This is a genomic window from Clostridium algoriphilum (genome assembly GCF_020443705.1).
Lineage (GTDB): Bacteria > Bacillota > Clostridia > Clostridiales > Clostridiaceae > Clostridium_AD > Clostridium_AD algoriphilum.
This window is the reverse complement of record NZ_JAIZZK010000023.1, coordinates 1-57,671: the sequence shown is the minus strand read 5'-3', so window position 1 is coordinate 57,671 and position 57,671 is coordinate 1. Positions and strand designations below refer to the sequence as shown.

The window sequence follows — 57,671 nt, the reverse complement described above, 5'->3', positions numbered from 1 at the left end:
ACAAACATTGAAGAAAAAGAACTTAATAGTTTATTATCGATTCAAAATATATTACCTTGCAAAGTAATTAAAAATAATATGGGTGATTTTACGATAAAAGAAATATTAAGTAACATAGAAGGAAAAGAAAGTAATATTGAATTACCCCATGAAAAACTACTTTTATTTAATGGGTATAGTGATAAGAGGCTTTATGATCTAATTGATAGTTTAAAACAAATTAAGAGCGCCGATACAATCCTGGCTGCAGTAACTCCAACATCTATAAAATGGACGATTAGTTATCTAATGCAGCATTTAATTGGGGAAAGAGAAGCGTATAGAAAAATGAAATAATCACTAAATATAAATCTTCTGCAATTTAGCAGAAGATTTATATTTTAGAGATAATTATTTAATTGGAAAGGCGGAGAATTATGAGTAGATTAGGAGATAAAATTAAACAAGTAAGACAATCCAAAGAAGTAAGTCAAAAGCAATTAGGTAGAAAAATTGGGGTTTCTGAAGGGTTTATTAATGATATTGAAATGGGTAAGAAGGTTATTAATGAAAAATTCATAGAAAAAATATCTAAAATTCTAGGTGAAGAAATAGAAGATTCTTCTGTGTCCTTTCAAGATAACGGGGCTGCAGATGAGAGAACACCAAAACTCGAAAGACCAAGCGAGGGAAAGGTAAAAGAAGTTTGGAATGATGCGTTTAGTTCAGTTCTAAAAGATGTTTCTATTTATAAATATGATTTAGTTAAAGCAATAGGTGTAAAACAATTGCCAATAATATCAAACAAGGTAGAAGGATATGCTCAGGATAAAGTATTGTTTCTAGAAATAGAGAATGATGATATGCTTGGATTTAGAATTTGTAGTGGAGATATTGCATTTGCTCATTTGACACATGAGATAGAGAATAATGCTATTTCACTTGTAGATTATAATGGAGAAAGAGTACTAAGACAAATAAAAACATTGGATAGCAACAAAGTATTGCTAATTAGCAATAGAATTTCATTAAGAACGGATTCTGTTCAACATAATGAAATTAAAGTAATCGCAAAATTAGATAGAGTAGAGTTCAAATTATGATATCGTACCTTACACAGAAAAGCACATCCTTGCTATAGTAAGGGATGTGCTTTTATTTAATTTAAGACATGTTTTTTAAAAACGAACATAACATATTAGGTAAAAATATACATTGAGGACATAAGGATATTATATTTTAATGTGTAAATTAATAATAAATGTTATTAACAAAACGCTATTGATAGTTTATAATAGATAATGGGTATTAAATAAGTAACATTAGTTTGTTATACAAATGAAATAAAGAAGCTAATAGACAGTATATACGAATTTAAAAAGATAACAATCTCCTTTAAAGAGGAGTTAAAAAAATATAAGATATAGCTTTTATTAAGTTGGTTGGGAGAAGATAAATGGAACAATTACAAAAAAAAGTCGTGATGTATGAATGGAAGGATGTTATTAAAAGAGGGCTACTTGGACTAAGTATACCTTTAATAAGTCTAACCTATCCAATACTTAATCAAGATAGAGGAATTACTAATTCTGTATTTTCCGTTGTGGATAAGCTCATACCTTTTAATAGATTTTTTATATTACCTTATGTATCTTGGTACATATTTATAGCAGTTTTTTCTTCAATTTTATGTGTTGTAGATAGAGAAAGGTTTTTAAAGCTGCTTATAACCTTAAATATTGGCATGATTACATGCTATATAATATTTTACTTTTATCCAACGTATGTTCCAAGACCATTGATAACACAAACTGATTTCTTTAGCAATTTGATTTCAAATTTGTATGCGGCTGATAATCCTTATAACTGTTTTCCAAGTATCCATGTTTTAAATTCTGTCTTAATAGCTATGTATACTTATGAAAGTGAAAATGTTAGTAAATGGATTAAAGCAATTTGTATTATTATGTCTGCTTCAATAATTTTATCTACTATGTTTATAAAGCAACATTATTTCGCAGACGTTATTGCAGGTATATTATTTGCTTATATACTATATTTTTCGTTTTATAAGTTAAAGTTTAACGATATTCCAAGGGCAAAAAAGCATACTTCTATAAATGATAATTAATTAGTATAAAAGGCCCCATGATTTAATAAATCATGGGGCCTTTTATAGGTAAGCGGTTATAATCTTTATCCTTATATTCCGCTTAGATCAAAGTTAGGTACAAACGTTTTAGAGGAAGTGCCACTTTCTTGAATAAAACAATTAGTGATACCTAGATTTAAACAGTAGTTAATTAAGGCATTGTAATGATTAGGGTTTAATGACTTGTTTATTTCAGGATATGTTGCGGAGTTATTCATGGGGGTATATTGATTCATTAAGCTAATATACACATTATCTTTAAAGGTAGTAAATATAAAATCTATAACTTTTTTAGAGTCAAACAATAATCCAGGTAGCATTAGGTGTCTAATTATTACCCCACTTTGGATTATCCCATCATTATCAAATTTTGTTTCTCCTACTTGCAAAACCATCTCAGTTATAACTTTGCAAGCGTTATTAAAATAATTTGGAGCATTTGAATATTTAATAGCATATTTATCATTGTAGTATTTTAAGTCTGGTAAATAAACATCTATAAATCCACGGAGTGATCTAATGGTGTCTATACTTTCATATCCATTTGAGTTATAGAGAACAGGAATATTAAGCCCAGCGTGTTTAGCAAGCCTTAATGCCTCTATAATTTGTGGAACATAATGAGTGGGCGTTACTAAGTTTATATTGAGGGCACCTCGCATCTGGTGCTCTATAAATATTTCGCTAAGTCGATTTATAGAAACAATTTTTCCAAAACCTTCATGACTTATTTTATAATTTTGACAGAATACACAACTTAAATTACAATATGAGAAAAATACTGAACCAGAACCTGATGTGCCTGAAATGCAGGGTTCTTCCCAGTAATATAGGCTCACTTTAGCTATTTTTACATCCATAGATGCATTACAGAATCCTAATTCTCCATCTAATCTATTAATGGAACATTTCCTAGGACATAAATTGCATTTTTTTAGAGATTCTAAAAAACATGGATTTTTTAAATTAAATGTATCATTAGTGACCATCTTTATCTCCTTGTCTTGTAAATTTTATGATTGGTATACATAAAATTGTACAGGCCAGTATATATTATGTCAATTATGATTTTTAGTAGTTTTTCTATAAAATATTATGCATTGAATTAGGAATATAAAACTTATTGCACCAAAACCAGGATAAAGAATTTTAATTAGAGTTTTAAATCCAATTTGAGAAATCGGAATGGCTATAATAAGTATTACTAACACGGCTTTTTTATAAGAAATATTAAACTTTTTCTCAAGGGTCTTTCCTACACTATAGATATTAGAAACCTCAGTTGAAAACATTTCGCACCAAATCACACAAAGCAGAAGAATTTGCATAAGCATTCCAAAACGGTGTGTTATATAGAGAAGTGGAATTTCATATTTGAAAATTTGAGGTATGTTGAGTAAAAGCATTATGTTTATTAAGTAGCATAATAAAGTTAGACATAAGGCGCCTATAATAACCCCAGGAATAAGAATTCGTTTAAATTTAATTTCCTTACTTAATGGAACTAGAACGCCACTACAACATAGCATATTAAAACCTGCATAGAGTAAAGCAGAAATAAACCATTGCGCAGGAATTATATTATCTTTATAAGATGGGATTTGCCTTATATAAGATGCGCTTACCATATCTTTGAAAAATACTAAATATAAAATGAATATAGTTATAATGATTGTGATAAGAGACGGTACGATAAAGGAATTTATAGTTATCAATCCTTTGGTATCCTTAAGTACCGTGTATAAAGAGATGATAGACATAAGTAAAATGCCTACCCATTTTGAAATACCAAAATATTGATGAAGAAGTGCACCACTGCCAGCTAAGATTACTGCGGCGCCACTAACTAAGAAAAAACTTGTAAAAATATCTGTAATTACACCGAAAAAGCCTGGGCTTACAAGAGTTATAAGCTCAGAATAGGAGCTTAATTTATGTTTTAAACTAATTGAAACTATAATTGAACTTATTACAATATAGATTAAACAACATATAAGAATTCCCCAGAAGCTCACAAATCCGTAAGAACTAAAAAATTGTGTTATCTCCTGACCAGAAGCAAGTCCTGCACCAACTATGGTACCAATAAATACAGCTGTAACCTGAAATATTAAACCAATACCTTTTTTCAAAATATCTCCTCCATAAAATTATTAAATTAACAGTCATACTTGTATAAGATGCTTGTCTTTGTAAATATATGTGTGTTAGTTAGTAATAAATAATGATTTTAATAATAAATAGTAATTTTATAAATTAAAAATTTATTTTGTGGGAAACTATAATTATCATATTTAATTAAATATAAGTTTTATTAAAGTAAAAGTTTTATAAATTTTTATAAAAGGAGTGAAAGTATTGAAAAAGATTTTAAATTGTTTGTTAATATTGTTTTGTGTGTTGTCTTTAACGAGTTGCTCAAGTAAGGATGAAGAAGATCATGCTAAAGTTAATGCGTTTGAAATTAAAACTGCAAGTAATGTAGTTGACAATTATATGGGTTATATAATGAAGGCAGATTATGAAAATGGTAAAAAACTATATACTAAAGAGTTGCTTAAAAAGGTTGCAGATATGCCTACCAGTGATATAAAGATAAAAGGTTATAAAATAACAGAAAGTAATGAAGTTGGAAGAAGTGGTATATTTAAGGTAAGAATTACAAGAACCTCAATGGCTACGTCGCTTTCTTGCCTAGATGAGTATTCTATAAAAATTGTAAAGGATGGAGCTGAATATAAGGTAAGTGAGGTTATTAGTGCACCTCAAAAGGAGGCCTTTGTAAATAGTATAGGCATTAGATTTAGAGACAAAACAAATGTAAAAACTAATTTAATTATTGATGAATCGGGACTCCCTAAATATGCATATGCAAAAGAAGATGTAGCTCGCCTATATAAAATACCAGTCCCCCTAAAGAAATTCGGCCCTATAAATTTTAGCTACGAGGGAGATAAACTTGCTGTTAGTACTTATGAAAAAAACTCATTTATAGGTGTTGTCTATATTGATGAATCGCTAGCCGTTCAAGGAAATACTGGGGATTCAACTGGTCAGTCAACAGATAGTGGAGGGTCAGAAGAGATAGCTAAGGAAAAACCAATTGGAAAGGAATTAATTCCAATAGACATGCTACTGAATTGCAAAGTTGAGTTTATGACATTTTCTCAAGATGAAAAATTTCTGGTCGTTCAATATGATAAAGAAAAATCGGGTAAATATATTAGGGTTTATCAAGTAGATAATGGACAGATGATTCCTGTTGATTTTGAAAAAGATTACCCTATAGACAAAGTACAAATAATATTTTCTTCTTTCGGTGAGGATAGTATGACTTATGAAGTGATTCCTAGATCGAATGCTAAGGGAACAGATACAGATATTATCGGTAAATGGAAATTAGATTTAAAGAAATTTACAGTAGATAAATTATAATTAACACACTCTATATAAACTATAAGGTATAATTAACATATATACAATTACAAAATAAATAACTAGTCTAATGACTAGTTATTTTATTAGAGAGATGATTAAAGAAAGGAAGAGATTAGCGTTGAAAACATGGATTGACAAAAGATATCACAGTTTGAATTATTTCTTAAGAAATAAGTTTGGAGATAAGGTCTTTAAAATTGCTTTAGACGCAGGATTTTCTTGTCCTAATAGAGATGGAACTGTTAGCAGTGGAGGATGTATGTTTTGTAGCGAGAGGGGTTCCGGAGATTTTGCTGGAAATAGAAGCTTCTCAATTGCTAAGCAATTTGAAGATATAAAGCTTATGATGAGTAAAAAATGGAAATCAGGAAAATACATTGCTTATTTTCAAGCTTACACAAATACATATGCAACTATAGATACATTAAGAGAAAAATATGAGGAAGCAGTCTCACAAGATGGTGTAGTAGCTCTGGCTATAGCGACCAGGCCTGATTGCTTAGACAAAGATATATTAGACCTTATAGAGGAATATTCTAATAGAGTGTACACATGGGTCGAATTAGGGCTGCAAACCTCTAATGATGAAATTGCAAAAACTATTAATAGAGGATATAAATTATCAAAATTTGAAGAAGCTCTTAAAGAACTTAACAAAAGAAACATTGATGTTGTTGTACATACTATTTTTGGTCTTCCTGGAGAAAGCAAGGAGGACATGCTTAGAACAATAGATTATGTTGCGCATAAAGATATAAAAGGAATAAAGATGCATTTGCTACATCTTATAGAAAATACGCCTATGGTTGAGCTCTACAAACAGGAAAAACTTAAATTCTTGCAGAAAAATGAGTACATAGATATTATTTGTACTTCAATAGCTATGCTTCCACCTGATATGGTTATTCATAGACTAACAGGGGACGCACCAAGGGAATTACTAATAGGTCCTATGTGGAGTTTAAAAAAATGGGAAGTTTTAAATGCTATAGATAATACATTGAAGCAATTAGATCTATACCAAGGAAAAAATTTTAATGAAAGTGAAGTACTGTGATTGAGTTCTTTTCAAGGTAAGTAAATAGCCCAATTTGGGAACCTATTTAGGAGGAAATGACATATGAAAATAGATATAATAATTTCAGCAGATGATATAAAAAAAGAAAAAATAGAAAACAAAACAGTTGTAGTTATAGATATGCTTAGGGCAACTAGTGTGATAGTTACTGCCATGAATAATGGATGCAAAGGTGTAATTCCAGTTTTAACAGTTAATGATGCATCTTCTATTGTGAGAAATAGTAAAGAAGATTTCATGCTAGGAGGAGAGAGAAATGCATTGAAAATAGAAGGATTTCACTACTCAAATTCTCCGCTTGAATATACTAGGGAAACAATAAATGGTAAAACACTTGTTATGACCACTACTAATGGGACGAAAGCTATAAAAGGTTGCACATGCGCAAGCAGTATACTAATAGGTGCAATGATAAATGCTAAGGCGATTGCGAACAGATTAGTAGGATTAAATAAAGATGTAGTAATAGTTAATGCAGGAACCAATGGTGAGTTTTCTATAGATGATTTTTTATGTAGTGGATATATAATAGATTGTATATTAAATTTACAGAAAATAGAGATGTCAGATATAGCAACAACCTCTCATTACATATATAAAAATAATGAAGATATTCATAGTTTTATAAAGTATGCAAATCATTATAGGACTATTACTAAGTTAGGACTTACAGCGGATTTAGAATACTGCTGTAGAAAAGATATTATAGATATAGTTCCAGAGTACTTGGATGGGATTATAATTTAAAAAGATTCCGGTGTTATATAAAATAGCACCGGAATCTTTTTAAATTATGCAATGACAAATATAATCTTTGTTCATTTAAACTACTTGGAATATATAGAATTTCAAGTAATATGATTCATCAGAATTCCATAGTATTGGATGGTCGGCTGCTTGAGTTCTAAATTCTACTTGTCTAAGTGTTCTTTTCGCATCTAATGCAGCATCAGCTATTGTATCTCTAAACATGTCTTCTTTCATAAAGTGAGAGCAAGAGCAAGTGACAAAATATCCGCCTGGTTTTACTAATTTAATACCACGTAGGTTAATTTCTTTATATCCTCTTGTAGCACCATCTATAGTGGAACGAGACTTTGTAAAGGCTGGTGGGTCTAGTATTACTACATCATATTGTCTTTTTTCCCTTGACCATGATCTTAATATATCAAAAGCATTGTGGCATTCAAATTTAACGGTATCTGAGAGCCCATTAAGTTCTGCGTTTTTTCTGGAGCATTCTACTGCATACTCAGAAATATCTACTCCAAGTACACTTTTCGCACCAGCTATGCCTGCATTAAGTGCAAAGGAACCAGTGTGAGTAAAACAATCTAAAACATCAGCACCCTTGCATAATCGGTGGATCGCTGCTCTATTTTCCTTTTGATCTAAGAAAAAACCGGTTTTCTGACCGTTTTCAATGTCAACATAGTATTTAACTCCATTTTCAACAATTTGTATAGTAGTATCAAATGGCTCTGTTAAAAATCCTTTTGTTTGCTCCATTCCTTCAAGCTCACGAACTCTAGCGTCACTCCGCTCATATACACCTTTTGCATTGTATTCTTCCATTAAAAGCTTAACAATTATATCTTTGTATCTATCTATGCCGAGTGCTAAGGATTGAATAGCATAATAGTCTTCATATTTGTCTATTATCATACCGGGTACAAAATCTGCTTCTCCAAACAAAAATCTACAGCTAGAGGTATCTATAACAGTTTTTCTATACTCCCAAGCAGCATGAAGTCTTTTCCTGAAAAATTCTTCATCTATTTGTTCGTTAATGTCTCTTGTCATTATTCTTATGGCAATTTTAGAAACGTCATTTATAAAACCTTTGCCTATGAATTCATTTCTAAAATTATATACTTCAATTATGTCACCATTCTCGTATTCACCGTCAAACTTTTCTATTTCATTAGTATATATCCAAAGATGCCCGTTTTCTGAGTTTCGGCCGCGACCTTTATATAAGTAAAATTTACAAGTCATTTTAAATTCCTCCTGTGTTCTTTAGGGAGACATTACAATTTAAAAACATGTTATGTCTCATATGTTTTTATAGTTAGAGCGATATTAATTATAATTGTTAAGAGATTAATCTATAGTAGTATACCACACAGAATTAATTTGTAATATAAAATATATAAATATGTTTTGACATACGGAGGATTATAAATTACACTTATCTATGTGCCATTTTTATATATATACTTGATTTAAGGATATTTATATGAAATTTGGATATATTTTAATGAATAATTCACAATTATCGTAGCTAATCATTAAAACAAATAAGTATATGACTGGGAATAATTACAAAATGTAAATTATAAATAAATAAAATCATACTAAAGTAAGGAGAGAAACAAATGAGTAGATTAGTAGTTAAAAATATGAGCCATGGATTTGGTGATAGAGTAATATTTGATGATGTATCGTTTAGATTACTCAAAGGGGAACACATAGCACTTATAGGGGCTAACGGAGAGGGTAAATCAACATTTATGAACATTATTACCGGAAAGCTTATGCCAGATGAAGGTGAAGTTGTATGGTCAAGTAGCGTCAGAGTAGGATATATGGATCAACACACTGTTTTGGAAAAAGGTAAAACTATTAGGGAAGTTTTAAGGGGTGCTTTTAAATATCTTTTTGACTTAGAGGCGGAAATGCTTAAAGTAACAGAGAAAATGGGGGAGGCAACCCCAGAGGAACTAGAAAAATTATTGGATAGAATGGGAACAATCCAAGATCAACTCGATAATAATGGGTTTTATGCTATTGATTCTAAGATAGATGAAGTGGCTGCAGGAATCGGGCTTAAAGATGTTGGTCTTGAAAATGATGTTTCAGATTTAAGTGGAGGACAAAGAACAAAGATTCTTCTTGCAAAACTTTTATTAGAAGCCCCAGATGTTTTGCTACTGGATGAACCTACTAACTTTTTGGATGAGACCCATGTAGAATGGCTTAAGAGATATCTTCAAAATTATGAAAATGCATTTATTCTAATATCCCATGATATTGAATTTCTAAAAGGTGCAATTAATATAATATATCATGTAGAAAACAAAAAATTAACTAGATATATAGGTTCATATGAAGAATTTTTGAGGGTCCATGAGGCTAAAAGAAAGCAAATGGAATCTGATTTTGAAAGGCAACAAAAGGAAATTACAAGACTAGAGGTTTTTGTTGCTAAAAATAAAGCAAGAGCTTCTACAAGTGGAATGGCAAAATCAAGACAAAAGAAATTAGATAAAATTGATAGAATGGAAGTTACAAAAGATAAACCGAAACCACAGTTTGATTTTAAATCCGCAAGAGCTTCAGGTAAAATAATATTTAAAACTAAGGAATTAGTTACTGGTTATGATAGTCCATTATCTAAGCCATTAGATTTATATATGGAAAGAGGACAAAAGATTGCTTTAACTGGTGCTAATGGTGTTGGGAAAACAACATTATTAAAGAGTCTTATGGGTGACATAAAAGCCCTTTCAGGTCATACAAACTTAGGAGATTATCAGTATATAGGATACTATGAACAAGAAATAAAGGGAGTTAACCGCAATAATTGTATTGAAGAATTTTGGCAAGAGTTCCCGAGCTTCACTCAGGGACAGGTAAGATCTGCACTGGCTAAATGTGGACTTACTACAAAACATATTGAAAGTAAAGTTACTGTGCTTAGTGGTGGTGAGCAAGCAAAGGTAAGACTTGCGAAACTTCTAAATAGAGAAACTAATATATTAATATTAGACGAGCCTACCAATCACTTAGATGTAGATGCTAAAGATGAATTAAAGAGGGCTCTAAAAGAATATACAGGAAGTATACTTATAGTTTGTCATGAGCCTGAATTCTATCAAGATGTAGTAACGGATGTATGGGATTGTGAAGAGTGGACAACTAAAATCGTATAATTCACCTTAAAAAGAGCTAGAATAATTTCTAGCTCTTTTTATATATATCACTTTTTTAAAATGTCTAATCCTAGGTCTAGTATATTAGCAAATAATGATAATGTATTAGTATTTGGAATAACATTATTTTTAACATCTAATAATTTTCCAAGTCCATAATCAGTGCATATGCTAACAGTAGGGAAATTAATTTCACCTAAGTCACAAATAATATCAGTTTCGTTTAATTTTATTTTAGTTGTTTTATTAATAGGTTCTAGTATGACATAAAGCCTTGTATAACAGTTATATCTTAGAACTTTTAAAGTATTACTTATTAGTATCTCTTTAGGTTTAGCGTTAATATCATACTTTGAGGTAGTTGAAGCAATGTTATTTATAACAAAGTAATAAATATTTCTTTTGTAGTTTACCTTATCTTTAAATTCTTGTAATCTTTCTAAATTCAACTTTATATCTACTGAGATTTCATCATTTTCTAAATTGTTAAAACTTTCTTTTATGTAAGTTAATTCTTCTTTTCCATAAAGTTCTCTAGCTAAGATATTCATACAGTTATCATAGATATCTTGAAATGGACTAAATGGTAAGGAATATTTTATATTATCTAAAACAAGGTAAACCTTGAATTTAGAAGATTTATTATTATTTTTAGATGAATAATTGACTTCAACTAATAAGAGTTCGTTCAATAGTTCTGTATCAAGTGTTATTTTCTGAATTCCTTTACTAAATTGTAAAATGTAATTCTCATTAGTAGATAAGTTTTGTGTATGTTGATTTATTATATAAGTACTTTTAAAACCAGCTCCAGTAATTTCACCAACTCTCAATGAACTTTTTATTGGTAGTTTTTTTAAATTTATATATGGTCTATTTATACATAGGTTGTTTTCAGATATTATTCTCATATTAAACTCCTTTAGTTCTAACAAGATTGTTAGTTTGATTTATAAATTATAACATAATTAGCATTTGAAAAAATAAAAAACTTAATTAATGATAGAAATAGGGTGATTGAAAATCTGTATTTTTAGAATTGTTATAAATGTATAATGTGAAAAATGTGATGATGATTGGACGACTAAAATTATTTAATAGCATAGCATTATAATTTGTATACTGGACAAAATAATAAAATTAATAGTATTAAATTTTATGATAGGAGGTATAGATATTATGGGTGAAAAAAAAGATAATTCTTGTGCAAGTCAACAAGAGAAGGAAAAGAAAGAAAATAATTCTGGAATTAAACATACTAAAAAGACACATAAAAAAGATTAATTTTAAAAGGCATATATTTTACGAATATATGCCTTTTGTTTTTTTAAGTATCAGTCTTTTCATAAACAGTATCTTCTTGATTATTAACAGTATCATCTATTGTAGTTATGCTAGCTTTTTTTATCCATCCTTTGTTATTAATGTTAGTTTGAGATTTTAGAGATATCTCATACCATGAAATATTAAAAACCTCAGCGGAATCTTGGATTTCAACGGTTGTATTTTTAACTATTGCAGATAAAATAGGCGAATTATCCATTGGACCTAGATATAGGCTACAACTTTCTTTTGTAGTTCCTGTTTTAAAAAGTGGTGGCTTGAATTTTATTATAATAGGACCCTGAGCATTACGTGAAGTCTCAATTTTTAATTTAAATTCCCTATTTTGCCTTGAAATTATCTTCAGTTGAGTTTTTTGGGTTGACAATTTTTGATTCATGATATAATAGTATACACCAAAACATATTAAAAGAATTGAAAATAGAAAAATAAGCAATAGTATCTCTCCTTGTAAATTACTTCTTTAGAACAATGATGTAATAATAAAATTTAAACCACGAGGTTATAACTATATAATATTACATATTATTATATAGTATTCTACAGCTATTAAAATATTCACAAAAAAGAACTCATGTTTAAACATGAGTTCATGTACACCTATTACTTTCATCCCTTAAAAGAACCTATAAGTAAGTAAAGAACAAGTACTTCCAATAAAAATACCCATAATAACATCTGTAGGATAATGAACACCTATATATATTCTAGAGATTCCTACACATATAGCTAAGGGTATAGTTATAAGTCCAAACATAGGAAAGTATAAAGCTATTATAACTGCTAATGAAAACGCACCAGTAGTATGACCTGAGGGAAAGGAGTATTTATCAATACCTATTTTTTTTATATTTAAGTTTGGAATTTTTATAAAAGGCCTTAATCTAGTAACAGTTACTTTGAGAATTTTACCGATGCCAGTGCTAATTGTTATAGAAATCATGGCTTTTATAGCCAAGGTATGAAGCGTCGTATTATTAAATAAAAAGGCAACAGTACAGAATATAAACATAAAGGTAAAAGAGCCTAAGTAAGTCATAGATGGCATTATAATATCTAAAAACTTGCACTTCCAAGAATTATTTATAATCTTTAGTATATTAATATCTCTATGACTTATATATTCCAATAATGATTTCATAAAAACCTCCCTTAGGCACAAAAATTAATTATATTAATTACTGAATATTGTATCATAATTTAACTAATATAACTTATATTTATATTGTAGAATATTATCTAAAACTCTCTGCCAAAGATTTTGGTTTTGTTTTTATCTTTAAAATCGCTTGCGGAATTAATACCAATCCTACTGAGAATTTCATCCATACAGTCACTATCAATAGATGTTTTTATTTCTGAGTTTTCAGCAAATTTGTCTACCATACGTTTTCCGGAAGCTGCGTCTATTAATGATTTAGGTCCGCCAACGCAACCACCAACACAACCCATACCTTCAATAAAGTTTGCATTAACATCACCGCTTTGTGCTTTAGTAAGCAATAATTTGCATTCTTTCACACCATTTCCTTGGACAGCATTTAATAAATGATATTTTTCAGGAAATAAATTTTCTATTACTTCACCAATAGCTATAGACACTCCACCTGTTCGTGCATAAAGCCTACCACCTCTAGATGCATAGTTAGTAGAAGTATCTTCTTCAAGTGTTTCTGGATCAATATCTAATGTATCAAAAATATCCTTAAGCTCTGCGAAGGTAAGAACATAATCAATATCACCTAAAAGATCTTTTTCTTTAGCCTCACCTTTTTTTGCTATGCATGGACCTACAAATACTACTTTGCAGTCAGGATTCAATGCCTTTAAAACTCTTCCAGAGGCAATCATAGGGGAGATAGAGGGGGACACATATTTAACTAGATTGTTATATACTCTTTTTACCATTCCTACCCACATAGGACAACAGCAGGAGGTAAGCATTAAATCATCTTTTGTTTTAACATGTTCATCGAATTCCACTGCTTCTTTTATTGTAAGCATATCTGCAAAAAATGCTACTTCAATCATATCTGTAAATCCAATCTTTTTAAAAGCAGTTCTAAGTTTATCCACACTAACATTTTCTCCGAATTGACCAGTAATTGCAGGTGCAACAGTTGCTATTACTTTCGAGTTTCCTTTTAATAAATTTGCAAGGGGTATAAACTCTACCTTATCCATTAATGAACCATTTGGACACGCTTCTACACAAAATCCACAGTCTGTACATTTGTCATTATCAATATAAGTAGTATTATTTTTATTATCTATTAGAATGGCATCAAAAGGGCATGAAACTTGACATAAAGTTTTACCATTGTTATCTGAACAATCCATATTACAATGTTTGATCTTGTTTACAATCTTATAGTTTGTTTCATAGGAAAGGATAGCCTTATTTAAGTCATTTATGTAATTACTAGAAAAGTTTACGTCCACTCCACAAAGAGAGGAGATTATAGCGCTCAACTCATTTTTATTAACATTATCTTTAGATAGTAATTCTTGTACCTTATTTTCAAAATTATCTTCATAATAAGATTTGAGTAGGGTTTTAAAGATTTCATTATACATTTCATTCAAAATAATCACTCCTAAATTATTATTAGCTATGTAATGATTTTAGCATAATATTTACAAAAAACAATAAAATGGCAAACCATTATTAATTTTGTCTAAAATGATTAGTTTTATACATTATAAGGTACAAAAAATATAAAAAAAAGAGTTGTCCTAAGACAACTCTTTTTTTGGTCGGGGTGACAGGGATTGAACCTGCGACCTCATGGTCCCAAACCACGCGCGCTCCCAGCTGCGCTACACCCCGAAGACAAGATTTATTATACTAAATAAATTCACAAATGTCAACTTAATTACAAATGTTTTTTCTAAAATAAGATGCGTAGAATTTATATAATAAAAACTCCACTTATTGAAGACAATATCTATTATATTAAATAAATGCGTAATTGTCAATAGGACAAGAAGTATTTATTTAATATAATAGATATTGTTATTATTAATCATTTGAATTATAGAGTTTATAGAGTACATTATAAAAACATAACAGTCTTTCACATCATATTAAAATAATATTATATGAAAGACTGTTATGTTTTTATTTGGTAGCATCTCTTTCTTTGTCACCAGTACCTCTAGTAGGTACTGTAGACATAACGAACCCTACAAGTATAGATACTAGGGCAGGAGCTAATATGTTAATATATACTATATATTGTGTTTTGTATAGGATTAGAGCGGTAAGAGAAGTGATTAGTGCACTAGCTACAAAAATAATTATTACAAACTTTGCAAATGAACTCATAAATTTTTCATATATTCTATGTCGAGTCGGTCCACTTATAATACTTTTAAATAAAAAATAAGAAGCAAAGATTATTATTATATCCACTATAGCCGAGACTAGAAAATTTTTCATTTTATATACCTCCAAAATATTTTTTCATACTTAGTGTTACCCAAAATTGATGTTTTACGCAATATAATTTTATTAATTAAAATTATATTATAAAAATATAATAAATTACATTCCTATTTCAGTTTTTAATCAAAAATCAAATTTCATATGAGGTAGAATTCATAAATAACAGCATAATATTAAAATCTCCTTGTAAAATAGAAGACTTTTTTAGTATTATAAATACAATGATATTAAATTCATTATTTGAGGTGAGATATGGTATATGAAAAATGTAATTTTAAAATAAGGAGCGATTTTGTAATAAAGGAAGTAAAAAAGAATGAATATAACTTTGATTTGCTAATTCCGACAGAAGATAGATGTATAAATTTATATCTTAATAATCTGAACAGGCAAATAAATTCTAGAATGCAGTTTACATCTGTTAAAAGCATATTGATTAGAATATGTAATATAGAAGATAACAATATATGCACCATACACTTTTTAAGTGATAGTGGAAGCCATTCTACTATGGCAAATTTTGAAATGGATTATAGTAAAACATTTATTGAAATAAGGAATAAAGAATTTTTTGTGGACATGAAAATATATGAGGAGGAAAACAGTTGAAAGAAATTAAATTTAGTAAGACAACAAAAAAAATTGCAATGAAGCAAGGGGCATTTAGTATATTAATGAGTTTTGCGTTATTAATTGGAGTATTAGGATCATTTATTCGAGGAAGAACTGGGATAGCTATAATTTTCTTAATGGTAACAGTTATATCTATTATATTTTCTATATCTTTTATTATAAAACTTAGGAGACTTGAAAGTCTAAATTATTTAGTATTTGAAAAGGATAGGTTTGAGCTTAATAGTAATTTTTCATCAAAGGGTAAGATTATTATATTTAACGATATAAATAAGGTCCAATTGACGAAGCGATATATAACGTTAACATTAAGTAACGAAACTTACAATATATTGCTCGAGAACATTGAACAAGAGAATAGGGAGGAAGTGGGTCAGTTTTTTATTAGATATAACAGGAAATAAAAAAATCATGAACTAATATAGTCCATGATCATGTTTGAATTGAATATTTAACAATAAAAAACTATTTTAAGTACATCTCTCCAACTTTAACTACATCTCCTGCACCCATTGTAAGAAGCATATCTCCTTCTTTTAAATTATCTTTAAGATAGTCAACAATTTTATCAAAGCTATGAAGATTTATACAATTTACATTTTTCTCTCTTATTCTATCTCCGAGCATATTTGAACTTATTTCTCCAGTATCTTTTTCTCTGGCAGCATAAATATCTGCTAAGATTAAATTATCCATATTATAAAAGGAATTTGAGAAATCTTCAAATAAGCTTAAGGTTCTTGAATAAGTGTGCGGTTGAAAAACACAGAAAATTTTATTGTGAGGATAATTTTTAGCCGCATTTAAAGTTGCTTTAATTTCTGTAGGGTGATGAGCATAATCATCAATAACAGTTACTCCGTTTTTGGTGCCTTTTAGCTCAAATCGTCTATGAGTACCTGTAAAGCTAGAAAGGCCGGAAGTAATTGAGCTTTCAGCAAAATTAAGGATTAGCGAAGTGCCTATACTCGCAAGAGCGTTTAGAACATTATGCTGACCTGGAACATTAAGATTTACTCCAAATAACATGTGATCATCCCTATACACGTCAAATGTGGCACAACCTAATTTATTGTAGGCAATATTCTTTGCCCTAAGCGTTCCTTCATTTAGACCATAAGTTAGTATAGTACATTTATAATCATGATTATGAAGAATAGTTTTAACATTTTCATCTTCTACATTTGCTACTAAATAGCCTTCTTTAGGTATAAGATTAATAAATTTTATAAAGGTATCTTTAATATGATTTATGTCTCTATAGTAATCAAGATGGTCTGCATCAATATTTGTTATTGTTCCAATATACGGGAAAAACTTTAAAAATGATGCTTTATATTCACAAGCTTCTGTAATAAAATAGTCGCTATGGCCAGCTAAAACGTTGCCGCCAATAGCATCTAATTCTCCACCTACTAGTATGGTAGGATCTACATCTTCATTTAGAATAATATGGGCAATCATTGAGGTTGCAGTAGTTTTACCGTGAGTGCCGGCTACAGCAACATTATATTTATGACCTTTCATAACGTTACCTAAAAACTCAGCTCGATCCATTAAAGGTATAGTAAGCTCCTTAGCTTTAATGATTTCAGGATTATCAGGAGAAATAGCAGCGGTGTATACAACTAAATCAACATCCTTTATGTTATCTCCATTATGGCCTATATAGATACAGGCACCTTTTTCTTTAAGTTTATTCGTTATATGTGATGATTTCATGTCGGATCCAGAAATCGTGTATCCACTTTTTATAAGAATTTGAGCAAGACCACTCATGCTTATACCGCCGATTCCTATGAAATGAACTTTTTTGTTTTTATCTTTTATAAAATCAAATGACATTATATCAACTCCTTAAAAGTAATTATGATTATTTATTATATGCGAATTGCATTAATATTGATTATAACAAATAAATATAGATATGTACTTATTAATTATATACATATTTATGAAGAAAACTATACACATTATAAAGCAATAGCTTTTTAATGTTCTACTTATCCTATTATAAGGGTAAAAAACTCTAATAAGAACTTCAACTAAAATTAATTATATCTTTTTAAATTAGTTATATAAACATTGTAATAAAGATAAAAAAGATTTACAATTAAAATACGAATGATATTATGAATTTTACTAGTTAAAATTCGTAAAATAAAAATATGGGTGATTAGTGATGAATAAATATAGTAGAAATCAAAGAGTTACAGGTATTACTAAAATATTAACGGAAAATCCCAATAAAACAATTAATTTGAAAATGTTTACAGAGATATTTAATGCAGCTAAATCTACAATTAGTGAAGATATTGTTATTGTTCGCGAAACTTTGAGTGAGTTATCTATGGGAAAAGTGGAAACAGTCGCAGGTGCAGCTGGTGGAGTGAAATATATTTGTGGAGTTTCAGAGCAGGAAACGAGGGTGTTTGCAGAAGAGTTGTGCAAAATTTTAATACAGGAGGATAGGGTAATACCAGGAAATTTCATATATATGACTGATATTATGTACAATCCAGAGATAGTGCACAAAGCAGGAGTAATCCTTGCATCTGCTTTTAATGAGTTAGATATAGACTACGTTGTAACAGTTGAGACCAAAGGAATACCACTAGCTTATGAAGTAGCGAAGATGCTTGGGGTTCAACTAGTTATTGTAAGGCGAGACCCTAAAGTTACTGAAGGAAGTACTGTCAGCATAAATTATGTATCGGGTTCTAGTAACAGAATTCAAACTATGTCTCTTTCAAGAAGATCTATAAAAAAAGGAAGCAAATGTATATTTATAGATGATTTTATGAAAGCTGGGGGAACTGCAACAGGCATAATTAATTTACTTAAAGAATTTGAAAGTGAACTTTTAGGTATAGGAGTTCTCATTGACAATGTTGAAACTAGGCATAAATTAATAGAAGAATATATATCAATTATTTTATTTAAGGGAATAAATGAGGAAGGCAAATCAGAACTAACTCCATCAAAAACCTTCGAAAAAGTGTAATATTCAAAATATTTAATATTTATTTACAATTTAAGAAGGAAAATGCCAAGTTATAGAGAAATAGTAATAACATAACGCAACTTGGAGGTGGAGTGTATGGAAATAACAGACGTTAGAATTAGAAAAATTGCTACAGAAGGTAAAATGAAAGCGATTGTATCAATAACTTTTGACAATGAATTTGTTGTTCATGATATTAAAGTTATAGAAGGACAAAGTGGACTTTTTATTGCTATGCCAAGTAGAAAAACTCCAGATGGAGAATTCAAGGACATAGCACACCCAATAAATACTCAAACAAGAGAGAAGATTCAAACAGCTATTTTAGATGAGTATCAAAAAGTAAAAAATGAAGAACCAGTAGTAAGAGTGGTAGAAAAGGTCGCAGTAAAACCGGTAGAAGAGGCAGTAGAAAAAGCAGAAGTATAAATAAGGTGGGGGGGAACCCCCTTTTATTTTTTTGAAAAAAATAACGAAAAATGCCGAAGGCTGGTTGCAATTAAATGTTATATAAAATATAATATAATATATTATGAAAAGTATTTTAGAACAAATTAATATAAAATATAATACGTATATGTGTCGAATTATTGTATAAAGAGGTGTTTAATTTGTATAAATGCGCTATAATATTAGCGGCAGGTGAAGGAAAAAGAATGAATTCTAAGACTCCTAAGGTTATGCATAAGGTCTGCGGTAAAGAAATGATAAATCACGTTATTGACGTTATGAGAAATGCAGATATTGAAATGGTAGATGTGGTAATTGGAAGAGGAGCTGCACAGGTTAAAATAGGAACAGAAGATAGAAAAATAAACTATTCTGTTCAAGAAGAGCAGTTAGGAACAGGACACGCAGTAATGTGTGCTAAGGAATTTCTAGGTAATAACAAAGGCACAGTAGCAATATTTGTTGGAGATGGTCCACTAATTACTGAGTCTACTGTTAGAGAGCTATTGAATTATCATGAAAAAGGTAATTTTAAAGCTACGATATTAACTTCAAAGATGAATGATCCTGCAAAATATGGTAGAATAATTCGGGATGAAAATGGTGAGGTTAAAAAGATAGTTGAATTTAAAGACTGCACGGAAGGTGAAATATTAGTTAAAGAAGTTAATTCAGGAATGTATTGCTTTGATATAGAAGAATTACTTAATAGTTTAAATAAATTAAATAATAACAATGCTCAAAAGGAATACTATTTAACAGATGTTATTGGTATATTAAAGAATCAAGGTTCGAAGGTTGGAGCTTTTAATGCATCAATTGAAGAAATTACTGCTGTTAATTCTAAAGTAGAGCTTGCAGATGCGCAGGCAATTATGAGAAAAAGGATAAACAGAAAGCACATGGAAAATGGAGTTACAATAATGGATCCGAGTAATACATATATTGACTGCGAGGTTATGATAGGAAAAGACACTATTATATATCCAGGGAATGTACTTCAAGGCAAGACTATTATTAAAGAAGACTGTGTTCTTTATCCCAATAATAGAATTGCTGATAGTGTTTTAGATAACGGAATTGAAATTCAAAGTTCTGTAGTAATTGAGAGTCAAATAGGTGAAAAAACTACGGTAGGACCATTTGCGTACATTCGACCAGAAAGTAGCATTGGTAAACAGGCTAGAATAGGGGATTTTGTTGAAATTAAAAAATCAACTATTGGGGATAATACAAAGGTATCACATCTTACTTATATTGGTGATGCACAGGTTGGAAGTGGATGTAATTTCGGTTGCGGAACTGTAGTTGTAAATTATGATGGAATATCAAAATACAAAACTATAATAGGTAATAACGTATTTATAGGTTGTAATACTAATTTAGTAGCACCTGTAACTATTAACGATAATTCATATACTGCTGCTGGATCTACAATTACAAATGAAGTGCCTAAAAATGCTTTATCAATAGCTAGAGCTAGGCAGAAGAATATTGAAAATTGGGTAGTAAAATCAGGACATAGCAAGTAAGGTAATAAATCATAGCAATTAGTAAGTAAATTATAAAGGGAGGTGGAAAACTGATTTTTGCAGTGGATCGCTTTTACTGCCATTTTGCTTAGAAGGTAGAATGAAAATTTATAATTTATTATATAGAAATATAATTTGTTATAAATATTGAAAATCAGGACTACAGATGATAAACCATGGCAAAAATATTAAAATTTTTACAGGTAACTCAAATCCTAAACTTGCCTCAGATATAGCCGACATCCTAGGATTACCAATTGGAGCTTCAGAAGTAGGAACTTTTAGTGATGGAGAAATATCTGTTAATATCCACGAAACGGTCAGGGGTGCAGATGTATTTGTTGTTCAGTCAACTAATGCTCCAGTAAATGACAATTTAATGGAATTACTTATTATGATTGATGCATTTAAGAGAGCTTCAGCAGGAAGAATAACTGCTGTTATACCATACTATGGATATGCAAGGCAAGATAGAAAAGCAAAAGCTAGAGATCCAATTACAGCGAAACTTGTGGCAGATATTATAACAACTGCAGGAGCTGATAGAGTACTTACTATGGACTTACATGCAGCTCAAATACAGGGGTATTTTAATATTCCTGTTGACAACATGACTGGTACACCGATACTTGCAAAGTATTATATTAAAAATGGATTTAAGGATAGGGATGATGTAGTTGTAGTTGCACCGGATCTTGGAAGTGTTGCTAGATCAAGAAAGTTTGCAGATAAATTGCATGCGCCAATAGCAATAATTGATAAGAGAAGACCGAAAGCTAATGTTGCAGAGATTATGAATGTTATAGGTGATATTAAGAATAAAACAGTTATAATGATGGATGATATGATAGATACTGCAGGGACAATAACTAATGGAGCTAATGCACTAGTTAAATTAGGAGCAAAGGATGTTTATGCATGTTGTAGTCATGGGGTTTTATCTGGACCTGCTATTCAAAGAATAAATGATTCAGTAATAAAAGAATTAATAATACTAAATACAATTGATATTCCAGAAGACAAACAATGCGCGAAATTTACTACATTATCTGTAGCACCAATTTTGGCAGAAGCTATAAAGAGAATATATGAGGATGTTTCTGTAAGCAAGTTATTTGAGGAAGAAAATAACTTATAATTACATATTTGAAAAATAGTGATGCACAATTTTTTATAATTGAGCATCACTATTTTTTTATGATTTGTTAGCAATTAATGTGAATTAATGGTTTGTAAAATTAAATTTACACAATATTTATATAATATCAGTATATGACTATACTATATATAAGCAGTAGTTATGTAAAGTGACTGAATTATATACCTGAAGAGGTGAATAATTTGTAACATTTTTAATAAAACTAATCAGTTAACATTAAAGTATGATAAATTAGTTATAAGGTGAATTATTCATAAGTATTTTTTAATAAATAATTTAGTATGTGATTTAGCTATTTTTAAGAGATGATAAGCAAAAACAATAAACGAAAATAATATAGAATAATTTGGAGGTACTGATATGGAAGGAACTATAGGAAAAATACTGATAGTTGATGATGACAAAAATATTGCTGAGGTAATTAAAATGTATCTTGAAAGCTCAGGGTATGCGACAAAAGTAGTACATGATGGTAGGGCTGCGCAGGAAGCTTTTTTAAGTTATAAACCAGACTTAGTGCTTTTAGATATAATGTTACCTTATATTGATGGTATAGACGTTTTAAAATGGATAAGAAAAGAGCATGAAACGCCAGTTATTATGCTTACTGCTAAAGGAGAAACCTTTGATAAGGTATTAGGGCTAGAACTTGGAGCAGATGACTATGTAGTAAAACCTTTTGAGCCAAAAGAAATAATTGCAAGAGTAAAAGCTGTGCTTAGGCGGTATAACTTAGATAATGGTGGGAAAGAAGTCCTGAATTTTGAGGATCTAGAAATTGATATTAACTCATATAATGTTACATATAAAGGTGCCGAGGTAAAAATGCCACCTAAAGAATTTGAATTAGTACATTATTTAGCACTTAACAAAAATAGGGTTTTTACTAGGCAACAATTGCTATGTGAGGTTTGGGGATATGATTACCCGGGAGACTCTAGAACAGTGGATGTACATGTTAAAAGAGTAAGAGAAAAGCTTCAAGGAGGACCGAATTGGCAGATTGAGACTGTTTGGGGAGTAGGATATAAATTTGAGGTGAAATAGATGGTGAAAAAAGGTCTTTTTTTTAAAATGCTAGCCACCTATACTATTATAATTTCAATGAGTTTGATAATTATTGCGTCATTTTTATCTTATTGGTTTCAAAATTATTTTTTCCAGGAGCGAAAAGAACAATTCTTAGATAAGTCATATATAATACAAGGACTCGCTATGAAATATATGACTGGGGATGCGTCGTCAGACGAAGTAAATAATATGATAACAATAATTGCTGAGTATATAAAGTCGGATATTTGGCTTACTGATAGTTATGGTTATGTTTACGCTGTATCTAATAAAGAACATAAGGAATTTATGGGAAAGCAAGTTTTTGCTACGGAACTTGCGAAGCTTAGACTTGGGCATACATTTGAAATCACAGGACCTTATGCTGGAATATTTGATAAAACTGTTAGAGTGTTTGGTACACCAATAAAGAATGATGCAGGTGTATTCAAGGGATCTATAATATTATACAATTCAATTGAAGAGGTAAGTGCATCATTAAAACGTGTGTATGAAATAATTTGGATATCTGCAATTTTTGCAATAATATTTTCTTGCATAGTTATATATTATTTCTCGCAAAAAATAATTATAAAGCCATTAGCGGAAATTAATTATGTAGCTAGAAGGATATCTAATGGGGATGTAGATAAAAGAGTTTATTTAAAATCTAACGATGAAATAGGTCAACTTGCTCAAACCTTTAATTTTATGGCGGATTCTGTAGAAAAGAATGAGAAAAATAGACGTGATTTCATATCGAATGTATCACATGAGATTAGATCACCTATAACATCAATTAAGGGGTTTATCGGTGGGATACTAGATGGAGTAATTCCTGAGGAAAAAGAAAAATATTACTTATCTATTGCTTACGAAGAAATTCAACGACTAACAAGGCTTGTAAACGACTTACTGGATATGTCTGCAATTGAAGCTGGTAAATTTAGTTTAAGGATTATGGAAGTGGATATAAATGAGATTATAAGACTTACAGTTATAAAAAATGAAACAAAAATTAAGGATAAAAGGGCATCGGTAGATGTATGCTTTGATGAGGATAATTTAATTGTAGCAGGAGACAAGGATAGGCTAGTTCAAGTTATTACAAATTTATTAGATAATGCAATAAAATATGTTAATGAAGGTGGAAAAATAAAAATTAGTTCAAAAGTTAAGGGGAAAAAGGCCTTCATATCCGTGTTCAATAATGGTCCACGAATAGATGATGACGATTTATTGCATATTTGGGATAGGTTTTACAAAGCTGATAAATCAAGAACGGCCAAAGAGAGTACTGGACTTGGATTATCTATAGTGAGAAATATAATAACTCAATTACAGGAAGATATATGGGTTGAAAATAAGGATAACGGGGTTTCGTTTATTTTTACGTTGATGAAAGTGAAATAATTTGCAATGCAACTAAAATATCACGATTTGTTCATATGTGTTTTAAAAACTTCAATGATATAGTTATGACCATTAGGGGGGGTGATGTTATGAATAATAAGGATAACTATGAGTCGTATGAAGAAATAAGAGATGCTATGTGGAAAAATGCAGATTGTGATCAAGATATATTTGGTGAGATTAAATTTAGAAAAAACAATAAAAAAAACTATTTTAAATTATTTATAAAAGTATTTAGTTTTATACTTATAGCAGCACTCTCTGGGGGAATTACAGCACAATATGTAGTTAATAAAGATAAGGCGCCAAAAGATATTACTGGTAATTTAAGTTCCGGTAGTTTGGAAAATAGTAATATCAAAGGTGTATATAGTAATAGTATTTCACAAGTTTCTGAAAAAGTAGCACCCGCAATAGTTGGAATTAGTAACAAAGAACAAGGATTGTGGGATACTCCAGAAGGAAGTGGTTCTGGAATTATATTTAAGAACGATGGCTATATTATAACTAATTATCATGTGGTTGAAGGTGCATCGCAAATAAAAGTAAAATTCAGTAATGATAAAGTTTTGAATGCAACAGTTGTAGGTACAGATGCTATATCGGATTTAGCAGTCATAAAAGTTGAGGCGAGCAATCTTCCTATTGCAACTTTTGCTGATTCATCAAAGGTTAATGTAGGTGATATAGCCATTGCCGTTGGTAACCCTCTAGGTGAACAGTTTTCGGGAATGGTTACTTCAGGTATTATAAGTGCACTAGATAGAAAAGTTAATATAGCTGATAAGAAAACTGGAGAACAAACTATGTATAAAATAATAGAAACTGATGCATCTATAAACGCAGAAAATAGTGGCGGAGCATTATGCAATATCTATGGGGAAGTTATTGGTATAAATAGTTTGAAAATAAGTTCAGCGAGTGGAGATCACGGAATGGGTTTTGCTATTAATGCAAACGAAGTTAAAGAAATTATTAAGGGCTTAATGACTAACGGTAAAATGATTAGACCTACTCTAGGTATTTATGGAGTGCCTTCAATTTCAAAAGGCAATGATACTAAGAAAGGTGTGTATGTACAAGATGTTATAAGTGGTAGTGGAGCAGCAGTAGCTGGAATTATGCCAAGCGATATTATAATGCAGATAGGGGATACGAGTGTTAGAAATATGGAAGATATAAGTAACGTTTTGGAAAAGTTCAAAATTTCTGATCGTTTATCCTGTAAAATCTGGAGAAATGGTAAAGCTCAAAATATTAATATAATTCTCTCTGAATTAAAAATCCACTAAAGATAAACTAGAACTAGGAATGACATTAATATAATTATATCATGATACGTAGGCATTAAAAAAATAACTAGCATACAAACTAGTTATTTTTTTAATATTATATTAGTAAAAAATATATACTATATGGTAATTATTGTGTAAAGTTGTGGATTAATATACTTTTTAGGTATAATATTATAAATATGAAAAGGAAAGAAATAATTATGTGAAAGGTATATATATTTAACATAATTATATATGGAGGTAATAATGTATTTGGTAGTTGGACTAGGAAATCCAGGAGATGAATATAAACATACAAGACATAATGTAGGATTTGATGTAATTGATTTAATGGCGGATAAGTATAATGTTTCAATTAATAGGATAAAATTTAAAGGTGTATGCACGGAAATTAACATAGCATCTGAAAAAGTCATTCTTTTAAAACCTAGTACATATATGAATTTAAGTGGGGAAAGTGTACGAGAAGCATCCTCATTTTATAAGATTCCTAATGAAAATATCATCATAATATATGATGATATTAGTTTGGATGCAGGTAAACTAAGAATAAGGAGCAAAGGTAGTGCTGGTGGACATAATGGCATAAAAAGCATCATTTCGTGTATGTCCTCAGATATATTTTCAAGAATTAAAATAGGTGTAGGTCAGCCACAGAAGGCACTAATACCACATGTTTTAGGACGTTTTTCTAAAGAAGATCGAGTGCTGGTTGGAAAGGCTTTTGAGGCTAGTATAGAAGCTACCAAAACTATAATAGAAAAAGGATGTACTGAGGCAATGAATCAATTTAATGGATTTATTGCTTAAATTAGATTTATTATTAAAATCATATATATATTTATGCGGTGAGTGAGAGGTGTTAACATGAGACTGAGTGGGCTTATGAAGCCTTTGAAAGAAAGTAATCAATTTAAAAACATTTTAATGAATATAGAGAAAGAAGCATATCCAATTGGTGTATATGGACTTTCGGAATCAGCAAAAAACTATCTAGTAAACGGTGTGTATGAACAACTAGATAAGTCTATATTAATATTAACACATAGTGATGTGGAAGCTAAAAATATTTACGATGACCTATCTTTTTATGTAAATGAAGTATACTATTTTCCTACTAGAGAAATGGGATTTTATAATGCAGATGCCGTATCTGGGGATTTGAGATGGGAAAGACTTAAAGTAATGAAAAAGATTATGGAAAAGGGTAAAAAAATAATAATTACTTGTATTGAGGCTTTGACAGCTACATATATTCCTAAAGAGTTACTAAAACAATATATTTTTAAATTGTCAGTAGGAAGTATATTAAAGTTCAAATTCTTTTCAGAAAAATTAATTCAGTGTGGCTATGAAAGAGTAGATAGGGTAGAAAACAAGGGACAATTTTCTATAAGAGGTGGGATCATAGATGTATATCCTCCTATATCGGTGCTACCTTTTAGGATAGAACTATATGACGACGAGATAGATTCTATAAGGACATTTAATAGTGAAACTCAAAGGAGTATTGATAAGGTAGCCGAAATAGAGATATTTCCGGCAAAGGAAATAATAATAACTGATGAGATTAGAGAAAAAGGATATAATAAAATAAAGGAAGATTTGGATAATGTAGTGGGTAAACTTAATAAAAAAAAGGACAAAGAAGTTATAGATAGAATAAAATCTTTAGTGAGTATTAACTTAGAATCATTAAATGAGACCTGGAGTTTCAAAGATATCGATAGTTATATGCCTTATTTTTATGATGCTACATCTACTTTCTTAGACTATATGAAGGGGTCATTTATAATAGTTGATGATGCACAAAGGTGTTTAGGCAAATTAGACAGTGTATATCTTGAGTTTGAAGAGAATTACGAAACTTTTTTAAAAAGGGGGAGTATACTGCCAAAGCAGGCGGAGGTTTTAGTTAATAAGCAGAATATATTTGAAGACTTAGAGTCACTTGAAGTTATGACAATAAATGCTATAGCTAAAACTACAAAACTACTTAAACCAAAATCCATAATATCTTTTTCTCAAATTACAATTTATGATTATCATGGACAATTAGATATGCTTATTGATGATATAAAGGATAAAAAAAGTAAAGGGTATAAGATCGTAATTCTATCTGGCACAAGGACTCGAGGTGAAAGACTTATAGGTACACTTCGCGATAGGGGAATTGAGAGTGTATATAAAGACAGTATTGCGGAGGTTGAATTTGGAGAAGTAGTTGTAACCTTTGGTAATCAATTAAAGGGATTTGAGTATCCACAGCTAAAACTATGTGTTATATCAGATAAAGAGGTTTTTGGTGGAGCAAAAAGAAAAACAACTAGTCGCGCAAGTAAAAAGGGAGTAAGTAAAATTAAGAGTTTTACAGAACTTAAATTGGGAGACTATGTTGTTCACGTAAATCACGGAATAGGTGTATATAAAGGAATTAAGCAGTTGGAGGTTCATGGCCATAAAAGAGATTATTTAGAACTTAGCTATAATTCTGGCGATACCCTCTATGTTCCAGTTGAACAATTAGATTTGGTACAAAAGTATATAGGAAGCGAAGGAAAAGCACCAAAAATTAGTAAACTAGGTGGCATAGAATGGGTTAAAGCTAAAAATAAAGTTAAGAATTCCATTGCAGACATAGCGGAGGATTTGGTAAAACTTTATGCAACAAGGGCTTCGCTTAAGGGTCATAGATATAGTAAGGATACCGTATGGCAAAAACAATTTGAAGAAGAATTTCCTTTTGACGAAACGCCAGATCAATTAGCAGCAATTGAAGAAATTAAGAAAGATATGGAATCGGATAAACCAATGGATAGGTTAATATGTGGAGATGTTGGATATGGTAAAACAGAAGTAGCGGTTAGAGCGGCGTTTAAAGCAGTTATGGATGGTAAGCAAGTCGCATTTCTAGTGCCAACTACAATACTCGCTGAGCAGCATTATAAAAATTTAACCAAAAGATTTTCTGATTTTCCAGTAAAAGTGGAAATGGTTAGTAGGTTTAGAACACCAGCTGAGCAGAAGGTTGTTATAAAAGCTACAAAAGAGGGAAACGTAGATATATTAATAGGAACTCACAGGATAATTCAGAGCGATGTAAAGTTTAAAGATCTTGGAGTATTAATTATAGACGAGGAACAACGTTTTGGGGTTACACACAAGGAGAAAATAAAGAGTTTAAGAAAGAATATAGATGTAATTACACTAACAGCAACTCCTATCCCAAGAACTCTGCATATGTCTCTTACAGGAGTTCGCGACATAAGTGTAATAGAAACACCACCAGAAGAGAGATATCCAATACAAACCTATGTGGTGGAGTTTAATGATCAATTAATAAGGGATGCTATTCTAAGAGAACTTAATAGAAATGGTCAAATTTTCTTTGTGTACAATAGAGTAGAAACTATTAAAGAAATGGCGGCGTATATGGGTAAATTAGTTCCAGAAGCTAGAGTATGCATTGCACATGGGCAAATGACTGAAAGAGAATTAGAATCTGTTATGATAGATTTTATGGAAAAAAAGTATGATATATTAATGTGTACTACAATCATCGAGACAGGGATAGATATCCAAAATACAAATACAATTATTATTTATGAGGCAGATAAGATGGGACTTTCTCAGCTTTACCAATTAAGAGGCAGAGTTGGTAGGTCAAATAGAATAGCTTATGCATACCTTACTTATAAAAAAGATAAGGTGTTAACGGAGGTTGCTGAAAAGAGACTTAAAGCAATTAAGGATTTTACGGAGCTTGGGTCAGGTTTTAAAATTGCAATGAGAGATCTTGAAATTCGTGGTGCTGGGAATATGATGGGCGGTGCCCAACACGGTCATATGGCAGCCGTTGGTTACGATTTATACTGTAGGATGCTTGAAGAAACAGTTAAAAATATAAGAGGGGATGTAGAAAAGGAACTTATTGAAACATCTGTTGAAATAAAGATAGATGCGTATATTCCTGGAACCTATATTGAAGATGAAATGCAAAAAATTGAAATTTATAAAAAGATTGCAGCTATTGATTGTCATGAAGACATGTTAGATATACAAGAGGAAATAGAAGATAGGTTTTCAGACATACCAACTAGTGTTGCTAATCTTATGGATATTGCCTATCTTAGATGTATATCAGCAGAAGTTGGTATAATTGAAATTAGAGAAGAAAAGGAAGAGATAATATTACAGTTTGATAAAAGCGATCGAATAAATAAAGAGTTAGTTAAAGCCTTGGTTACTAAATATAATAGGAGTATTGTATTTAAATTAGGGAAGGAGCCGGCATTTGCATATAAACTAAAGAATTCAAATAAAGAAGAGATGCTTGCGAATCTGATAGAGATCGTAAATTACATAAAAAGTATAGTTGAAAATAAGTAAATTTGTGTTAAAATTAATGGGTATCGCAGAAGAACTTTTAAAAGCGATATTACATATAGAATGGGGGAAGTAAAATGAAAAACGTAAAAAAGATAATTAGTACGGCTTTAATAACTATGTTTGCTACATCGTTAATAGGTTGTAATATGATTGAAAAAACACCACAAGGTATTGCTAAAAGTCCAGTAGCAAAAGTTTTTGGTGCTAAAATAACAAGAGGTCAGGTAGATGAACAATTAGCAGGTGTTATAAAACAACTAGAAACACAATATGGAACAAATTATAAAGATAATACTGAGGCTATGAAGCAGCTAACAACACAAAAACAGCAAGTATTAGAAGGCTTAGTTACTGAAAAAATTGTAAATTATAAGGCGGAAGAGCTTAAATTAATGCCTACCGATGCTCAATTAAACGCGCAAATAACCAATCAGCTAACAGAAATAAAGAAAAGTTTGGGAACAGACGCGAAGTATACCGAGGCATTAGCACAAGCTAATCTTACAGAAGAAGCACTAAAGGCAAGAATAAAGCCAAGTGTTATTCAGGATGTGTTATATACTGAAATCACAAAGAATGTTAAAGTCACTGAGGCACAGGAAAAAGCATACTACAAGGCTAATCCAAATGAATTTACAGACGGTACAATTCATGCAGCTCATATTTTAGTTCCAACAGAAGCAGAGGCTAAGGCTATTAAGAAACGTTTAGATGCTGGTGAAGACTTTGCTAAACTGGCAAAAGAAAAAGGTACAGATGGAACTAAGGATAATGGTGGAGATTTAGGTACTTTAAAGTACAACGATGCTCAAATGGATAAAACATTTATGGCAGCGGCTATAAAGTTAAAAGAAGGCACAATTTCACAGCCAGTTAAAACTCAATTTGGATATCACATAATAAAATCAATTCAAAATAAAGCGACTCCCATAAAGAAATTTGATGCAGTTAAGTCAGAAGTACAAAAAACACTTTTAACGACTAAAAAAACTAGTGCTTGGACAGAAGCTATGAAAAAATGGCAAACAGAAGCTAAAATAGTTAAATACGATAAAAATTTATAATAATTGATTTCATAATTTTATAAAGAATACCTTTAATTAATATAAAGGTATTCTTTATTTTTTTGTAAATTAAGTTATTAAAATGAAAAAGTTTGGAAAATAAAATTTTGATTTAAGTATTATAGGTCTTTTTTTTGGGATAAAATTAAACATATACAAAAGTGCATAAAATTCCAAGTTTAGAAAGATAATAATAGAGCTAGTATATTATATAAGATTTTATAAAAGGAGGAATTATTCAAATGAAAGCAACAGGAATAGTAAGACGTATAGATGATTTAGGAAGAGTTGTTATACCTAAGGAAATAAGAAGAACTCTGAGAATACGAGAAGGAGATCCACTAGAAATATTTACTGATAGAGAAGGTGGAGTTATTTTGAAGAAATATTCACCTATAGGGGAATTAAGTGAATTTTCTAGAGAATATGCTGAATCATTACAACAGACTATTGGTAACATAATTATTATATGCGATAAAGATAACATAATATCTGTAAGCGGCTGTCCTAAAAAAGAATACGTAGATAAAAAGGTTAGTATTGAACTAGAAAAAATAATGGAAAACAGAAAAGCAATTGTGTTAGGCGAAGGTTCAGAAAAAGTTATAGCTATATATGAAGATGAAGCAGAAAACAAATACAATGCACAGGTTATTGCACCTATAATAACGGAGGGAGATGCTATTGGTGCAGTACTAATAACTTCCACAGAAGCAGAAGTTAAATTTGGAAATTTAGAATTAAAACTAGCTGAAACTGCAGCTTCTTTTCTAGGAAAACAAATGGAACAATAGTCGTAAAAACCTCTGAAGTATATATTGCTGAGGGAAGTGAAACACTTTTTCAGTAATATATACTTTTATTTTTTTTGAAAAAATAGTAATAATAACCTCTTAAATCAAATAATTATAATCAGAGACTGTAATTATTACATATACCTAACGAATACAAGGAGGTTATTATGAAGAAACATTCATTAATAAAAGGAACTATTATACTTGGAATGGCAGGATTATTCGCGAGATTTTTGGGGCTGTTTTTTAGAATACCAATACAGGCACTTATAGGGGACGAGGGGATGGGATACTACCAGATGTCCTATCCACTCTATATGTTTTTTGTAGCAGTAGCATCAGGCGTACCAATAGCTATGTCTAAGCTTATATCTGAAATGAACGCTAAGAATGATAGGGAGGGAGTTCATCAGGTCTTAAGACAAACACTTATTTTTATGCTTATATTAGGTGCAGCATTTACTACATTTATGTTAATGTTTGCAAGGCCTATTATAACTATATTAAAGTGGAATCCTAAAGCGTATTACTCTTTTTTGGCTATTGCTATAGCACCGATATTTGTTTCTATTATGTGTACATTTAGAGGCTTTTTTCAAGGACTTCAAAATGTTAGACCAACTGCCATATCACAAGTAGTAGAACAGGTTGGAAGAGTTGTGGCTGGAGTTTTGTTCGCGTATTTGTTATTTCCAAAGGGTATAGAATATGCAGCTGGAGGAGCAGCTCTTGGAACACTAGTTGGTGCGATTATGGGAAGTATATATTTGGTTTCAACCTATGTTAAAGTAAAAAAAGAGCAACCAGTAATAAGAAAAAAGATGCATAAATATATTTTAGGAGATTTAGCTAAAGCCGCATTGCCTATATCTATGGGCGCTGCAGTAGGTACTATTATGTCATTAATAGATTCTATTCTAGTGCCACAGCAGCTTCTAAAAGCAGGATTCACTCAATTACAATCTGCCGTAATGTATGGCCAATTAACTGGAAAGGTGTTCACCTTGATGAATGTACCTTTAGCACTTTCTGTGGCACTGTGCGCATCTCTGGTGCCAATAATTGCAGAATCATTTTCTTTAGGCAAAAGACAGGAACTCATTAAAAGGGTAGATATGGCTGTTAAATTGTCTAATGTTATTGCATTACCATCAGCTTTAGGCATGTTTTTTATGGCATACCCTATAATGAATTTAGTTTTTATGAAAGACGCGGCAGGATATGAAATTCTTAAATATATATCAATATGTATACCTTTTGTTATATTAACACAAACCAGTACTGCAATACTCCAGAGTATTGGGAATTATATGAAACCTGTTTATAATTTGGCAGTAGGGTGTGTGATAAAAGTAATTGTAACATACGTATTAGTTTCATTTTCAAATGTAAATATATATGGAGCAGTTATAGGAACAATATTAGGATATGTTACAAGTTGTTTATTAAATATGCACGAATTAAAGAAAAGTTTAAATATTAAATTTAATAGGGTTGATGCATTTATAAAACCAGCTATTGCTGCTAGTATAATGATAGTTGCAGTTGTATTTAGCAATGCTATTGTCTATAATTATACAATGAGTAAAGGATTGTCTTGCATAATATCTATAATGATAGGCATTATTGTTTATTTAATATTTGTTTTTCTTCTTAGAATATTTAAATATCAAGAAATTAAAAACAAATTTTCAAGGCGAAAATAAAAAAACAAAGGGGTAGAAGCTAATGATTAAAGTAGTGGGACTTGGTCCGGGATCGATAGAATCACTAACTATAGGAACACTCGAAATTCTTAAGGGTGATAAAAAAGTTTATTTAAGAACAGAAAAACATCCTACGGTAGATTATCTAAAGTCCATATGTATTAAATTTGAAACCTATGATAATAAATATGAAGAATATAACAATTTTGATGATGTGTATAGGTCGATTGCAGAAGATCTTATTGAAAAACATGGAATATATGGAGATATTATTTATGGAGTACCAGGTCATCCTCTTGTTGCAGAAACAACTGTCAAACTTTTATTGAAACTTTGTGAAAAAAACAATATTGATATAGAAATTATGCCTGCGGTAAGTTTCATAGATGCTGTTATTCAGAGCTTAAAAATAGATCCTATAGAAGGATTAAAAATTATAGATGCGTTTGATATAAAAAATCAGATTTTAGATAAAAGAGTAGGGCTTTTAATAACTCAAGTTTACAATGTTTCTATAGCAACAGATGTAAAACTTGCTTTACTTGATTACTACAAAGATGATATGAAAATCCAATTTGTTAGAGCGGCAGGTGTAGCGGGTCTAGAAAGCATCAGAGAGATTAACTTATATGAATTAGATAGGCAAAAAGATATAGATTACTTAACTTCAATATTTATACCAAAAGACCTAGAGGCTACAAAAGATTTTTATGATTTAATAGGAGTTATAGATACGTTAAGAGATGAAAATGGGTGTGAATGGGACAAACATCAAACCCATGAATCCTTAAAAAAATGTCTTATTGAAGAATCTTATGAGGTAATAGATGCAATAAATTCAAAGGATGAAGATAATATGGTTGAGGAGCTAGGAGATGTATTGCTTCAAGTGGTATTTCATTCACAAATAGGAAAAGAAGAAGGATTCTTTAATATAGCTGATGTTATTAAAGGTGTTACAAATAAGATGATAAATAGGCATCCTCATATTTTTAAAAACAAAGAAAGTAAGGATATTAATCAAGTTTTAGAAAGTTGGGACAAAATTAAAATAAAAGAAAAAGGTTTTAGTAGTTATACAGATACATTAAAACATGTATCTAAAAGTTTGCCGGGGTTAATGAGGGCAGAAAAAGTTCAGCAAAAGGCAGCGAAAGTTGGGTTTGATTTTAACTGCGTTGAACTTGCAATGGAAAAAGTCTTGGAGGAATTACAAGAAGTAAGAGATGTATATAAAGGGAAAAATAGGGCAAAAATAGTAGAAGAAGTGGGAGATTTAGTGTTTTCTACTGTAAATGTTGCTAGACTACTTGACATAGACCCTGAATTTGCAGTAAATTATACTATAGATAAATTTATCAATCGCTTCCGGTACATAGAAGAAAATGCAAGGACTAAGGGTCTAGATGTAAATAAAATGTCAATTGCACAAATGGACGAATTATGGAACGAATCAAAATCACGATAAATTTATTTGTAAAATAAAACTAGACCTAAAAGAAGGAATTTCAAAATTAGTGAAGAATATGCTATTTAATAGTGTACTTATTACGAGGAGGTAACAAAAATGAATAAATCAGAATTAATAACAAGTATTTCAGAAAAATCTAATTTAACAAAAAAAGATGCGGAAGCAGCGCTAAAAGGGATTATAGAAAGTATTGAAGAAACATTAGAAAAAGGTGAGAAAGTTCAGTTGGTTGGATTTGGAACTTTTGAAACAAGAGCAAGAGCAGCAAGAATGGGAAGAAACCCAAGAACAAAGGAAGAAATACAAATTGCAGCTTCAACAGTTCCAGTATTTAAAGCTGGTAAAGAATTTAAAGATATAGTAAATAAATAGTTTTACAATGATGTAGAAAACCTGGATGTATATCTAGGTTTTTTATTTTAATAATTTTGATTTATAAATTATTAAAGTAGTAAGAAATCTTAAAAAGGGGAAGTATAAATGAGATTAGATAAATATTTAAAAGTATCAAGAATTATAAAGAGAAGAACAATTGCAAAAGAAGCTTGTGCAAGTGGTAGAGTTTCTATAAATGACAAAGTAGCGAAGGCTGGGACGGTTGTATCCGAAAGTGATCTTATTGAAATAAAATTTGCAAATCAAGTTTTAAAGGCTAAAATTATAAATATAGCAGAGCATGTTACTAAAGAAAGTGCAAAAGAAATGTATGAAATAATTTCAGGAAGAGAAGACAAAGAATAAATGTTATTAAATATAATTCTTAATTAAGTTTTTTTAGCATATATATTTTATAGGAATATAATGATATGTAATTAATTAAGAGTTGAGAATAGGAAAAATTCCCTAATTCCCAATTTTTTAAAGTATAATTAATAAGGGGGATATTATGGAAATAAGAAAAGACACAAAAATAGAAGATAAGAAAAGTATATTAATGCTTGAAAACAGAAAAAAGTTAACTATTAATGGAGTTATAGAGGTTATAAATTTTAATGAAAATCAAATATTGTTAAATACAGATGTTGGAACAATGATTGTTAAGGGAAAAGAATTAAAGATGAATAAGTTAGATGTTCAAAATGGTGATGTTATAATAACTGGTAAAGTTGATTCTTTTGTGTATACTAGTGATAAAAGTAAAGTTAAAAAAGATAGTATAATATCAAGATTGTTTAGGTAGGGTATGTTATGATAATTTCATTGATGGGTCAACTTAAACTTATAATATTCAGTTTGTTATCTGGTATAATAACAGGAGTGTTTTTTGATGTTTATAGATTAATAAGAGGCTTTGAAAATCCTAACAAAATTTTGACTATAATACAAGATTTATTATTTTGGACATTAACTTCTATAGTGGTTTTTATATTTTTGATGTATACTAACGAGGGATACATAAACTTTTATGTGTATGTATGTTTGATAATAGGAGTATACTTATATTTGAGACTCATAAGCAGAGTCTTTATAAAGCTCCAATACAGATCATTAAAATTCAATGGAAGAGTAGTTAGGATTGTATGGAATGTTATTTTATACCCAGTCAATTTATTGCTTTATAAGCTGAAAATAAAAAAAAAGGGTAAATTATAAAGAAATAGCTTGAAGAAATGTGCAATACAAATTAAAATAGATTTATAAAGCTAAAAGAATACTCATTCCATTGAAAGGAAAAGGGTATGGAGATGAAAAAAAAATTTAGTATTAAAGGTGTCGTATTAGTTCTTGTTATGGTGTATGTTGGTTATCTTTTAATTCAGCAACAGACAACCATGGTTAGACAAAAAAAAGAACTACAAAAGTATAATGTTGAATTACAAAAGAAAAAAGAAGAAAAGAAATCGTTACAGGATGAAGTACAGTTATCTAAAACTGACAAATATATAGAAAAATTGGCAAGAGAAATATTAGGTCTTGTTAAAGAAGGTGAAACTCCTGTAATGGATAATAAAAATTAAAAACTAAATGCTATAATCATTGTTATACTTATTATTAAATTAATATATAAAATAAAAAACATAATTTTTAAGGAGGAGTCTTTTTAATATGACCTTAATGGCTGGAAGTATTGTAGAAGGTAAAGTAGTAAATATCACCAATTTTGGTGCATTTGTAGAAGTGGAGGGTAAAACAGGTTTAGTGCATATATCTGAAGTTTCAGATACATTCGTTAAAAATGTTAATGATCATCTTAAAGAAAATGACATAGTAAAAGTAAAAGTTATTTCTGTAGATGATAATGGTAAGATAAGCTTATCAATAAAACAAGCTGGAGTACCTAAAAGGTCTATTAAACCAATGGAAATAGATTGGGATAAGGAAAAAAGCAAGTCGAATACATGTAATTTTGAAGATATAATGACTAAATTTCTAAAAGACAGTGAAGAAAGATTTCAAGATGTGAAAAAACATCAAGAAGGAAAAGGAAGAGGTTATAGTAAAAAAACTTCAAGTTATTAGTAAAAAAAATTAAAGTTATTAGTAAAAGTTGTAGGAACTAAGTATTTAGTTCCTATTTTAAAAAAAATAAAAAGTTATTGACAACGGTTTATACATCATATATAATAAAACATGTTGCCATGAGGTAGCATTTTAGATGCTAGCAAGTAGTTATAAACAACAACTAAGCTGGAGTGGCGGAACTGGCAGACGCACAGGACTTAAAATCCTGCGGTGGTTAAACACCGTACCGGTTCGATTCCGGTCTTCAGCACCAAATATCGCGGGATGGAGCAGTTGGTAGCTCGTCGGGCTCATAACCCGAAGGTCGTGGGTTCAAGTCCTACTCCCGCAACCAATATGGCGGAATAGCTCAGCTGGCTAGAGCATTCGGTTCATACCCGAAGGGTCGTAGGTTCAAGTCCTATTTCCGCTACCACTTTAATATATATTTTTTATATATTCAATACATAAATTATAAAAAAAGTATTGACATGCGGAAGATATTATTATATAATTGAAATTGATTTTAAAAAGATCATATGGGAACAAACTAAAGTAATCTAATGTAGAAACATAAAACTTAATATAACAACTAAATGTTTTTCTAATGAAGTTTGAATTTTCAACACTAATATCGCGGGATGGAGCAGTTGGTAGCTCGTCGGGCTCATAACCCGAAGGTCGTAGGTTCAAGTCCTACTCCCGCAACCATTAAGTTTTAACTAGTCAATATAATTATAAAATTAATTTTTATAGTAACGAGTTAAAATTAATTTAAATTTAAAACATTTAAGTTTAAGAGTGCAAATTGAATAAATAATAAACATTAATATCGCGGGGTGGAGCAGTTGGTAGCTCGTCGGGCTCATAACCCGAAGGTCACAGGTTCAAGTCCTGTCCCCGCAACCAATAAGTTTTAATTACTCAATGTGTAAGTTAAGTGAATTTTTAATGAATAGGCTGGAGTGGCGGAACTGGCAGACGCACAGGACTTAAAATCCTGCGGTGGTTAAACACCGTACCGGTTCGATTCCGGTCTTCAGCACCAAATATCGCGGGATGGAGCAGTTGGTAGCTCGTCGGGCTCATAACCCGAAGGTCGTAGGTTCAAGTCCTACTCCCGCAACCATTAAATTTTAAATTACTAATACATAAAGTTATAAAATTATATAAAATAGGCTGGAGTGGCGGAACTGGCAGACGCACAGGACTTAAAATCCTGCGGTGGTTAAACACCGTACCGGTTCGATTCCGGTCTTCAGCACCAATATCGCGGGATGGAGCAGTTGGTAGCTCGTCGGGCTCATAACCCGAAGGTCGTAGGTTCAAGTCCTACTCCCGCAACCAAATACGGCGGAATAGCTCAGCTGGCTAGAGCATTCGGTTCATACCCGAAGGGTCGTAGGTTCAAGTCCTATTTCCGCTACCATAACTCACAAGGAGACTTGTGAGTTATTTTTTTACGTTAAAAAATATGATATTAATATATGAATGTACAAAAACATATAAGTATAAATTTCTCGAATATATAATGTCATGAAGTGACAAGCTTCATATAATACTCTAAAACCTACTATATTAATATGGTAGGTTTTTTTATATTATAGGGAATGTATAATTCGTATGTAAAAAATATACAAATTATTGTCTCATAAAAAATGTACAAGCATCTCATCTTATGACAATTATTTCCAAACAGTTTTGTTATAATGAAGTCCTAATTATAAAGGTGGGTGAGTTGTAATATGCAATACGGAATTGATATATTTCCATACGAGAGACTTAAAAAAGCGAAAGATGAAGCTCAAAAGAAGAACGCATTAAATGCTAGTTTAATTATTAGAGGAATAGTTTATTTTGCAGTAAGCTTATTGATAAGCAGAGTCCTTCTTCTTAATAATACTGCACCATTTGGTATAGCTTTTTTAATAGCTACAGTATTTATTAATAATGATAGGGTTTCATTAATTACAGCCAGTGGTACATTTATAGGCTATATCACTTTATATAGTAGTATAAAGAATTTACCTTCATATTTAATAGTAATAGTTACAATTGCTTGTTTAAGCCACATTTTTATTAAAATGGAGGTTAAAACAAAAGCTTTAGCTAGTATGTTTGCAATTATTATATTCGAATTGTTTGCCTATAATTTTTTTATTGTTAGAGTAGGTGCATTAATGGCCTTTTTAAATTCGTTTTTTCTAGTGTTATGTATCTTTCCTTTATACTTTATTCTAGATTATAGTCTTTTATGCTTCAAGGAAATCAAAACAAAACATATATTTTCAAATGAAGAAATTATAAGTATGTCAATAATAAGTTCTTTGATTATAGCAGGTACTTGGGGGCTTAGTATTTTTACTATATCAATTACTAATATATTAGGACTAGCCTTTGTAATAATAATTGCATACATTAATGGGAGTGGAGCTGGTGCTGCATCAGGAGTTGCTATGGGCATTATTGTAGGAATGTCTTCTCAAAATATGATTGTGTTTATAGGTATGTATGGCATTTGTGGTTTAATAACAGGAGTTTTTAAAGAAACTGGAAAACTTTTAAGTGCAACATCTTATTTAGTAGCTTTTTCAATAATAAAAATATATTGTATTACTGGACCTGCGTTCATGGTATTTGAAGCTTTTGTAGCAGCAGTAATATTTTTACTAATACCACAAAATGTTTATGAAAAGTTATCTATGGAGTTTAATTCAGATAAAAAAAAGCAGAATATAGAGCAGGGTTACATAAACAAAATTAAGGATACGTTTGTAGGAAGGCTAAATAACTTTTCAGATGTACTCACTAATATGTCTGATATATTAAATAATTTAGTGGACAATGAAAAACTAGCAATGAAAGGTAAAAGCAGTGCGCTTGTGGAAAATCTTGCTGATAGGGTGTGTAGCAATTGCAATATGAAGTCTATGTGTTGGAAAAGAGAATTACATTATACATATGCAGCCTTTGAGGAATTAATACAAAATTTTGAAAGGAAAAGTAATATTGTACCAGAAGAAATTGAAAGAAAATGTATAAAGAGGACTGCAATACTTAAAAATGCAGAAGACATCGTTAACAAACATATTATAAATGAAATGTGGCGAACGAGACTTAGTGAAGGTCGCGAGCTTTTAGCAAATCAAATTGGAAATATGGCGAACTCTGTAGGAGAAATCGTTGAAGAATTTAATTCTGAAATACAAATAGATGCTCCTATGGAGAAACTTATATGTAGAGCATTGGATAAAAATAGAATTAAGCATAATGATCTTATGTGTTTAAATGATAAGCTCGGCCGATTGAGCATTAAATTGTCACTTAATGCTTGTAGCGGGAAACAGATGTGCGTAAAGGATTTATTACCTATTATAAATAGTGTAACAGGAAAGTGTATGTGTGTTAGCGATGAGGGGTGTTGCATAGATGCAAAGACCAATATGTGCAAGGTAACGATTGAAGAAACACCTAAGTTTCATGTGGTGTCAAGCGTTGCTAGGCAGTGTAAAGAGGGTGAAAAGTTCAATGGTGATAGCTATAGCTTTGGTAAGCTTGCGGATGGAAGTTATATGTCAGTTATTAGTGATGGAATGGGTTCAGGGCCTCAAGCAGGTAGAGAGAGTGAGGCTGCTGTTGAACTAATAGAAAAATTTACATCAGCAGGGTTTAGTAAGATTACGGCAATTAATACTGTAAACTCAATAATGACATTGAGGTTCTCTCAAGAAGAAAAGTTTTCAACTATTGATTTGAGTAGTATAGATTTATATACTGGTGAAATTGATTTTCTAAAAGTGGGAGCTGTTGCAACATTCTTAAAATCTGGTGATAATTTAGAAATCATTAAATCAAAGTCCCTTCCTATTGGTGTTTTAGATAAGGCGGATATAGACATACAACAAAGGAGTTTGAGAAATGGTGATGTTATGGTTATGCTAAGTGACGGGGTATTAGATTATAATGATGAAAATGTAGGCAGAGTGGATTGGGTTGTTGATTATTTGGGTAAAAATAATTGTAATAATCCAAACGAACTAGCTGATGGATTGCTTGCACAGGCAAAAAAATTAAGTGGAAATAAGGTAAAAGATGATATGACAGTTCTCGTTTCAAAGATATATAGTTTATATTAATAAGTATAAAAGAAAAGTTAAGCTCCTGTAAATTAGATCTATGTTTAAGATAACAATTGCTAAGACATTAGTGAAATGGGAAACAAAAAAATGGAGAATTTATATGAAGGGAGAAAAAGCTTCTTTTATGTTCTTCATTTTTTCCTTTTTAGAGTTATGTTTAATAAATGGTAAATATATGTTACTATATTATATAGTAATATGATATAGTAATATGAGATTAAAATAATACAAACATATAAAACTATAATAAATTATAAAATAATTTTGGGAAGTGAAAGTTTTGTCAGAAAAAGTAATGAATTATATAAAAAAAAATCTAATGTTTGATAAGGGAGATAAAGTTATAGTTGCAGTTTCTGGTGGGCCGGACTCCACATGTTTATTATATATTTTAAATGGACTTAAGGAAGAATTGGGGATTACACTTATTGGCGCACATATAAACCATTGTCTTCGAGGGGATGAATCTGATAAAGATGAGGAATATGCAAAAACAACTTGTGAAAATCTGGATATAGATTTTTATAGTAAAAAAATTGATATAAACAAAGTTTCACAGGAAAAAAACTTGTCTTGCGAGATGGCCGGACGAGAAGTTAGATACAAATTTTTCGAGGAACTTATTATTAAATTAAAAGCGAATAAGGTTGCATTGGCACATAATGCGAATGATCAAGCTGAGACTATTTTGATGAGGATTATGAGGGGAACAGGTATTGCGGGAATGATAGGCATAAGGCCTGTGCGCGATAAAATATATGTAAGGCCTATACTTCATCTTAGTAGAAAAGTAATAGAAAAATACTGCTTAGATAATAATATAAGTCCAAGAATAGATAAAACAAATTTAGAAAATATATATGCGAGAAATAAAGTAAGACTTGAATTAATTCCATACATTGAAGAAAATTTTAATAAGGATATAATAAAAACATTAAATCGATTATCAGATATTGTGAAAATTGATAATGAATATTTGGAAGATATTTCTCATAAAGAATATGAAAAATATTGTGAGATAGGTGAGCAAAGGGTTATAATAAATAAAAGCGCGTTTGCGGATCATGAAGCGATTTTAAGTAGAATCATTAGAAGTGCTTTGCTTGAGCTAAAACACAACCTATATAATTTTGAGAAGATTCATATATCTAGCATTATAGAACTTCAAAAACATGAAACAGGTAAAAGCATAATGCTACCTCAGAATATAATAGTTGAAAACTGTTATGGGAATATAATAATTCATTTACATGAGGAAGCTATTGAAGCTTATAGCAATCAGTATTCTCTAAACGTTAATCAGAAAAACATAATTCATTCATTAAACAAAGTAGTAAGAATCGATGTTAGATCTAAGATGCAATATACTGAATTTATAGGAAATGATAGTATTAAGTATTTTGATTACGATAAGATTTTGGAGCCAATAACATTAAGGCACAGAAAAGATGGGGATAAGTTTGTGCCACTGGGTATGATAGGTAATAAGACAATTAGTGATTTATTTATTGATTTAAAAATACCTAAAGAAAAAAGAAATGAAATACCTTTAATATGTTTTGGAAATGATATAGGTTGGGTAGTTGGGTATAGGGTTAGTGAAAAATTCAAGGTTTCAAAAGATACTAAAAATATATTGCAGATTAGAATTGGAAGTGAGGAATAAGAATGAACAATGATATTAAAGAAGTAATGTACAACGAAGATCAATTAAGGGATAAGGTCAGGCAAATGGGAGCAAAGGTAAGTAATGATTATTCTGGTAAGGAACTTATACTTATTGGTATTTTAAAAGGTTCCGTTATATTTATGGCGGATTTAGTAAAACAAATTACAATTCCATGTAAAATGGATTTTATGGCAGTCTCTAGCTATGGAAATTCTACTGAGACTTCTGGAGTTGTAAAAATATTAAAGGATCTTGACTTTGAAATTCAAGGAAAGGATGTATTAATAGTAGAAGATATTATAGATTCTGGAGTTACACTAAAATATCTTACAAAATATCTAAGGGCAAGAAAGCCGAATAGTTTAGAAATTATTTGTTTACTTAATAAACCAGAAAGAAGAAGGGTAAATATAGATGTAAAATATGTAGGATATGATGTACCGGATTACTTTCTTGTAGGCTTTGGACTTGACTATGCAGAAAAATATAGAAATTTACCATACATAGGAATACTCAAAGATGAAATATATAAGTAAATATGAATAAAATGTATATTATATTAATTAGTTATTAATATAATGTATTATTGTCAAGCGCTTTTTAATGTGATAAAATTTCATAGTAAATAAAAAGAGAGGGGGGTTTCTAATGAAGAAAATTTCTAGTGCATCAATATGGCTCGTAGTATTTGTACTCGTGATTTTTGCAAGCCTAGCCTTACTTGAAACTAATAAAAGTAAAACCACACTCAGTGTTGATAAATTTCAAGAACATTGGGTTAAGAAAGATATTAAAAGTGTTCAAGTAAGAGAAGATAAGACGGTAGCAGGAGTATTAAAGGACGGAACACAATATGAAACCATAGTTCCACTCGAGAGATTAATGCAAGTTATGGACAAATACCCGAATGCAAGCGTTACGGAAACATACGTAAAGCCAGCTAGCATGCCTATGTGGTTACAAATAGTACCAACATTGCTTATTATATTAATGTTAGTAGCATTTTGGTTTATGTATATGCAACAATCGCAAGGTGGCGGTGGCGGTGGTAATAGAGGCGTAATGAATTTTGGAAAAAGTAGAGCTAAAATAGCAACGCCAGATAAGAAAAAAGTTACATTTGATGATGTGGCAGGCGAGGATGAGGAAAAGGAAGAACTCGCAGAAGTTGTAGATTTCCTTAAGCAACCTAAAAGGTACCTAGAAGCGGGTGCTAGAATTCCTAAAGGTATTCTTCTTGTAGGACCACCAGGTACAGGTAAGACTTTACTTGCAAGAGCGGTATCAGGAGAAGCAGGGGTTCCATTCTATAGTATATCAGGTTCTGACTTTGTAGAAATGTTTGTTGGTGTTGGAGCTTCAAGAGTAAGAGACTTATTTGAGCAAGCAAAGAAAAGTGCTCCTTGTATAATATTTATTGATGAAATTGATGCAGTAGGTAGACAAAGAGGCGCTGGAGTAGGTGGAGGTCATGATGAAAGGGAACAAACTCTAAATCAACTATTAGTTGAAATGGATGGATTTGGCGTAAATGAAGGTATAATCATGATAGCTGCTACAAATAGACCAGACATACTGGATCCTGCTCTTTTGAGACCGGGTAGGTTTGATAGACATATATTAGTGGGTGCACCTGATGTTAAGGGAAGAGAAGAAATATTAAAGGTACATTCAAAAAATAAACAGTTATCAGATGAAGTAAAGCTTGATGTATTAGCTAAAAGAACACCAGGATTCACTGGTGCAGATTTAGAGAATTTAATGAATGAAGCTGCATTACTTACAGTAAGAAAAAGCAAAAAAATTATAGAAATGCAAGAGTTAGATGAAGCGGTAACTAGAGTTATTGCTGGACCTGAAAAGAAGAGTAAGGTAATAAGCGAAAAAGATAGAAAATTAACAGCGTATCATGAAGCAGGGCATGCTGTAGTAATGAAATATTCTCCATTATCAGATCCAATTCATCAAATAAGTATTATACCAAGAGGTATGGCGGGTGGATACACAATGCATTTACCTGAAGAAGATACTGCTTATACTTCAAAACTAAAACTTAAAGATGAGATTGTTGGATTACTCGGAGGTAGAGTTGCTGAAAAACTAATATTACATGATATTAGTACTGGTGCTAAAAACGATATTGATAGAGCATCAGCAATTGCAAGAAAAATGATTATGGAATATGGTATGAGTGATGAACTCGGACCAATATCATTTGGTAATGATCATAACGAGGTATTCCTTGGAAGAGATTTAGGTAAGAGCAGAAACTTCAGTGAAGAAATAGCTAATAAAATAGATTCAGAAGTTAAGGCTATTATTGATGAAGCCTATTCAAAGGCTGAAAAGATTCTTGCTGAAAACGAAAGCAAACTTCATGCAGTAGCTCAAGAACTACTGTTAAAGGAAAAACTCGAAGGAGCAGACTTTGAGGCTATTATAGCTAGAACAGAGTCAAGTCAAATCGAATTATCAAAGAGCTAGCAAAAAGAGACATACAGTAAATTAACTGTATGTCTCTTTTTTAACCTAAACTCTAATTCAACATTTATTATTAATTGTGATATAATACAAAGGATTAGTAATTAACATATAATTTGTTAGTTAATCCAACTACAACATAGAAACTAATAATATAATACATTTAAAAAATGACAGAAATAATTTTCAATAATATGTTTTCTGTTTAATTTATATATAAGGGGTGAAGTAGATGAAAAGTGATATAGAGATTGCACAAAGTGCTAAGATGCTACCTATACGAATGGTTGCAGAAAAAATGGGATTAACTGAGGATGATATTGATTTATATGGTAAATATAAGTCGAAGATTTCTCTAGAGGTATTAAAAAGGAATGAAAATAAAAAAGATGGGAAATTAATATTAGTTACAGCCATCAATCCTACTCCAGCAGGAGAAGGTAAATCTACGGTTACAATAGGCCTTGCGGACGCTTTATGCAAACAAGGTAAAAATGCAGTCATAGCTTTAAGAGAACCCTCACTTGGGCCAGTATTCGGCATTAAAGGCGGAGCTGCTGGTGGTGGATATGCTCAAGTGGTACCGATGGAGGACATAAATCTTCATTTCACTGGTGACATGTATGCTATAACTGCAGCTAATAATTTATTATCAGCATGTATTGACAACCATATTCATCAAGGTAATAAGCTTAGGATAGATAGCAGAAAAATTACGTTTAAAAGAGTTATGGATATGAATGATAGGTCCCTTCGCAGTATTGTTGTTGGACTTGGGGGTAAACCTAATGGATTTTTAAGAGAAGATGGGTTTATGATAACAGTTGCTTCAGAGATAATGGCTATTTTATGCTTATCCAAAAACCTTATGGACTTAAAAGAAAGAATGGGCAAAATTCTGATTGCTTATGACCTAGAAGGTAGCCCAGTTTATTGCAGTGATTTATCTGTAAATGGTGCAATGGCACTACTTATGAAGGATGCTATAAAACCAAATTTAGTTCAGACGCTAGATAACACACCTGCCATAATACATGGGGGACCATTTGCTAATATTGCTCATGGCTGCAATAGTTTACTAGCAACTAAAATGGCTTTAAAATTAGGAGATTATGTTGTAACAGAAGCAGGATTTGGAGCGGATTTAGGTGCTGAAAAGTTTTTTGATATTAAGTGTAGATATGGAGAATTAAAACCAGATTGTGTTGTTCTTGTGGCTACGATAAGAGCGCTAAAACATCATGGTGGAGTTAAAAAAGATAAATTAAATGAACCTAATGTAGAAGCTCTTTCAAAAGGAATTGCAAATTTAGAAAAACAAATTGAAAATATTAAGAAATATGGAGTTGAAGTAATAGTATCAATAAATAAATTTGTCTCTGATACGCAAAAAGAAATTGAGTACATAAAAGAATTCTGTGCACAAAAAGGTGTTAAAGTAGATTTAACAGAGGTTTGGGAAAAAGGTGCAGAGGGTGGTCTTGAACTAGCCAGCAAAGTTGTAGATACTTTAAATGAGGAAAAAAGTGATTTTAAAGTTTTATACGATGATAAGCTCCCTATTAAAGAAAAAATAAATATTATTGCAACAGAAATATATGGAGCAGACGGAGTAGATTATACAATGGCTGCAAATAAGCAAATTGCTGAAATAGAAAAGCTTGGATTAGATAAAGTTCCTATTTGCGTTGCTAAAACTCAAAACTCTCTCTCAGATAATGCGAGCCTTTTGGGAAGACCAACAAATTTCACTATAAATGTAAAAGAAGTTAGAATATCTAATGGGGCTGGATTTGTTGTGGCATTAACAGGAAATATAATGACAATGCCAGGACTTCCAAAGATGCCAGCTGCATGTAGGATGGATATTTCCGAAGATGGGACAATATCGGGCTTATTTTAAAGAAGATTTTAATTAAGTAATATCAATTATTACAGCATTGAAAATAATAATTAACATAATTTAAAGGGCAATAAGGTTGTTATAGACGATATCTGTAGCAACCTTATTTTTATTTAAAAATATATTTGCTACATATAAATAAATCGTCTATAATACTTATATTGTAATAAAAATCTAAAAAATAACATATTCGGACTGCATTTTTGATACAACATATTAGCACGTAAATTTTCTTGAAAATATTTAACTTGACAAATATGGTCAAGTTGTTAGAATTAGATTGATAAATTAGGAATACTTAAAATTAAAATTATAGAATATTTGAGGTACTAATTTTGTGGTTTTGTATGAAAAAAACATAAAGCGGCTTGGAGCTGTTTTATATTATATAGGCGGTGGATAAAGTGATTTTAGTTTTAGATGTTGGAAATACCAATACTGTTTTAGGAGTTTTTAAGGAAAAGAAGTTACTTGTAGAGTGGAGAATATCAACTGATGCAAAGAAAACTGCTGATGAGTATGGAATTCAAGTAATGCAATTATTTTTTCAGCGAAACATAAAAACAGAACAAATTAGAGGAGTAATAATTTCCTCGGTTGTTCCTAATATTATGTATTCACTAGAACATATGATAAGAAAATATTTTAATTTAGTTGCTATGGTAGTAGGGCCAGGAGTAAAGACAGGAATAAACGTAAAATATGACAATCCAAAAGAAGTTGGTGCAGATAGAATTGTTAATGCAGTCTCCGCCCATGAAATTTATAAAAGATCATTAATTTTAATAGATTTTGGAACAGCTACAACCTTTTGTGCTATAAGCAAAGATGCTGATTATTTAGGAGGAACTATATGCCCTGGTATTAAAATAGCTTCTGATGCACTATTCGAGAGAGCAGCGAAGTTACCAAGAGTGGAGCTTCTAAAACCTGAAAAGGTTATCGGCAAGAATACTGTTTCAAGCATGCAGGCTGGAATAATATATGGGTATATTGGTCAAGTAGATTATATTGTTACTAAGATGAAAAGTGAAATGATTAGTATGGGAGAAGAGGAACCTTTTGTAGTAGCAACAGGAGGACTCTCAAAGTTAATAACCGAAGATTCATTTGCTATTGATGAGTTTCATCCGAATTTAACACTCGAGGGGCTTAGATTGATTTATGAAAAGAATAGGGAATAGGTGATTTAATGAAAATATCAAATATCAACTTTGAAAACAATGTTTTTTTAGCGCCTATGGCTGGAATTACAGATATTGTCTTCAGAGGGTTATGCAAAGAACTAGGGTGTGGTCTCGTGTATACTGAAATGGTAAGTGCTAAAGGATTATATTATGGTAGCAGTAATACGGAATCTCTTATGAAAATTTCAAGTATCGAGAAACCTGTAGTTATTCAGGTATTTGGGAATGACCCTAAAATTATGGCAAGTGCCTGTGAAATATTTAATGCAAGGGACGATATATGTATGATTGATGTAAATATGGGATGTCCTGTACATAAAATAGTTAAAAATGGTGAAGGCTCAGCTTTGATGAAAACACCTAAACTAGCAGCTGAAATAATAAGAGAAATGAAAAAAGTTTCTACAAAACCTGTAACAGTAAAATTTAGAAAGGGATTTGATTCAGGTAGTATTAATGCTGTGGAATTCGCTAAATATATGGAGGATGCAGGTATAGATGCTATGGCAGTTCATGGCAGGACTCGCGAGCAGATGTATCAAGGCGCGGCTGATTGGGATATTATAAGGGCTGTAAAAGAAAACGTTAAAGTACCGGTGATAGGGAATGGAGACATATTCTCTGTGGAGGCTGCCGTTAAAATAAGGGAAGCAACTAATTGTGATGCTATAATGATTGCAAGAGGGGCCATGGGCAATCCATGGATATTTAGAGAGATTACCCAGGCAATAAACGCAGAAGAGGTTATATATCCTACTCCTGACGAGAAACTAGATATGTGTATAAAACATTTAGACCTTGCTGTTAAATATTATGAAGAAATTAAAGCTGTTAGAGAAATGAGAAAACATACAGCTTGGTACATTAAAGGATTAAAGAACTGTAGTGAAATTAAGAATAAGATTAATACAAAAGATAATTATGATGAAGTAAGGAAAGTGCTTCTAGCTTATAAAGATTATTTAAGAGATATAAATATGTAATTTAGGAGTAAAATACGAATTTATATAAATTACACTGAATAAGATAATAATATATTAATTTATAAGGTGCATATGTATGAAACCGATTTTATGTGTAAATTCAAATATAGACAATATGTATAATGAATATGGGTTTTTAAGTAAAATTACAGATAAACTAAAGACGAAATTAATAAGTAATGAATACATTAAGGAATTAGATATTAAGGTCACAACTGTTAGACTACCACCTAATTTTAATAGAAAAGCATATAAGAGTAATATAAACTATGCTGAAAAATTATGTAAGTATAGGGGGGTAATATTATCGCCTAAGACACTAAGACCGTTTGATTATAATTTATTTAATGATTTTCAAAAGCGGTTTTTGGCTTTTAGTGTTATAAAAAGCATACAACTTATGCTTAGGATTAGAAACAAAAGTTTGAAGAGTTGTTGCGTTGTAATTTATGATGCTTGCGAGATGATAAACTATAAAATCATTTTAGAACTTGCCAAACAAAGTAAGTATATTGTATTTTTATCACATGATTTAACAAAAGCTAGAAAGCTTGCAGATTATATTATTGCTAATTTTGGAGTGTCACCTATTGTTACAAATGATGATGTCTATGCTAGCAAAATAGCAGATTTCATTATATCATCTAAGGATTATGAATTTAGCTATGGAAAGTTGGTATGGCTTTTAGATAATAGTATAAACAGTGAAACTAATATTATAGCTGTAAATGATGTAAGTTATAAGGTACCATGGAATACTTTTAATGCGAATTTCTCAGTTGAACTCCTAGGAGCAGTATTATGCCAAATGCAAGAAACTGATATTGAAAAAGCATTAAAGTATAACGGTATATACTTAAAAGAAATAAAATGCAATAATAATGTAATATGTTAGTTTAATTTTAACTTACATATTGACAATATTAACTACCTGATTTATAATGGCTAAATAGTTGTACGTGGATTGTTATTATAATATTAAATTTTAGGCATATTAATTAGAACTAATAGTCTTATATTATACAAGTTATGTAGATTATCTATAGTTTTAGAAAAGCATTATTATGGTGGGGCATTTTATGCTATTGTATTGCTATTATATAGTGAATCTATGAGTTTGACTAACTTAATTCAATAAAAATTTAAAGGGGAGAATTAAATGAGCGAGCCAAAAAAGTATGTAATGACTTACGAGGGGATTACCAAATTAGAAGAAGAGTTAGAATTTCTTAAGACTGTAAAGAGGAAAGATATAACAGAGAAAATAAAGGTAGCGCTTGGATATGGGGACTTAAGTGAAAATTCAGAGTATGATGATGCTAAAAATGAGCAAGCGTTTGTAGAAGGTAGAATTATACAACTGGAAAATATGCTCAGGAATGCAAGTGTTATGGATGAAGATGATATAGATAAAGATGTAGTAAGTATAGGTGCTATAGTTAAGGTTAAAGATTATCAGTTTGACGAAGAAGTTGAATTTTACATAGTGGGTTCAGCGGAAGCGGATCCGATGGTAAATAAAATATCAAATGAGTCACCAGTTGGAAGTGCACTAGTTGGAAAGAAAGTAGGAGCAGTTTTAGAAGTTAATGTTCCAGAGGGTGTCGGCAAGTATGAAGTGTTAGAGGTTAGACGAGGATAGTTTTTTATTGATTGTTTAATCTTTATATAGTGTAATCTTCACAAAAGATGATAACTACAGAGCAAAGTATTTATAAAACATAAGGGTACTTAACAATTAATACTTGTTAAGTGCCCTAAAGAAATATACACTTAGAAGCAGTACGGAGCTTAAAAATCAATAACTGTTTCTGTTAAAAGGAAATTAGGAGGTTTACTAATGTCAAACGAAAAAAAGAACAATGAAAAAAGCGAAGAAAAAAGTTTACATGAACTTGAATCTAAATATAATGAACAGGTAACTATAAGACGACGAAAATTATCTGCTTTAAAAGAAGAAGGTAAAGATCCATTTGATGTGTACAAAGTTGAGAGAACTCATACATCACAAGAAGTCAAAGATAATTATGAAAAATTAGAAGGTACACAGGTTATTGTAGCAGGTAGACTTATGTCTAAAAGAGTTCATGGTAAGGCTGGTTTTTCTGATGTCCATGATAGATATGGTAAAATTCAATTATACATAAAAATAGATGATGTAGGCGAAGAGAAATTAAAAGAATATAAAAGTTTTGATATAGGAGATCTTTTAAGCGTAACTGGCACACCGTTTGTTACCAAAACTGGTGAAATATCACTACATATTGTAGATTTCTGTCTTATAGCTAAATCTCTAAAACCACTCCCAGAAAAGTGGCATGGATTAAAAGATCCTGATTTAAGATATAGACAAAGAGAAGTAGATATAATAATGAACCCAGAAGTAAAAGATACGTTTATGAAGAGAATAGCAATAATTAGATATATTAGAGAATTTTTAGATAATAAAGGTTTTTTAGAAGTTGAAACTCCAATACTATCACCAATAGCAGGAGGTGCAGCAGCAAGACCGTTTGTAACTCATCATAATGCACTAGATACTGATATGTATCTTAGAATTGCAACAGAATTATATTTAAAAAGACTTATTGTTGCTGGGCTTGAAAAGGTATATGATATGGGCCGAAACTTTAGAAATGAAGGAGTAGATATAAGACATAGTCCAGAATTTACAGCTATAGAGTTATATGAAGCTTATGCAGATTATAATGATATGATGGAAATTACGGAAAATATGGTAGCTTATGTTTGTGAAAAAATTCATGGTACTACAAAAGTAAATTATCAAGGAACTGAAATAGATTTCGCACCACCATGGAGAAGAATTACTATGGTAGATGCAGTAAAAGAATATTCAGGTGTTGACTTTACAAAAATAACTACTAATGAGGAAGCTAGGAAGATAGCTAAAGAAAAGCATTTAGAATTTAAAAAAGATATGGAAAATTGTACAAAAGCAGATATACTAAATGCACTTTTTGAAGAATATGTGGAAGATAAATTGATACAACCAACATTTTTATGTGATTATCCCGTAGAGATATCACCTCTTACTAAGAAGAAGAGAGGAAATGAGGAATTTACAGAGAGATTCGAGGGATTTGTATTTGGAAGAGAAGTATGTAATGCATACTCAGAGCTAAATGACCCAGTTGTTCAGAGAGATAGATTTATGCAACAAGCTAAAGAAAGAGAACTAGGTGATGATGAGGCTTATCTAATAGATGAAGAATTTATGAGCGCATTAGAAACAGGAATGCCTCCAACAGGTGGAATGGGTATGGGTATTGATAGATTAGTAATGTTCTTAACAGATTCATATGCAATAAGAGATGTTATACTATTTCCTACAATGAAACCAATTCAGTAATCTAAGAATAATTTTTGAAAGGATATTTTAGTTAACCTAAAATATCCTTTTGATTTTTTTACATTTCATATTTCTATGTATATAGAAAGTTATTCTATTTTCAACAGTAAATAAAAATGACAATAAAATAAAAAACTAAAAAAGCTATTGTATTTTTGATTATATATGTTATAATACCATTATAGTTAGTTAAAAATGATAATATTCCGCGATAGCTCAACGGTGGAGCACTCGGCTGTTAACCGATAGGTTGAAGGTTCAAATCCTTTTCGCGGAGCCATTTTTATTTTAAAGTATTTGAATACAAAATTGTTTATTAGAGTATTTTAATTATAATACTAAAATAATAATAGTCTTTAATAATATAAAAGTAAATTACATATTAAAATAATAGAATATTTCACTATGAGAAAGAAAAGTAGTAGTAATACTTTATAAGAGAGGTTGTGGCTAGTGCAAACAATCAAAGTATTATTGTGAAAGGAACTTTTGAGTGTATAGAACTTAGAGTAGGGCATGTGCTAATAAGGGTGGAACCGCGGAAGTAATTTTCGTCCCTTAGGGTATAGTCTTTTTTTTATATTAAAAATTTAGGAGGATTAAAATGGAATTAAAGAAGAGCATGGATAAGATTGTTTCATTGTGTAAGACAAGAGGGTTTGTATTTCCAGGGTCTGATATATATGGTGGACTCGCTAACGCATGGGATTATGGTCCTTTAGGCGTTGAATTCAAAAACAATGTTAAAAAAGCTTGGTGGAAAAGATTCATTCAAGAAAGTCCATATAATGTAGGGGTTGATTGTGCTATACTCATGAACCCTGAAGTATGGGTTGCGACGGGCCATGTTGGAGGGTTTTCAGACCCATTAATGGATTGTAAGGACTGTAAAGCTAGATTTAGAGCAGATAAACTAGTGGAAGATCATATGACGAAACTTGGAGCAGAGGTAGCTACTGCTGATGGATGGACAAACGAAGAGCTAAAAAATTACCTAGAAAAAAATCAAATAGTATGTCCCAAATGTGGAAAAAATAATTTTACTGACATTAGAAAATTTAATTTAATGTTTAAAACCTCCATGGGAATAACTGAGGATGGTAAATCAGAAATATACCTAAGACCCGAAACAGCTCAAGGTATTTTTGTAAACTTTAAAAATGTTCAGAGGGCATCAAGAAAAAAGATACCATTTGGCATAGGTCAGATAGGTAAGGCTTTTAGAAATGAAATAACACCAGGGAACTTTATTTTTAGAACTAGAGAATTCGAGCAAATGGAATTAGAATTCTTCTGCAAGCCAGGTACAGACTTAGAATGGTTTACATATTGGAAAGAATATTGTGCTAGCTTCTTATATAATTTGGGAATGGAGAAGGAAAATTTAAGGTTTAGAGACCATGACACAGAGGAATTATCATTTTATAGTAATGCTACTTGTGATATAGAATTTTTGTTTCCTTTTGGATGGGGTGAATTATGGGGAATTGCTGATAGAACTGATTATGATTTGAAGAAACATATGGAACATTCAGGGCAAGACCTTAGTTATCTAGATCCTATTACAAATGAGAAATATGTACCGTACTGCATTGAACCTTCATTGGGTGCAGATAGAGTTGTTCTTGCATTCTTAGTTAATGCATATGATGAAGAAGAACTTAAGGGTGGAGACATAAGGACAGTGCTTCATTTACACCCAGCGCTTGCACCATTTAAGGCTGCTGTTTTACCCCTTAGTAAAAAATTATCAGAAAAAGCTCGTAAGGTTTATGATATGTTAAGTAAAAAATTTAATATAGACTATGATGAAGCCGGAAGTATAGGAAAGAGATATAGAAGAGAAGATGAAATAGGAACACCGTATTGTATAACTGTAGATTTTGATACTTTAGAAGATAGCGCGGTAACAATAAGAGATAGGGATACTATGGAACAAATAAGAGTAAACATAGATGAGCTTGAAAAATTTATAGATAATAAACTACAGTTTTAGATTAGGTTGCAGTTAGAGAATAGAGTATAGTATAAAATATGACTTGCATAGTCCGTATTTATACTATGCGCTATTTTTTTATAGAATAAATTTATATGACGTCTAAAGCCTAGATCTTTAGATGATATGCAACTGCTCATGTGATAACTTAAGTGTTATAATTAATATAAAAAAGTACGTGAAACTAATAGTGATATAGAAAAGATATTAAGATTACGGGGAGGGCCATATGGAGAAAGATTTCAATGAATTTAAAGAGATTATAAAAGGAAAAAGGGTTGGGGTTGTAGGTATAGGAGTTAGTAACATTCCTTTAATAAGGTTTCTTGTGGATTTGCAGGCTGTTGTTACAGCTTTTGATAAAAAAAGTTATAGTATGCTTGGCAACGTAGCAACAGACTTTGAAAAAATTGGTGTAAAGTTAGTCTTAGGTGAAGATTATTTAAATGACTTAACTGGGTTCGATGTTTTATTTAAAACACCTTCTATGAGAATAGACAATCCTGCTTTTTTAAAGGCAAAACAAGAAGGAACATATATAACATCTGAAATGGAAGAATTCATAAAATATTGCCCTGCAAAAATTTATGGAGTAACAGGTAGCGATGGAAAAACTACTACAACTACAATAATATATAATATATTAAAGGCTGAAGGATATAAGACTTGGGTTGGCGGGAACATAGGAATCCCTTTGTTTGCAAATATAGAAGAAATATCTAAAGATGATAAAGTAGTACTAGAGTTGTCGAGTTTTCAGCTTATGACTATGAATGTTTCAACCGATGTAGCAATAGTAACGAATTTGAGTCCAAATCATCTAGATATTCACAAGAATATAGAAGAATATATAGATGCTAAGAAGAATATATTTAAATATCAAAGCGATGGTGATCTCGTAATACTTAATAAGGATAATGCTTTGACATATGACTTAAGAAAAGAGGCAATGGGTAAAGTTAAGTATTTCAGTGTACGTGATAAATTAGAAGATGGTGCATATTTTCAAAATAATAAATTATTTAGTATGAATAATGTAGTATGTAATCTTGAGGAAATTAAACTAAAAGGGATGCATAATGTACAAAATTTATTAACTGCTTTTTGTGCAACTCAAGATGATGCATCCATTACGAGCATGAGAGAGGTGGCTACTACATTTATTGGGGTACCTCATAGAGGTGAGTTCGTTCGGGAAGTAGATGGAGTTAAGTATTATAATGATTCAATAGCATCGACGCCAACTAGAACAATAGCTAGCCTTAAAGCTTTTGAAAAACCGGTTATATTAATAGCTGGAGGATATGATAAGAAAATACCTTTTGAACCTTTAGCAGAAGAGGCATACAAAAACATTAAAATATTAATACTTGTAGGTGCAACTAAGAATAAAATAAAAGAAGTTTTTGAGCGCATATTAAAAGAAAAGAATATATCTTTAGAAATTATACTTGCTGAGAATTTTAATAAAGCAATTCTTACAGCTAAAGCAGTTGCGAAATCTGGTGATATAGTCACGTTATCACCAGCATGTGCAAGTTTTGATATGTTCCAAAACTTTGAAGCACGTGGTAACAAATATAAGGAAATCGTAATGGCATTACAATAAAAATATAATTTCATCTTTCCTAATAATAACTTCGGTAAAGATAATTTACTGAAGTTATTATTTTATTTATCAGTGAATTATAATGCTGTATAATTAAACATGATGATTTATTGGAGCAATTGCTAAGAGAAATAAATGTTCCAAGCGTATCACTATGAGTAAAACGCTATATATTGGAGAAATAGGTACGAATATGAAAGTAAAATGATTAAACGGATAATTATAAACAGATGGTGTGTTATACATGTGATATTATATTAATTGTCGCTGAAACATATAGTTAGAAATTAACTTTAAGTGGATAGTGATAAAATAAAAATTCATTATTAAAACTTATTTTTAAATTAGTTGACAATGAATAAAAAAAGAATTATAATAATAAAAGTCATCACATGATGATTAGCAAATTGGTCTTTGAAAATTAAACAGAGAAATAGGTAAAGAAATGAAATAACATTTTGTTTTAACCAGTTAATTACTTTAGTAAAAGTAATATTTTAGTCGTAAGACTAAAAAGTATGTAATGAGCTTGCGAATTAACTTAACAGTTGTCGCAGA

At 30.7% G+C, this 57,671-nt stretch carries 49 protein-coding genes and 12 tRNA genes (1 of these 61 running past the window's edge); 51 read left to right on the top strand and 10 right to left on the bottom strand.

The features are described from left to right. From LGK95_RS15605 to LGK95_RS15595, 3 genes are all read left to right on the top strand, one after another. Positions 1-336 carry the 3' portion of a DUF3783 domain-containing protein gene (locus tag LGK95_RS15605; RefSeq protein WP_226125698.1) on the top strand. Its footprint begins 42 nt before the window's first position, so 336 of the gene's 378 nt are visible here — the last part of the coding sequence; its start codon lies beyond the left edge, outside the window; it ends in the stop codon at positions 334-336. An 80-nt stretch (positions 337-416) separates the two neighbouring features. Continuing rightward, the gene (locus LGK95_RS15600) at positions 417-1,082 is read left to right on the top strand and encodes a S24 family peptidase (protein WP_226125697.1); all 666 of its coding nucleotides are present in this window, start codon (positions 417-419) and stop codon (positions 1,080-1,082) included. Positions 1,083-1,435: 353 nt separating this feature from the next. After that, the gene (locus tag LGK95_RS15595) at positions 1,436-2,110 is read left to right on the top strand and encodes a phosphatase PAP2 family protein (protein ID WP_226125696.1); all 675 of its coding nucleotides are present in this window, start codon (positions 1,436-1,438) and stop codon (positions 2,108-2,110) included. A gap of 71 nt (positions 2,111-2,181) precedes the next feature. Here the strand turns inward: LGK95_RS15595 and LGK95_RS15590 are convergent, their stop codons facing one another. Together LGK95_RS15590 and LGK95_RS15585 are read right to left on the bottom strand one after the other, a co-directional pair. Next, the gene (locus LGK95_RS15590) at positions 2,182-3,120 is read right to left on the bottom strand and encodes a radical SAM protein (protein WP_226125695.1); all 939 of its coding nucleotides are present in this window, start codon (positions 3,118-3,120) and stop codon (positions 2,182-2,184) included. 69 nt (positions 3,121-3,189) lie between these two features. After that, positions 3,190-4,266, bottom strand: a complete 1,077-nt coding sequence (locus LGK95_RS15585) for a YkvI family membrane protein (protein WP_404814463.1) — start codon at positions 4,264-4,266, stop codon at positions 3,190-3,192. Positions 4,267-4,489: 223 nt separating this feature from the next. Here LGK95_RS15585 and LGK95_RS15580 point away from each other — a divergent pair, with 223 nt between their 5' ends. The 3 genes from LGK95_RS15580 (at position 4,490) to LGK95_RS15570 (ending at position 7,394) form a co-directional block, all read left to right on the top strand. Next, complete coding sequence (locus LGK95_RS15580; protein WP_226125693.1) at positions 4,490-5,566, top strand: hypothetical protein; 1,077 nt, start codon at positions 4,490-4,492, stop codon at positions 5,564-5,566. 121 nt (positions 5,567-5,687) lie between these two features. Beyond that, on the top strand, positions 5,688-6,626 hold the full coding sequence (locus LGK95_RS15575) for a TIGR01212 family radical SAM protein (protein WP_226125692.1): 939 nt from the start codon (positions 5,688-5,690) through the stop codon (positions 6,624-6,626). Positions 6,627-6,689: 63 nt separating this feature from the next. After that, positions 6,690-7,394 (top strand): 2-phosphosulfolactate phosphatase family protein, encoded by a 705-nt coding sequence (locus LGK95_RS15570; protein WP_226125691.1) that lies wholly within the window; start codon positions 6,690-6,692, stop codon positions 7,392-7,394. A 75-nt stretch (positions 7,395-7,469) separates the two neighbouring features. Here the strand turns inward: LGK95_RS15570 and LGK95_RS15565 are convergent, their stop codons facing one another. Next, the gene (locus LGK95_RS15565; RefSeq protein ID WP_226125690.1) at positions 7,470-8,645 is read right to left on the bottom strand and encodes a class I SAM-dependent rRNA methyltransferase; all 1,176 of its coding nucleotides are present in this window, start codon (positions 8,643-8,645) and stop codon (positions 7,470-7,472) included. Between the two features lie 380 nt (positions 8,646-9,025). Here LGK95_RS15565 and LGK95_RS15560 point away from each other — a divergent pair, with 380 nt between their 5' ends. Further along, complete coding sequence (locus tag LGK95_RS15560) at positions 9,026-10,582, top strand: ABC-F family ATP-binding cassette domain-containing protein (protein WP_226125689.1); 1,557 nt, start codon at positions 9,026-9,028, stop codon at positions 10,580-10,582. Positions 10,583-10,629: 47 nt separating this feature from the next. Here LGK95_RS15560 and LGK95_RS15555 read toward each other — a convergent pair whose 3' ends face one another. The 6 genes from LGK95_RS15555 to LGK95_RS15530 all read right to left on the bottom strand — a co-directional run bounded on the left by LGK95_RS15555 (position 10,630) and on the right by LGK95_RS15530 (position 15,368). Then, entirely contained in the window at positions 10,630-11,493 is an 864-nt protein-coding gene (locus LGK95_RS15555) for a hypothetical protein (protein ID WP_226125688.1), read from the bottom strand. Between the two features lie 416 nt (positions 11,494-11,909). Next, a complete protein-coding gene (locus LGK95_RS15550) occupies positions 11,910-12,293 on the bottom strand; it encodes a hypothetical protein (RefSeq protein ID WP_226125687.1) in 384 nt (127 codons plus the stop codon). 249 nt (positions 12,294-12,542) lie between these two features. Then, positions 12,543-13,067: a phosphatase PAP2 family protein gene (locus LGK95_RS15545; protein ID WP_226125686.1), complete on the bottom strand. Its 525-nt coding sequence runs from the start codon at positions 13,065-13,067 to the stop codon at positions 12,543-12,545. A 98-nt stretch (positions 13,068-13,165) separates the two neighbouring features. Continuing rightward, positions 13,166-14,512 carry a [Fe-Fe] hydrogenase large subunit C-terminal domain-containing protein gene (locus tag LGK95_RS15540; RefSeq protein WP_226125685.1) on the bottom strand — a complete coding sequence of 449 codons (1,347 nt, stop codon included), beginning with the start codon at positions 14,510-14,512 and terminating at the stop codon, positions 13,166-13,168. Between the two features lie 168 nt (positions 14,513-14,680). Continuing rightward, a tRNA-Pro gene (locus tag LGK95_RS15535) sits at positions 14,681-14,756 on the bottom strand. A gap of 291 nt (positions 14,757-15,047) precedes the next feature. Then, on the bottom strand, positions 15,048-15,368 hold the full coding sequence (locus tag LGK95_RS15530; protein ID WP_226125684.1) for a hypothetical protein: 321 nt from the start codon (positions 15,366-15,368) through the stop codon (positions 15,048-15,050). A 258-nt stretch (positions 15,369-15,626) separates the two neighbouring features. Between LGK95_RS15530 and LGK95_RS15525 the strand changes: the two genes are divergently transcribed. Together LGK95_RS15525 and LGK95_RS15520 are read left to right on the top strand one after the other, a co-directional pair. Next, the gene (locus LGK95_RS15525) at positions 15,627-15,983 is read left to right on the top strand and encodes a hypothetical protein (RefSeq protein WP_226125683.1); all 357 of its coding nucleotides are present in this window, start codon (positions 15,627-15,629) and stop codon (positions 15,981-15,983) included. After that, positions 15,980-16,411 carry a hypothetical protein gene (locus LGK95_RS15520; RefSeq protein WP_226125682.1) on the top strand — a complete coding sequence of 144 codons (432 nt, stop codon included), beginning with the start codon at positions 15,980-15,982 and terminating at the stop codon, positions 16,409-16,411. Before LGK95_RS15525 ends, LGK95_RS15520 begins: the two co-directional genes overlap by 4 nt. A 61-nt stretch (positions 16,412-16,472) precedes the next feature. On the opposite strand, the gene murC is transcribed toward LGK95_RS15520, so the two are convergent. Then, on the bottom strand, positions 16,473-17,852 hold the full coding sequence (gene murC / locus LGK95_RS15515) for a UDP-N-acetylmuramate--L-alanine ligase (RefSeq protein WP_226125681.1): 1,380 nt from the start codon (positions 17,850-17,852) through the stop codon (positions 16,473-16,475). Positions 17,853-18,189: 337 nt separating this feature from the next. Between murC and purR the strand changes: the two genes are divergently transcribed. The 42 genes from purR to murD all read left to right on the top strand — a co-directional run bounded on the left by purR (position 18,190) and on the right by murD (position 57,113). After that, a complete protein-coding gene (gene purR, locus LGK95_RS15510) occupies positions 18,190-19,011 on the top strand; it encodes a pur operon repressor (RefSeq protein ID WP_226125680.1) in 822 nt (273 codons plus the stop codon). Positions 19,012-19,107: 96 nt separating this feature from the next. Beyond that, complete coding sequence (gene spoVG / locus LGK95_RS15505) at positions 19,108-19,440, top strand: septation regulator SpoVG (RefSeq protein ID WP_226125679.1); 333 nt, start codon at positions 19,108-19,110, stop codon at positions 19,438-19,440. Positions 19,441-19,622: 182 nt separating this feature from the next. Continuing rightward, the gene (gene glmU, locus LGK95_RS15500) at positions 19,623-20,993 is read left to right on the top strand and encodes a bifunctional UDP-N-acetylglucosamine diphosphorylase/glucosamine-1-phosphate N-acetyltransferase GlmU (RefSeq protein ID WP_226125678.1); all 1,371 of its coding nucleotides are present in this window, start codon (positions 19,623-19,625) and stop codon (positions 20,991-20,993) included. Between the two features lie 166 nt (positions 20,994-21,159). Further along, a complete protein-coding gene (locus LGK95_RS15495) occupies positions 21,160-22,131 on the top strand; it encodes a ribose-phosphate diphosphokinase (protein WP_226125677.1) in 972 nt (323 codons plus the stop codon). 381 nt (positions 22,132-22,512) lie between these two features. After that, positions 22,513-23,199, top strand: a complete 687-nt coding sequence (locus LGK95_RS15490; protein ID WP_226125676.1) for a response regulator transcription factor — start codon at positions 22,513-22,515, stop codon at positions 23,197-23,199. Positions 23,200-23,202: 3 nt separating this feature from the next. Continuing rightward, entirely contained in the window at positions 23,203-24,615 is a 1,413-nt protein-coding gene (locus LGK95_RS15485) for a sensor histidine kinase (RefSeq protein ID WP_226125717.1), read from the top strand. 89 nt (positions 24,616-24,704) lie between these two features. After that, positions 24,705-25,907 (top strand): S1C family serine protease, encoded by a 1,203-nt coding sequence (locus tag LGK95_RS15480; RefSeq protein ID WP_319001933.1) that lies wholly within the window; start codon positions 24,705-24,707, stop codon positions 25,905-25,907. A 249-nt stretch (positions 25,908-26,156) separates the two neighbouring features. Continuing rightward, positions 26,157-26,720, top strand: a complete 564-nt coding sequence (gene pth / locus LGK95_RS15475; RefSeq protein WP_226125675.1) for an aminoacyl-tRNA hydrolase — start codon at positions 26,157-26,159, stop codon at positions 26,718-26,720. A gap of 57 nt (positions 26,721-26,777) precedes the next feature. Next, a complete protein-coding gene (mfd, locus tag LGK95_RS15470; RefSeq protein WP_226125674.1) occupies positions 26,778-30,299 on the top strand; it encodes a transcription-repair coupling factor in 3,522 nt (1,173 codons plus the stop codon). A gap of 74 nt (positions 30,300-30,373) precedes the next feature. Continuing rightward, positions 30,374-31,363, top strand: a complete 990-nt coding sequence (locus LGK95_RS15465) for a peptidylprolyl isomerase (protein WP_226125673.1) — start codon at positions 30,374-30,376, stop codon at positions 31,361-31,363. Positions 31,364-31,605: 242 nt separating this feature from the next. Next, positions 31,606-32,157, top strand: coding sequence for a stage V sporulation protein T (gene spoVT, locus LGK95_RS15460; RefSeq protein ID WP_264174580.1), 552 nt, complete (start codon positions 31,606-31,608; stop codon positions 32,155-32,157). Between the two features lie 167 nt (positions 32,158-32,324). Then, the gene (locus tag LGK95_RS15455; protein WP_226125672.1) at positions 32,325-33,863 is read left to right on the top strand and encodes a putative polysaccharide biosynthesis protein; all 1,539 of its coding nucleotides are present in this window, start codon (positions 32,325-32,327) and stop codon (positions 33,861-33,863) included. Positions 33,864-33,885: 22 nt separating this feature from the next. Then, on the top strand, positions 33,886-35,331 hold the full coding sequence (locus LGK95_RS15450; RefSeq protein WP_226125671.1) for a bifunctional methyltransferase/pyrophosphohydrolase YabN: 1,446 nt from the start codon (positions 33,886-33,888) through the stop codon (positions 35,329-35,331). Between the two features lie 99 nt (positions 35,332-35,430). Continuing rightward, on the top strand, positions 35,431-35,706 hold the full coding sequence (locus LGK95_RS15445) for an HU family DNA-binding protein (RefSeq protein ID WP_216304589.1): 276 nt from the start codon (positions 35,431-35,433) through the stop codon (positions 35,704-35,706). 108 nt (positions 35,707-35,814) lie between these two features. Further along, positions 35,815-36,075, top strand: a complete 261-nt coding sequence (locus LGK95_RS15440) for an RNA-binding S4 domain-containing protein (protein WP_226125670.1) — start codon at positions 35,815-35,817, stop codon at positions 36,073-36,075. Positions 36,076-36,220: 145 nt separating this feature from the next. Beyond that, complete coding sequence (gene yabP, locus LGK95_RS15435) at positions 36,221-36,514, top strand: sporulation protein YabP (RefSeq protein WP_226125669.1); 294 nt, start codon at positions 36,221-36,223, stop codon at positions 36,512-36,514. 8 nt (positions 36,515-36,522) lie between these two features. Beyond that, a complete protein-coding gene (yabQ, locus tag LGK95_RS15430; RefSeq protein ID WP_226125668.1) occupies positions 36,523-36,927 on the top strand; it encodes a spore cortex biosynthesis protein YabQ in 405 nt (134 codons plus the stop codon). 92 nt (positions 36,928-37,019) lie between these two features. Then, the gene (locus LGK95_RS15425; protein WP_226125667.1) at positions 37,020-37,292 is read left to right on the top strand and encodes an FtsB family cell division protein; all 273 of its coding nucleotides are present in this window, start codon (positions 37,020-37,022) and stop codon (positions 37,290-37,292) included. An 88-nt stretch (positions 37,293-37,380) separates the two neighbouring features. Further along, positions 37,381-37,794 (top strand): S1 domain-containing RNA-binding protein, encoded by a 414-nt coding sequence (locus tag LGK95_RS15420; RefSeq protein WP_226125666.1) that lies wholly within the window; start codon positions 37,381-37,383, stop codon positions 37,792-37,794. A 167-nt stretch (positions 37,795-37,961) separates the two neighbouring features. Further along, positions 37,962-38,050 (top strand) — tRNA-Leu (locus LGK95_RS15415). Positions 38,051-38,055: 5 nt separating this feature from the next. After that, positions 38,056-38,131, top strand: a tRNA-Met gene (locus LGK95_RS15410). Between the two features lie 4 nt (positions 38,132-38,135). Next, a tRNA-Met gene (locus LGK95_RS15405) sits at positions 38,136-38,212 on the top strand. 199 nt (positions 38,213-38,411) lie between these two features. Further along, positions 38,412-38,487 (top strand) — tRNA-Met (locus tag LGK95_RS15400). 122 nt (positions 38,488-38,609) lie between these two features. Further along, positions 38,610-38,685, top strand: a tRNA-Met gene (locus LGK95_RS15395). Between the two features lie 50 nt (positions 38,686-38,735). Continuing rightward, a tRNA-Leu gene (locus tag LGK95_RS15390) sits at positions 38,736-38,824 on the top strand. Between the two features lie 5 nt (positions 38,825-38,829). Beyond that, positions 38,830-38,905, top strand: a tRNA-Met gene (locus LGK95_RS15385). 49 nt (positions 38,906-38,954) lie between these two features. Then, positions 38,955-39,043 (top strand) — tRNA-Leu (locus LGK95_RS15380). Positions 39,044-39,047: 4 nt separating this feature from the next. Next, positions 39,048-39,123: transfer RNA gene (locus tag LGK95_RS15375), tRNA-Met, on the top strand. A gap of 5 nt (positions 39,124-39,128) precedes the next feature. Then, a tRNA-Met gene (locus LGK95_RS15370) sits at positions 39,129-39,205 on the top strand. A gap of 316 nt (positions 39,206-39,521) precedes the next feature. Beyond that, a complete protein-coding gene (gene spoIIE, locus LGK95_RS15365; RefSeq protein ID WP_226125665.1) occupies positions 39,522-41,912 on the top strand; it encodes a stage II sporulation protein E in 2,391 nt (796 codons plus the stop codon). Between the two features lie 283 nt (positions 41,913-42,195). Further along, a complete protein-coding gene (gene tilS / locus LGK95_RS15360) occupies positions 42,196-43,581 on the top strand; it encodes a tRNA lysidine(34) synthetase TilS (protein WP_226125664.1) in 1,386 nt (461 codons plus the stop codon). A gap of 2 nt (positions 43,582-43,583) precedes the next feature. Further along, on the top strand, positions 43,584-44,120 hold the full coding sequence (hpt, locus tag LGK95_RS15355; protein ID WP_226125663.1) for a hypoxanthine phosphoribosyltransferase: 537 nt from the start codon (positions 43,584-43,586) through the stop codon (positions 44,118-44,120). Between the two features lie 112 nt (positions 44,121-44,232). Next, a complete protein-coding gene (ftsH, locus tag LGK95_RS15350; protein WP_226125662.1) occupies positions 44,233-46,068 on the top strand; it encodes an ATP-dependent zinc metalloprotease FtsH in 1,836 nt (611 codons plus the stop codon). A 229-nt stretch (positions 46,069-46,297) separates the two neighbouring features. Then, positions 46,298-47,968, top strand: a complete 1,671-nt coding sequence (locus LGK95_RS15345) for a formate--tetrahydrofolate ligase (protein ID WP_226125661.1) — start codon at positions 46,298-46,300, stop codon at positions 47,966-47,968. Between the two features lie 404 nt (positions 47,969-48,372). Then, complete coding sequence (locus LGK95_RS15340; RefSeq protein WP_226125660.1) at positions 48,373-49,152, top strand: type III pantothenate kinase; 780 nt, start codon at positions 48,373-48,375, stop codon at positions 49,150-49,152. A gap of 8 nt (positions 49,153-49,160) precedes the next feature. Continuing rightward, complete coding sequence (dusB, locus tag LGK95_RS15335; protein ID WP_226125659.1) at positions 49,161-50,138, top strand: tRNA dihydrouridine synthase DusB; 978 nt, start codon at positions 49,161-49,163, stop codon at positions 50,136-50,138. Between the two features lie 76 nt (positions 50,139-50,214). Beyond that, a complete protein-coding gene (locus LGK95_RS15330; RefSeq protein WP_226125658.1) occupies positions 50,215-51,033 on the top strand; it encodes a Rossmann-fold NAD(P)-binding domain-containing protein in 819 nt (272 codons plus the stop codon). A 264-nt stretch (positions 51,034-51,297) separates the two neighbouring features. Then, positions 51,298-51,780: a transcription elongation factor GreA gene (gene greA, locus LGK95_RS15325; protein ID WP_226125657.1), complete on the top strand. Its 483-nt coding sequence runs from the start codon at positions 51,298-51,300 to the stop codon at positions 51,778-51,780. 198 nt (positions 51,781-51,978) lie between these two features. After that, positions 51,979-53,508 (top strand): lysine--tRNA ligase, encoded by a 1,530-nt coding sequence (lysS, locus tag LGK95_RS15320; RefSeq protein ID WP_226125656.1) that lies wholly within the window; start codon positions 51,979-51,981, stop codon positions 53,506-53,508. A gap of 205 nt (positions 53,509-53,713) precedes the next feature. Continuing rightward, positions 53,714-53,788, top strand: a tRNA-Asn gene (locus LGK95_RS15315). Positions 53,789-54,112: 324 nt separating this feature from the next. Then, entirely contained in the window at positions 54,113-55,504 is a 1,392-nt protein-coding gene (locus tag LGK95_RS15310; protein ID WP_226125655.1) for a glycine--tRNA ligase, read from the top strand. A 229-nt stretch (positions 55,505-55,733) separates the two neighbouring features. Beyond that, positions 55,734-57,113, top strand: a complete 1,380-nt coding sequence (murD, locus tag LGK95_RS15305) for a UDP-N-acetylmuramoyl-L-alanine--D-glutamate ligase (RefSeq protein WP_226125654.1) — start codon at positions 55,734-55,736, stop codon at positions 57,111-57,113. Positions 57,114-57,671 lie beyond the last annotated feature (558 nt).

What these genes read in the sequence shown, in the direction of transcription:
- spoVT (WP_264174580.1), top strand. Translation starts at nt 31,606, where the DNA reads ATGAAAGCAACAGGAATAGTAAGACGTATAGATGATTTAGGAAGAGTT.
- LGK95_RS15545 (WP_226125686.1), bottom strand. Translation starts at nt 13,067, where the DNA reads ATGAAATCATTATTGGAATATATAAGTCATAGAGATATTAATATACTA.
- purR (WP_226125680.1), top strand. Translation starts at nt 18,190, where the DNA reads ATGAATAAATATAGTAGAAATCAAAGAGTTACAGGTATTACTAAAATA.
- LGK95_RS15450 (WP_226125671.1), top strand. Translation starts at nt 33,886, where the DNA reads ATGATTAAAGTAGTGGGACTTGGTCCGGGATCGATAGAATCACTAACT.
- spoVG (WP_226125679.1), top strand. Translation starts at nt 19,108, where the DNA reads ATGGAAATAACAGACGTTAGAATTAGAAAAATTGCTACAGAAGGTAAA.
- hpt (WP_226125663.1), top strand. Translation starts at nt 43,584, where the DNA reads ATGAACAATGATATTAAAGAAGTAATGTACAACGAAGATCAATTAAGG.
- LGK95_RS15495 (WP_226125677.1), top strand. Translation starts at nt 21,160, where the DNA reads ATGATAAACCATGGCAAAAATATTAAAATTTTTACAGGTAACTCAAAT.
- yabP (WP_226125669.1), top strand. Translation starts at nt 36,221, where the DNA reads ATGGAAATAAGAAAAGACACAAAAATAGAAGATAAGAAAAGTATATTA.
- LGK95_RS15560 (WP_226125689.1), top strand. Translation starts at nt 9,026, where the DNA reads ATGAGTAGATTAGTAGTTAAAAATATGAGCCATGGATTTGGTGATAGA.
- LGK95_RS15490 (WP_226125676.1), top strand. Translation starts at nt 22,513, where the DNA reads ATGGAAGGAACTATAGGAAAAATACTGATAGTTGATGATGACAAAAAT.
- LGK95_RS15525 (WP_226125683.1), top strand. Translation starts at nt 15,627, where the DNA reads ATGGTATATGAAAAATGTAATTTTAAAATAAGGAGCGATTTTGTAATA.
- LGK95_RS15570 (WP_226125691.1), top strand. Translation starts at nt 6,690, where the DNA reads ATGAAAATAGATATAATAATTTCAGCAGATGATATAAAAAAAGAAAAA.
- LGK95_RS15555 (WP_226125688.1), bottom strand. Translation starts at nt 11,493, where the DNA reads ATGAGAATAATATCTGAAAACAACCTATGTATAAATAGACCATATATA.
- LGK95_RS15420 (WP_226125666.1), top strand. Translation starts at nt 37,381, where the DNA reads ATGACCTTAATGGCTGGAAGTATTGTAGAAGGTAAAGTAGTAAATATC.
- LGK95_RS15530 (WP_226125684.1), bottom strand. Translation starts at nt 15,368, where the DNA reads ATGAAAAATTTTCTAGTCTCGGCTATAGTGGATATAATAATAATCTTT.
- LGK95_RS15330 (WP_226125658.1), top strand. Translation starts at nt 50,215, where the DNA reads ATGAAACCGATTTTATGTGTAAATTCAAATATAGACAATATGTATAAT.
- LGK95_RS15480 (WP_319001933.1), top strand. Translation starts at nt 24,705, where the DNA reads ATGAATAATAAGGATAACTATGAGTCGTATGAAGAAATAAGAGATGCT.
- dusB (WP_226125659.1), top strand. Translation starts at nt 49,161, where the DNA reads ATGAAAATATCAAATATCAACTTTGAAAACAATGTTTTTTTAGCGCCT.
- LGK95_RS15565 (WP_226125690.1), bottom strand. Translation starts at nt 8,645, where the DNA reads ATGACTTGTAAATTTTACTTATATAAAGGTCGCGGCCGAAACTCAGAA.
- LGK95_RS15595 (WP_226125696.1), top strand. Translation starts at nt 1,436, where the DNA reads ATGGAACAATTACAAAAAAAAGTCGTGATGTATGAATGGAAGGATGTT.
- LGK95_RS15465 (WP_226125673.1), top strand. Translation starts at nt 30,374, where the DNA reads ATGAAAAACGTAAAAAAGATAATTAGTACGGCTTTAATAACTATGTTT.
- LGK95_RS15345 (WP_226125661.1), top strand. Translation starts at nt 46,298, where the DNA reads ATGAAAAGTGATATAGAGATTGCACAAAGTGCTAAGATGCTACCTATA.
- yabQ (WP_226125668.1), top strand. Translation starts at nt 36,523, where the DNA reads ATGATAATTTCATTGATGGGTCAACTTAAACTTATAATATTCAGTTTG.
- LGK95_RS15590 (WP_226125695.1), bottom strand. Translation starts at nt 3,120, where the DNA reads ATGGTCACTAATGATACATTTAATTTAAAAAATCCATGTTTTTTAGAA.
- murD (WP_226125654.1), top strand. Translation starts at nt 55,734, where the DNA reads ATGGAGAAAGATTTCAATGAATTTAAAGAGATTATAAAAGGAAAAAGG.
- LGK95_RS15310 (WP_226125655.1), top strand. Translation starts at nt 54,113, where the DNA reads ATGGAATTAAAGAAGAGCATGGATAAGATTGTTTCATTGTGTAAGACA.
- LGK95_RS15455 (WP_226125672.1), top strand. Translation starts at nt 32,325, where the DNA reads ATGAAGAAACATTCATTAATAAAAGGAACTATTATACTTGGAATGGCA.
- mfd (WP_226125674.1), top strand. Translation starts at nt 26,778, where the DNA reads ATGAGACTGAGTGGGCTTATGAAGCCTTTGAAAGAAAGTAATCAATTT.
- pth (WP_226125675.1), top strand. Translation starts at nt 26,157, where the DNA reads ATGTATTTGGTAGTTGGACTAGGAAATCCAGGAGATGAATATAAACAT.
- LGK95_RS15600 (WP_226125697.1), top strand. Translation starts at nt 417, where the DNA reads ATGAGTAGATTAGGAGATAAAATTAAACAAGTAAGACAATCCAAAGAA.
- murC (WP_226125681.1), bottom strand. Translation starts at nt 17,852, where the DNA reads ATGTCATTTGATTTTATAAAAGATAAAAACAAAAAAGTTCATTTCATA.
- LGK95_RS15425 (WP_226125667.1), top strand. Translation starts at nt 37,020, where the DNA reads ATGAAAAAAAAATTTAGTATTAAAGGTGTCGTATTAGTTCTTGTTATG.
- ftsH (WP_226125662.1), top strand. Translation starts at nt 44,233, where the DNA reads ATGAAGAAAATTTCTAGTGCATCAATATGGCTCGTAGTATTTGTACTC.
- lysS (WP_226125656.1), top strand. Translation starts at nt 51,979, where the DNA reads ATGTCAAACGAAAAAAAGAACAATGAAAAAAGCGAAGAAAAAAGTTTA.
- LGK95_RS15440 (WP_226125670.1), top strand. Translation starts at nt 35,815, where the DNA reads ATGAGATTAGATAAATATTTAAAAGTATCAAGAATTATAAAGAGAAGA.
- LGK95_RS15445 (WP_216304589.1), top strand. Translation starts at nt 35,431, where the DNA reads ATGAATAAATCAGAATTAATAACAAGTATTTCAGAAAAATCTAATTTA.
- greA (WP_226125657.1), top strand. Translation starts at nt 51,298, where the DNA reads ATGAGCGAGCCAAAAAAGTATGTAATGACTTACGAGGGGATTACCAAA.
- spoIIE (WP_226125665.1), top strand. Translation starts at nt 39,522, where the DNA reads ATGCAATACGGAATTGATATATTTCCATACGAGAGACTTAAAAAAGCG.